This window comes from Pirellulales bacterium (assembly GCA_036267355.1).
GTDB lineage: Bacteria > Planctomycetota > Planctomycetia > Pirellulales > DATAWG01 > DATAWG01.
In genome coordinates this window covers 1-48,711 of the sequence record DATAWG010000124.1, presented here as the reverse complement: position 1 = coordinate 48,711, position 48,711 = coordinate 1, and the positions used below count along the sequence as shown (strand labels likewise).

At 61.2% G+C, this 48,711-nt stretch carries 35 protein-coding genes and 1 tRNA gene; 9 read left to right on the top strand and 27 right to left on the bottom strand.

The window, feature by feature from the left end; genetic code table 11:
• The 7 genes from VHX65_19520 to VHX65_19490 all read right to left on the bottom strand — a co-directional run.
• Positions 1-588: transporter substrate-binding protein (locus tag VHX65_19520; GenBank protein HEX4000747.1), on the bottom strand; the 588-nt coding region annotated here is incomplete at its 3' end.
• A 470-nt stretch (positions 589-1,058) separates the two neighbouring features.
• Positions 1,059-1,715, bottom strand: coding sequence for a DUF2007 domain-containing protein (locus tag VHX65_19515; protein HEX4000746.1), 657 nt, complete (start codon positions 1,713-1,715; stop codon positions 1,059-1,061).
• Between the two features lie 20 nt (positions 1,716-1,735).
• A complete protein-coding gene (locus tag VHX65_19510; protein HEX4000745.1) occupies positions 1,736-2,026 on the bottom strand; it encodes a DUF2007 domain-containing protein in 291 nt (96 codons plus the stop codon).
• A gap of 102 nt (positions 2,027-2,128) precedes the next feature.
• Positions 2,129-3,334, bottom strand: coding sequence for an NADH-quinone oxidoreductase subunit D (locus tag VHX65_19505; protein HEX4000744.1), 1,206 nt, complete (start codon positions 3,332-3,334; stop codon positions 2,129-2,131).
• 145 nt (positions 3,335-3,479) lie between these two features.
• Positions 3,480-4,010 (bottom strand): NADH-quinone oxidoreductase subunit C, encoded by a 531-nt coding sequence (locus VHX65_19500; protein ID HEX4000743.1) that lies wholly within the window; start codon positions 4,008-4,010, stop codon positions 3,480-3,482.
• A gap of 74 nt (positions 4,011-4,084) precedes the next feature.
• Complete coding sequence (locus VHX65_19495) at positions 4,085-4,789, bottom strand: NADH-quinone oxidoreductase subunit A (protein HEX4000742.1); 705 nt, start codon at positions 4,787-4,789, stop codon at positions 4,085-4,087.
• A 299-nt stretch (positions 4,790-5,088) separates the two neighbouring features.
• Complete coding sequence (locus tag VHX65_19490) at positions 5,089-7,389, bottom strand: hypothetical protein (GenBank protein HEX4000741.1); 2,301 nt, start codon at positions 7,387-7,389, stop codon at positions 5,089-5,091.
• Positions 7,390-8,021: 632 nt separating this feature from the next.
• Between VHX65_19490 and hisH the strand changes: the two genes are divergently transcribed.
• Positions 8,022-8,627 (top strand): imidazole glycerol phosphate synthase subunit HisH, encoded by a 606-nt coding sequence (gene hisH, locus VHX65_19485; protein HEX4000740.1) that lies wholly within the window; start codon positions 8,022-8,024, stop codon positions 8,625-8,627.
• A gap of 248 nt (positions 8,628-8,875) precedes the next feature.
• Here the strand turns inward: hisH and VHX65_19480 are convergent, their stop codons facing one another.
• The 3 genes from VHX65_19480 to VHX65_19470 all read right to left on the bottom strand — a co-directional run bounded on the left by VHX65_19480 (position 8,876) and on the right by VHX65_19470 (position 11,386).
• On the bottom strand, positions 8,876-9,970 hold the full coding sequence (locus VHX65_19480; GenBank protein ID HEX4000739.1) for a hypothetical protein: 1,095 nt from the start codon (positions 9,968-9,970) through the stop codon (positions 8,876-8,878).
• Positions 9,971-10,088: 118 nt separating this feature from the next.
• Positions 10,089-10,724 carry a DNA-3-methyladenine glycosylase 2 family protein gene (locus tag VHX65_19475; GenBank protein HEX4000738.1) on the bottom strand — a complete coding sequence of 212 codons (636 nt, stop codon included), beginning with the start codon at positions 10,722-10,724 and terminating at the stop codon, positions 10,089-10,091.
• 212 nt (positions 10,725-10,936) lie between these two features.
• Positions 10,937-11,386: a hypothetical protein gene (locus tag VHX65_19470; protein ID HEX4000737.1), complete on the bottom strand. Its 450-nt coding sequence runs from the start codon at positions 11,384-11,386 to the stop codon at positions 10,937-10,939.
• On the opposite strand from VHX65_19470, the gene VHX65_19465 reads away from it, so the two are divergent.
• Positions 11,367-11,897: a hypothetical protein gene (locus tag VHX65_19465; GenBank protein ID HEX4000736.1), complete on the top strand. Its 531-nt coding sequence runs from the start codon at positions 11,367-11,369 to the stop codon at positions 11,895-11,897. The two genes, VHX65_19470 and VHX65_19465, sit on opposite strands and share 20 nt — an antisense overlap.
• A gap of 53 nt (positions 11,898-11,950) precedes the next feature.
• Here VHX65_19465 and VHX65_19460 read toward each other — a convergent pair whose 3' ends face one another.
• From VHX65_19460 to VHX65_19440, 5 genes are all read right to left on the bottom strand, one after another.
• Positions 11,951-13,159, bottom strand: a complete 1,209-nt coding sequence (locus VHX65_19460) for a hypothetical protein (protein ID HEX4000735.1) — start codon at positions 13,157-13,159, stop codon at positions 11,951-11,953.
• Positions 13,149-13,652, bottom strand: coding sequence for a hypothetical protein (locus VHX65_19455; GenBank protein ID HEX4000734.1), 504 nt, complete (start codon positions 13,650-13,652; stop codon positions 13,149-13,151). Before VHX65_19455 ends, VHX65_19460 begins: the two co-directional genes overlap by 11 nt.
• A gap of 50 nt (positions 13,653-13,702) precedes the next feature.
• Entirely contained in the window at positions 13,703-14,383 is a 681-nt protein-coding gene (locus VHX65_19450; GenBank protein HEX4000733.1) for a sigma-70 family RNA polymerase sigma factor, read from the bottom strand.
• Between the two features lie 337 nt (positions 14,384-14,720).
• On the bottom strand, positions 14,721-15,410 hold the full coding sequence (locus VHX65_19445; protein HEX4000732.1) for a DUF6348 family protein: 690 nt from the start codon (positions 15,408-15,410) through the stop codon (positions 14,721-14,723).
• A 108-nt stretch (positions 15,411-15,518) separates the two neighbouring features.
• The gene (locus VHX65_19440; protein HEX4000731.1) at positions 15,519-17,474 is read right to left on the bottom strand and encodes a preprotein translocase subunit SecA; all 1,956 of its coding nucleotides are present in this window, start codon (positions 17,472-17,474) and stop codon (positions 15,519-15,521) included.
• Positions 17,475-17,728: 254 nt separating this feature from the next.
• Between VHX65_19440 and VHX65_19435 the strand changes: the two genes are divergently transcribed.
• The 3 genes from VHX65_19435 to VHX65_19425 are packed head-to-tail and all read left to right on the top strand — an operon-like array spanning position 17,729 to position 19,686.
• Complete coding sequence (locus VHX65_19435; GenBank protein HEX4000730.1) at positions 17,729-18,262, top strand: RNA polymerase sigma factor; 534 nt, start codon at positions 17,729-17,731, stop codon at positions 18,260-18,262.
• Entirely contained in the window at positions 18,259-18,897 is a 639-nt protein-coding gene (locus tag VHX65_19430; protein HEX4000729.1) for a hypothetical protein, read from the top strand. Before VHX65_19435 ends, VHX65_19430 begins: the two co-directional genes overlap by 4 nt.
• A gap of 39 nt (positions 18,898-18,936) precedes the next feature.
• On the top strand, positions 18,937-19,686 hold the full coding sequence (locus VHX65_19425) for a hypothetical protein (protein HEX4000728.1): 750 nt from the start codon (positions 18,937-18,939) through the stop codon (positions 19,684-19,686).
• Between the two features lie 136 nt (positions 19,687-19,822).
• Here VHX65_19425 and VHX65_19420 read toward each other — a convergent pair whose 3' ends face one another.
• The 4 genes from VHX65_19420 to VHX65_19405 form a co-directional block, all read right to left on the bottom strand.
• Positions 19,823-20,647: an arginine deiminase-related protein gene (locus tag VHX65_19420; GenBank protein ID HEX4000727.1), complete on the bottom strand. Its 825-nt coding sequence runs from the start codon at positions 20,645-20,647 to the stop codon at positions 19,823-19,825.
• A 154-nt stretch (positions 20,648-20,801) separates the two neighbouring features.
• Positions 20,802-22,121, bottom strand: coding sequence for a TIGR00300 family protein (locus VHX65_19415; GenBank protein HEX4000726.1), 1,320 nt, complete (start codon positions 22,119-22,121; stop codon positions 20,802-20,804).
• A 606-nt stretch (positions 22,122-22,727) separates the two neighbouring features.
• A complete protein-coding gene (locus VHX65_19410) occupies positions 22,728-24,926 on the bottom strand; it encodes a penicillin acylase family protein (protein ID HEX4000725.1) in 2,199 nt (732 codons plus the stop codon).
• 271 nt (positions 24,927-25,197) lie between these two features.
• On the bottom strand, positions 25,198-26,556 hold the full coding sequence (locus VHX65_19405) for an HD domain-containing protein (protein ID HEX4000724.1): 1,359 nt from the start codon (positions 26,554-26,556) through the stop codon (positions 25,198-25,200).
• A gap of 273 nt (positions 26,557-26,829) precedes the next feature.
• Between VHX65_19405 and VHX65_19400 the strand changes: the two genes are divergently transcribed.
• Positions 26,830-27,717, top strand: coding sequence for a phosphoribosylaminoimidazolesuccinocarboxamide synthase (locus tag VHX65_19400; GenBank protein ID HEX4000723.1), 888 nt, complete (start codon positions 26,830-26,832; stop codon positions 27,715-27,717).
• 119 nt (positions 27,718-27,836) lie between these two features.
• Here VHX65_19400 and VHX65_19395 read toward each other — a convergent pair whose 3' ends face one another.
• Together VHX65_19395 and VHX65_19390 are read right to left on the bottom strand one after the other, a co-directional pair.
• On the bottom strand, positions 27,837-30,698 hold the full coding sequence (locus VHX65_19395; protein ID HEX4000722.1) for a protein kinase: 2,862 nt from the start codon (positions 30,696-30,698) through the stop codon (positions 27,837-27,839).
• A gap of 186 nt (positions 30,699-30,884) precedes the next feature.
• On the bottom strand, positions 30,885-31,496 hold the full coding sequence (locus VHX65_19390; protein ID HEX4000721.1) for an ECF-type sigma factor: 612 nt from the start codon (positions 31,494-31,496) through the stop codon (positions 30,885-30,887).
• 182 nt (positions 31,497-31,678) lie between these two features.
• On the opposite strand from VHX65_19390, the gene VHX65_19385 reads away from it, so the two are divergent.
• On the top strand, positions 31,679-32,134 hold the full coding sequence (locus tag VHX65_19385) for an acyl-CoA thioesterase (GenBank protein ID HEX4000720.1): 456 nt from the start codon (positions 31,679-31,681) through the stop codon (positions 32,132-32,134).
• Positions 32,135-32,627: 493 nt separating this feature from the next.
• On the opposite strand, the gene VHX65_19380 is transcribed toward VHX65_19385, so the two are convergent.
• Both VHX65_19380 and VHX65_19375 read right to left on the bottom strand, forming a co-directional pair.
• On the bottom strand, positions 32,628-35,597 hold the full coding sequence (locus tag VHX65_19380; GenBank protein ID HEX4000719.1) for a PVC-type heme-binding CxxCH protein: 2,970 nt from the start codon (positions 35,595-35,597) through the stop codon (positions 32,628-32,630).
• Positions 35,598-36,025: 428 nt separating this feature from the next.
• Positions 36,026-37,975, bottom strand: coding sequence for a chloride channel protein (locus VHX65_19375; GenBank protein ID HEX4000718.1), 1,950 nt, complete (start codon positions 37,973-37,975; stop codon positions 36,026-36,028).
• Between the two features lie 247 nt (positions 37,976-38,222).
• Here VHX65_19375 and tsaE point away from each other — a divergent pair, with 247 nt between their 5' ends.
• Positions 38,223-38,702, top strand: coding sequence for a tRNA (adenosine(37)-N6)-threonylcarbamoyltransferase complex ATPase subunit type 1 TsaE (gene tsaE, locus VHX65_19370; GenBank protein HEX4000717.1), 480 nt, complete (start codon positions 38,223-38,225; stop codon positions 38,700-38,702).
• 352 nt (positions 38,703-39,054) lie between these two features.
• On the opposite strand, the gene hslU is transcribed toward tsaE, so the two are convergent.
• The 4 genes from hslU to acnA form a co-directional block, all read right to left on the bottom strand.
• Positions 39,055-40,389: an ATP-dependent protease ATPase subunit HslU gene (hslU, locus tag VHX65_19365; protein HEX4000716.1), complete on the bottom strand. Its 1,335-nt coding sequence runs from the start codon at positions 40,387-40,389 to the stop codon at positions 39,055-39,057.
• On the bottom strand, positions 40,377-40,919 hold the full coding sequence (hslV, locus tag VHX65_19360) for an ATP-dependent protease subunit HslV (protein ID HEX4000715.1): 543 nt from the start codon (positions 40,917-40,919) through the stop codon (positions 40,377-40,379). The genes hslU and hslV overlap by 13 nt, the downstream gene beginning before the upstream one ends.
• 277 nt (positions 40,920-41,196) lie before the next feature.
• Complete coding sequence (locus tag VHX65_19355; protein HEX4000714.1) at positions 41,197-44,619, bottom strand: PEGA domain-containing protein; 3,423 nt, start codon at positions 44,617-44,619, stop codon at positions 41,197-41,199.
• 702 nt (positions 44,620-45,321) lie between these two features.
• Positions 45,322-48,045, bottom strand: coding sequence for an aconitate hydratase AcnA (acnA, locus tag VHX65_19350; protein ID HEX4000713.1), 2,724 nt, complete (start codon positions 48,043-48,045; stop codon positions 45,322-45,324).
• Positions 48,046-48,408: 363 nt separating this feature from the next.
• Between acnA and VHX65_19345 the strand changes: the two genes are divergently transcribed.
• Positions 48,409-48,481 (top strand) — tRNA-Glu (locus VHX65_19345).
• The last annotated feature ends 230 nt before the right edge of the window (positions 48,482-48,711 follow it).

Below are 48,711 nucleotides of genomic sequence, written 5' to 3'. Positions count from 1 at the left end.
ATAGAACAAAAGCTGGTTGTATTCCTCGAACACCGGCAGAACCGACTTGCGGCTCACCGAGGTCCAGCAACCGAACGTGGCGACCACTTTGTCGACGGTGATCAATTCCTTGGCCTTTTCGGCAAACAAGTCCCAGTTGCTCGCGGGATCGACGACGACCGGCACCACTTTCTTGCCCAGCACGCCGCCGGCCTCGTTGATCTGGTCGATCGCCATCAACTCGACATCCTTTAGCGATGTCTCGGAGATGGCCATTGTGCCGGACAATGAGTGCAAGATACCAACCTTGACCGTGTCGCCCGAGGTGTTCAACGCCACGGTCTTTTCCGGTGTGGCCGGTTTGACTGGCGTTGTAGGGGCTGGGGTCGTGTCGGCTGGCTTGGTCGAAGCAGTCTCGGCCGGCTTCGGTGCATCGGCCGGCTTCGTATCGGCCGGCTTTGTCGCGTCGGCCATTTTGTCGGCCGGCTTTTCGGTCGACGACATCTTCGTGTCGGTCTTCGGCGTCTCGGGAGTTGTGTTGCTGCATCCCCAGCCAGCCATACCGACAACCATCAATCCCACAATTAGCACGCTACTCAATCGCTTCATCGTTTCCGCCTTTCCGGCCGCTGGGCAACGGGGCTTTCGATCGGACTACAGGGAATCCACGAAAGCCAAAGCCCATCGGCCCAAACACTTACGTCATTATTTGCATGCCCAATTCGCCATGCATGAAAGCATCTGATCGGAGCGCGCGCATCGCCACCGCGTCTCGCGACCAATTGCATGGCTGGCCGACACAGGTCGACCTGCATGTGTGCGGGCAACGCTAGGCAAACCTTGTGCCGAGAGCGCTAGCGTCGAGTTTTCGAACGCTTTAACTGCTTGCTATTAAACCGGTTGCAACGTAGCGTCGCCCGCCTGGCAAATCGACTTCGCCGTGCGGTTGCCTACTAAGCGGGCAGGATTCGGAGAAGCATTAAGCACAGGGCTCGCAGTCCGGGAACGTCAGAAATCCGCCGCGGAGCGGCGGTCTATGTAGCCCATGCCTCGTTCGCGGCCGCGCAATTCTTCGGCTTTCAACGATGGCCGTTGATGCCGTGCCGCGGCCACAAGAAGCTTCCCGGCGAAAACATGTACGACAGCCAGACGAGGAACAGAAAAATAATTGGAAGATTGATCGCCGCCGCCAATATGGCCTGGCGTCGGAGACGGGGCGCCAATGAGTCGTCCAATACAAAAACCTTCAGCAATAGCCAGAAGACATAAATTTGCAGCGGGAGAAAAAGCAATCCGAACACGGCGCCACGGAATGCCCGATCGGCCGATCGCTCCCGGCGGTTCCAAGGATCGAGTTCCGCGTCGGAATCTTCGTCACCGACGCCATCGTCGTCGAACTCATCAGCAATCGGATCCGCGCCGTCGAGGCCGGAGTCGGCCCGGCTACTTGCCAACAGATCTGCATCGTCGGCCGGCGTCTCGCTCGCTTTGCCCGCTTCGGCGTTCTCGACAAATTGCGAAGCGGTTTCCGAAAGAATTGCGATGGCCCGCGGGGCGTCCTCCGCCGCGACTTGGAGCCGGATTCCACCGAACGCGTTGGTAAGATGCCAGGCCATCGCCGAAATCGACTCGCCTGGCAGAAACGATTTGATGCCCGCGGCTTGTAGATCATTGCGAGCCAATGCCGCCTGGATTTGGTCGGAAAATCTCGCGATGGTCACCAATTGGTCGTTCATCGGCGGGGATCCCTTCGCGCTTAAGCTTCCTCGTCGTTGCCATCTTTCTCCGGCGCCGCTTCAGCTTCCTCGGCCAGTTCTTCGTCGGAGGAGATGGTTCGCGCGGGGGATTTTAGGATTTCGGCGGCGCGCGCGGCGTCTTCGGCGGCAACTTGCAGTTTGATCATCGCCATTTCGGTCGGCACGTGCCACAAGGCATTCGCCTCTTCGCCGATCAGCACGGCCTTTATGCCCGATTCGATCAGATCATTCTTGGCCAGCGACGCCTCGATCGGATCGGTATAGGTTTCGACAGTCACGAGATCGACCATGATGAAACTCCGGAAAGGCTGCGGGCTTGAGGCTACAGACTACAGGGAAATCGTTCACACCACATTCTGTAGCCTGTAGCCTACAGCCTGTAGCCTTCTTCCTCACCGATCGATTTCGCCCATCACGATGTCGAGCGAGCCGACGATGGCCGGAACATCGGCGATCAGGCAGCCGCGGCAGAGTTCGTGCGTTACCGACAAATTGCAGAAGCAACTGCTGCGCGCCCGGGCTCGCCAAGGAATCGAACCCCCTTCGCTGACGATGTAAAAGCCCATCTGCCCCTTGGGCGCTTCCGTCTCGAGATAGGCCTCGCCCTTGGGCAACTTTTCGGTGAGCTTCACCGGTTCGCCCCACGAGCCCGTGGCGATGCTGTAGCGATCGATGGCCTGCCGCACCAGATCGATCGACTGTACCACCTCGAGCATCCGCACGTAAAACCGATGCCAGCAATCGCCCAGCACCGCGCTGGCCGGCACGGGGGGATAATGGTGGTCTTTCGGATAATGGCCGTTCTTCTCGACGATCACTTCGAATGCGTAGCCGGAATACATTTCCGTGTAACGGGCTTCGCCGTCGCGGCGGAGATCTTGGTCGACGCCGCTACCGCGAAGCACCGGACCGGTGCAGCCGTAGCCGATCGCCATTTCAGGCGATAGGATACCGATGCCGGCCGCCCGGCGGACGAAAATGGCGTTGCTGGTGAGCAGCGTGTGATATTCGATGATGATCGGTTCGAGTTGGTCGAGAAACGTTTCGCACTTTTGCAGCCAGCCCCGTGGGAGGTCGGCCGTCGCCCCGCCCACGGTGATATAGCTATACGTGAGCCGGGCGCCGCAGACTTCCTCGAACAGATCCAAGATCTTTTCCCGTTCGCGGAAGGCGTAGAGAAACGGGCTGAACGTGCCTAAGTCGAGGCCATACGCCCCCATGCCGACGAGATGGCTCGCGACCCGGCCCAGTTCGCAAATCAGCACCCGCAGGTGTTTCGCTTTTTCGGGCAGATCGAGCTTGAGCAGCTTTTCGACCGTCATCGCCCAGCCGAGATTCATATTCATCCCGGCCAGGTAGTCCATTCGATCGGTGTAGGGAATCCACTGCCGGGGCGTGAGATTCTCGCCGATCTTTTCGGCGCAGCGATGCAGGTAGCCGATATGCGGCGTCACTTCCGACACCACCTCGCCATCGGTGCGCAACACGAGCCGCAACACGCCATGCGTGCTGGGATGCTGCGGGCCCATGTTGACCAGCATTTCGTCCGTGCGGACATCGAATTCGACGATGCGAGGATCGTCGGTGTAGGTGGACATGGGGCGTGGCTAGTGTGGTTAGTGGCTCGTGGCTAGGCGATCGTGTTCGGTTTGAAAATCAGTGATCTGGCCGGCTGATCGATGGCGTTACAAGGGACTCGCGGCCTTTTGCGAGCCACGAGCCACGAACCATTAGCCACGAACCCTACCGATTCCTGATTCCATGATATTCCAACGGCATTTCGTAGTCTTTGCGCAAGGGATGGCCGACCCAATCTTCGGGGCAGAGGATTCGCCGCAGATTCGGATGACCCAAAAAGCGGATGCCGGAAAGATCGTAGACTTCGCGTTCGTGCCAATCGGCGGTCGGCCAAAGCCGGCTCACCGACGGCAGCTCGGGCAATTCACCGGGCGAATCGTTCTTCCACCGCGGCAGCATCACTTTCATCACTAGCGACACGCGATGTGGCACGCTCCATAAGTGATAAACCAACTCGAGGTGGGGCTTCCACGTCACTTTGGCCGCCTTCTTGGCGTCGGGTTCGAAATAATCGACGGCTGTGATGCAATTGAGCATACTGAACCGCAGAGCCGGCTCGTCGCGCAAATAACGCGACACGTCTAACAACCCCTCCGGCGACACTTCGATCCAAGGATCGAGCGCTTCGAGATTCGACCCGGTGATCCGCTCGCCGAACCGCTCTTTCAGCCGTTCGAGAAACTCAGTTCCACGCATGTTCTGTCCTTCGGCATTGGCCGAACCCGATTTATCTCACACGGGGTCGCGGAGAAAGCGGAGGGGAAGGAATATTATGCCGATACGGCGGGTTGCTGTTCGATCACTTCCGGTGACTCGGTTGGCTCGACACCAACGGATCGCTCGCGGCTGACGGCTCTGACCCAATCCAAATCGCCGCGCCGCCAGACGTAGGCAAACCCCACGAGCAGCACGGCAAAAAATGCTCCGATATCGACCATCGAAAGCCGGGCAAGCGTGCTCGCGTCGGCCCGGATTTTTTCATCGGCCTGCCGAAGCGGCGACGCCGTTTCGCTCCCTTTGGCCGCAGGCGCCGCGCCCTTTGTCGGCGCTTGCACTTCCGGCGCTGTCGGATGATTAACACCGAGTTCGCGATAAAGTCCTACAGCCGCCGACGTCAGTTCAACCTGCCCGACACTCGCCCCTCGCCCGTCGTCCATCGCCCTTGTCTGTTCCACAACGACTAAATTCCGATCCATCAGTTGCGTGCTCTTGCCAAACACAGTTGCCCAAGGAAAGAAAAACGCCACTTCGACATCGAATATGATGAACAGCAAGGCGACGACATAAAATCGCAAGTCGAACTGCACGAAACTGGAGCCGATCGTCGGCTCGCCGCATTCGTAGACTTCGAGCTTTTCGGAATTCGGCGCCTGCGGCCGGCATAATTTGCCGAGCAGCAGATTCGCAAACAGAAAACTGAATCCGGCGACGACGAACAGCAGTAAATACGCGGCGACTGCGGTGGGTGTGGCCATGATCGGCAATGCAAAGCGGTTTCAGGGCTCGAAACGCCGCGGAGAGAATCGCGCGAAACACGCTCCCCACCGCCGCAAGCAGGCAAACGCCAAGCCGGTATTGTAAGAAACCACCCGCCAGTTGGAAAGCCGGCGCTTATTGCCCAGCACGTTGCGCGGCAACCGGCCTGGCGCCTGGGGATCAAAGCATTCCGCATCTAGGGCTCGGCCGAAAAATAACTTCCGCTTTTCGAACCCCTCACCCTACCCTCTCCCGCAAGGGGAGAGGGGTCTGTGGAGAAGTCATTTTTCGGCCGAGTCTAGCGTGTGACGCCGAGGGAGGGGCCCTCGAGTTCGGCGGTGGCGGAAGCGGCGTTCGGGGTGCCGACGGACGGTCGCGGAACTGGGCGCACCACGGGCGACTCGATCGGTCGCATCGGGTCGGCCATGGCATCGGGCGGCACCGATGTCTGCCGCGGCCGCGATTCCGTGGGCGATTTCACAACCGGTTTGGCCGGCCCTGTCGCCGGGGCGGTTGTCTCCAATCTTGTCAGTGGCTTCGGAGCCGGTTGAGCGGCGACGGGCCGAGGCGTTGCTTGCAACGGGGCTTGCGCCACGACGGCCGGGGGTTGCAAGAATTGCGGGTCCGACGGCGTGAATACCCGCGATTGGTAGAGCGCGATCGCATGCAGTGCGTGGCCGAAGGGGCCGACGCTCCACGCCTTATTCGGATGCATGATGATCTGCGTCGACAGGAAATCGACGCTGCGGATAATGCGCGGATCGCGAAGCTGGCTGTCGTCCAGGCTGAACACGAGCCATTCGAGGATATGGCCGGTGGTTTGAATCTTGCGGTCCAGATCGCCGTTGTCCGCCGGGCGGCGAAACCAGTCGGTGCTGAAGCTGCCATCGCGGTTCTGGATGGTGCCGAGCGTGTAGCTTTGATAGGCGCGAACATATTTTTTGGCTCGCAAAAATTCGCCGTCCACCGGTTTGCCTTCGAGCATGCGTTTCTTAAAGGCGGCGCTCAGGCCGAATAGCCGGTGCGAGCCACCGCATGCGGCGCCGTTGATCGGTTGACGAATTTCTTCCTGGACCAGCCGCGAAATCGACCATTGCTCGCCATTGCGAGAGGTCCAGCTGTCGTCGGTCTTCTGGTAGTACGACATTGCGATCAGCTCAAATGTCAGTTCGATATTGCTGTCGCAGTCGAGCTTTTCCTGGTCGATCAGGTCTTGCACGGTGAACGAATGGCTCCCGAGCTGAAAGGGGCTATCCGGCCGCACGCGCGATTGAGCCAACATCCCGAGAAACTGGCCCGGGTGGCCTTGGACGCCGACGCCGACCATGGCCATCGGCCGGCCGTCGCTGAGCACGAGCAGCGGCTGCGAATTGCACCGGCCGCCCCAGAGCAACCAGCCGATAGCGTTTACCGGCTCGCCGCCGGGTCCATCGCGAAGCACTTCGGTCGCGGCGCCGAAGGCCACGAAGCGGTGCATCACTTCCCAGCAGGCGTTGCTGCCCGTATTGAGCAATCGCTGGTGTTGATACATCGCCAAGGCATAGCGAATCTTTTGCGATAGCTCGATCATCTGTGGCGAAAATGGTCGCTCGATCGGCGCCGCCGACACAATCGGTTGCCCGGCAATCGGATGCGGCATTGCCATCGGGGCGACGAGCGTGACGGGCGACGATGGGGCTCGGGTTGCGACCGGCGAAGGCGCAACGGCGGCCGCAGTGTCGTGAGGCTTTTCAACAGGTGACTTCGCCGACGGCTTGGTCACCGGGTTGACGGGAGGCATGATTGCCGCCGGTGCTGGGGCGGCGGATTTGTGCCGTGCGGGGCCGTGCGGCTCGACGGACGATTCGTCGGTTCCACATCCTTCTTCCGGCAACGCGGCCGCAACCGCTGGTCTCTCCATGTCGGAAGGCTTCTCGTTCGACTGCTCAGAGAGCGATTCAGCGATCTTTTCGACGGCCTTTTCGGTGGTTGTTTCGGCTGGTTTGGCGGTGGGAACGTCGGCCGCGCTTTCGGCGCCGCCATTTTCCGTGTCGCTGCCCTCCGTGTTCGCCGGAATATCGGTGGCCAGAACCTCGATTGGCGGCGCGGCGGGAATCGCTTGCGGCGCGGTCGCCGATTCATGCTTGGGAGGGGGAACAATCGCTTGTGCCGCCAACTTGCCGAGCGGGTGATCTTCATGCATCGCCGCCTTGGCGGCCGCACCCGGCTCGTGAACCAACGTATCGATCAGCGAAGTGGCCCAGCGCCCCAAGGCTGCGCGATCGGCCTCCGAACTCTTATCCTTCGGCTCGGCGAGTTCGAGCATGTCTTCGTCGGAATCGTTTTCCGCATCTTGAACCAGAACGGTGTATTTGACTGCTTTGACGATGCCCGATGTTTCCGAGCGAATCGCCCGCCCTTCCGAAGCGATGTCGAGGCAGCCCGGCATGATGGCAGGCGACAAACTTCGGGCCTCTTTTTTTTCATCCGTCGGCTTGTGATCCGTGCTAATGGTCTCCGCGGCTCGAAGCGATGCGGTCGGCCGGTTTACCGAACCGAGATCGCGCAGCGCCCAGAGACCAGAAGAAAGGCCAAGAATCAGGAGAACGATGCGATTCATAGGAGATTTCTCAATTTTCGAGGACTCAAGCGACCGGTAAAAAAATAGAGGCGGATCGTCGTCTCGCGGCGGTAAGTTTCACCTTTTCATGTCGGACTGGCAAAACTCCAGCCGCCCGCTGGAGATACACGCCGCACACACAATCGATCGTCGAAAGGTTTGGCCGGGCCAATCTGCAGACGAACATTTTGAAGGGATCGGCGGCCCTCGACTTGAGCCATATCACGAATAATTCGCGCCGGAATTCCCCGATCCAAGCAATCAAACTTCGCTCCGACTAGTGGTATCGGACATATGCCAGACGAAGTGCATAGTGCGGTAGAAGTGATTCTGCCGCCGGGCAAAATGTGGGAAGACCCTGCGGATCGTGCCAATTCCTCGGCCCGCAAGGCCGCGTCAGCCCGCAAGGTTTGCCTAATCGGCCGGCTGAAGATCATGGGTCGAAGCCGCGGTGAGCGGTTTCGCACCGCCGGTTCGCCACCGGCGAACCTCGCGATCGGGAGGAGTCTCTCTTTGTGTGCCGATGGCAGACGATCGTGGCCCGGCTAGAATATGGCGGTCGTGTCCGGTCCGGCGCACGGCCAGTGTTGCGGACTTTTGTCTCTGCCCCCTCACCCTCGCCTTGCCTCCCCATGCTCCTAATCATCGACTACCAAATGGGCAATTTGCGGAGCGTCCAAAAAGGTTTCGAAAAGGTCGGGCATCCGGCCGTGATCGGCAGCGATCCCGAGTCGGTGATGGCGGCGGAGAAGATCGTATTGCCCGGCGTCGGCGCGTTTCCGGACGCCATCGCCGAATTGCGGCGGCGGAATCTTATCGAACCGATTCGCTCAAGCATTGCGGCCGGCAAGCCGTTTTTGGGAATCTGCTTGGGCCTTCAGTTGCTGTTCGACGTTGGCCACGAAGGTGGCCGGCACGAAGGTTTAGGGATTCTGCGCGGCGAAGTGGCGAGATTCGAATTGCCGGCCGAATACAAAGTGCCCCACATGGGCTGGAACCGGCTTTCGATGCGCCGGCGGCCGCCGATTCTCGCGGGCTTGGAGGATGGCGCTTTCGCCTATTTCGTTCACTCGTATCACGTCGTGCCGCAGGATCGCGATGTGATTGCGACCGAAACCGACTACGGCGCGCCGTTCTGCTCGATGGTGTGGCGGGACAATATCTTTGCGACGCAGTTTCATCCCGAAAAGAGCCAATCCGACGGTCTAAGAATTCTGAAAAATTTCGCAGAACTGTAAGGGCTGCGCGGCCGTGGTGAACGGACTTGGCCCGCAGCGTGTCACCGTTGAGGCCGTCCCTCGCTCACGCTTCAGGCTGGTGTTCCGTGAGAACTGCGCATACTGGCCCGACACGTTAGCGAGGAAGGCGAGGCCAACGGCAACGCCCTTCTGTGGCTCCGCCCAAGGGCATTAGGCTGTAAGGGGCGTTGCGGTTGTGAGGACGCGCACGCGTCCGTCGCTTCCTCAAGCCTCAAGCCTCACACCGCCTATTGATGATGCCATTCGGCGTGGTGCTTGTGGACGAACTCGCACACCTGTTCACCGAATTTGATGACATCGGCAGACGAAGCCTTCCAGTCGATCGACAGCACCTTGCCATCGGCCTCGGCCTTCAGACCGTCGATCATCTTCAACAGCTCGGCGTGACCGGTGAAGTGCAAATCGCCCATCGCCTGCAAGCCGTCGATGATCGACTTTAGCTGTTTCGCCACTGCATCATTCGTCATCGTAACCTTGATATGATCGAAGTCTTCCCCATCGCTTTCGCCGGCGGCAAAGGTGAGGCGATCGATTTGCTTCGCCAAGGCCATGTGCGTCGGAATCGGCAATGAAGACAGACCGATGGCTCCGCCGCTGAAAACGGTTCCCTTCGGCGCATCGGGCAGAATCGGCGAAGTAGAAGCCAAACCGCTTTTGCCTCCGAGCACATCCAGGGCGGCCTTCAGTTCGCCGGGGCTGTCGGCGAACACGCCCATGCCGGCTTTCGGAAACGCGGCCCAAACGGTGTGGCTGTGCTCGTGGGCCATGAATTGGTGAGCCATATAGGCATGGTGCATTGCGGCACCGTCCTTCGCCGCGTGGCCATTCGATTCGTGGCCGGCGGTTCCGCTCCTTTTCTGGCTCCCGGCCGGCTTCGTATTGGCCGACGGCTTGTGGCCCATGTGCTCGGTCCAGGTGTAGAGCGTTTCTTTGCCGTCTTCGGTTTTCAAAGCCATGAAGTCGGGTTTTGCCTTGAGATGGGCCATGAACTTGGCCTTATCGGCCGTGGCATAAACGATCAGCACGCCCTTGTGCGGCGTGAATGAAGTGCCGTAGAGTGTCGCCCCATGCAGATCCTTTTGCGGATCCATGCCCAATTCATCCTGCATTTTCGCCAGCTCTTTTTTGACGTGATCGTTCTTCAGCGCTTCTTCGTGGATGCGCTGGCCGACTTTCGAGTCGCGGGCAGCATCGAAATCGATGTGAACGAACCATTTCGCTCCGGTGGCAATATCGGCCGGCTCGATCGGTGCCGCCTGGGCGGAAACGGCCGCGCTTGTCCAGATCAGCGCCCCGGCCATGATTGCTAGCATCCGTTTCATCGTGGGATCTCCTTCAGGGAAGATGGATTAGATGTTGGGCTTTCGCACGTTATACACCGGCCGGGCGCGACCGGTTACAGGCCTGTGTCGAGCGCCGCTTCGACTCATCGACTTACTTTCATTTGCCCTTCGAGGCTGCCCGGCGCGGCACGCTTTCCAGGAACCGCCAGCAATACCAACTGCCGATGCTCGCGAATGGACGCCAGCGGTTGCCGATTTCTAGGCAGGCTGCCCTCGGCGGAAGATCGTCGAACGCATAGAGACGGCGGATTGCCGAGCGGATGCCCAGGTCGTCGAGCGGCAAAACGTCGGGCCGGCCGAGGGAAAAAATCAGGAACATGTGGGCCGACCATCGGCCAATGCCACGAATTTGGATCAGCTCCTCGATCACCCGTTCGTCGCTCAACCGCCCGAGCCGAGCGAGGCGGATCGTGCCGTCGCTGCACTTCTGGGCCAAATCGAGCAGATAACCGGCCTTGAAGCGCGAAATGCCGACCGCCCGCAGCTCGTCGACCGTCATCCTAGCGAGCGCTTCGGGCCGAATGCCCTCCGGTTCGAGCCGGGCTTCCAGGCGAAGCCGGATCGCCTTTGCCGCGCCCACCGATATTTGCTGCGAAAGAATCGACCGTACCAGCATCTTGAACCGGTCGCGCTCCGGTTTGAGGGTAACCGGACCGACTTTGCGGATGACTTCGGCCAGGATTGGATCGGCTCGCCGAAAATGACGCTGGATTGTTCGATGGTCGAGGGGCATGGCGACGTGGCTCGTGTCTCGGGGTTAGTGGTTTGGCCCTTTTTGGATACGGAATGCCGGGATTATGAGTAGCCGTCGAAACTTGGTCCAATTGCGCCCTTCGTCCGAACCACGAGCCACGAGCCACGAACCACGAGCCACGAACCCGGAATACTTTGCCGCCAATTTCTTGGGTAAGTATACTAGCGATGCCCTTTGACCGACTGCCACCCTTATCTTACGCACGCACGAGGAACGAAACCGATGGCTAAGAAAAAGTCCGCGAAGAAAGCCCCGGCCAAGAAGGGGGACAAGAAAGCCGCTCCGACGAAGGCAGCAAAGAAGAAGGGGCCGGCCAAAAAGGCTGCGCCGAAAAAAGGCGCCGAAAAATCGGCCGCCCTGAAGAAGAACGCCCAGAACGCCACGGCATCGAAAAAGAAATCTAGCGCTAAGAAAACGAAGGTCGCGGCGAGCAAACCGGCAGCGAAGACGGCAACCAAGAAAACAGCCGCGAAGAAATCGCCCGCTAGGAAAACTGCGAACAAGAAAATCCACGAGGCAGCAGCGCCGGTCCAAGCGGCGGCGCGAAAGAAAAAGGGCAGCGCAAAGAAAGTGCCCCCCAAGAAGGCAGTGGTGAAAAAAGCTCCAGCGAAAAAAGCCCCCGTGAAAAAGACGGCGATCAAGAAAAAAACGCTCTCGGCCCCAGGGGCAAGACAATCCGCTGCTCCGGCCCATATCGCGCCGCCTTCCGCCGAAATGCCTTCGACCGCAGCACCAATGCCGCACGCCGCGGCCAAACATACCGCGGACGATTCCGTGCTCGAGGCGCCGGGCGTTTTTGACGCGGCCGCGGCGGATGAGGCCCACGATATCCTCGACGCGCGCGATCTCGCGGCCGAATCGTCGCCGGGCTTTGAAATGCCCCCGGCCGAATCTGCCTCGGCGGGCCGATCCGAGTCGGCGAATGAAAGCGAAGCGCTCGTCGAAGACGGCGTTGAGCGAGCTGCGCATTCCACCGCCGATACGGCCGCAGGAAGCCAGGAAATCGACGCGCTCGAGCCGTCGAACCTTGTCGAGGAAGAGGAAGCCGAAGAGGAATCTTCAGACGAGGCACTCGATGTGGTCGATGAAGCCTCGGAAGAATCGTTTCCGGCCAGCGATGCACCAAGCCACACGGCGACGATTAGCCCGTAGCGGCGCACGGACAAGCGGGCGATTCACGGTAGCGTTTCAACCCCGAGCCGGATTTACTTCGTCGTCGGCACAGGTATTGTCGCGGCAGGTATTGTCGCGGCAGGTGTTGTCGCGGCAGGTGTTGTCGCGGAGGGCACAGCGGGAGACTGCTCTTCAGCCTCCGGTTTGTCTGGCGGCGCGTTTCGTGGCGGCATTTCCGGCGGAGCTTTGTTCGGCGGAGCCTTGTCCGGCGGCGGACCCTTGTGCGTCGGGGGCTCGTGGTCTCTTTCCGGCGAATCGGCCGGCCAGGGGCCGCCAGGATGATTGAAGTGTGGTTCCCGGTCGCCGCCTGTCGAAAAACCAGTCGACCGGCGGTATTGAAGAAAGCGTTTGCGCAGTTCGCGATGCCGCGCTTCTTCGCTAAGTTGGCTCAGTTCATCCTGCTGGTCCTTCGGCAAGTGCTCGAAAAAGCGGGCCAAGTCCTTGCGGCTGACATTTGGTCCCTGTTTGCCGAATCCACCGGCAAATCGAGTGCGCGCGATCGCTTGCAGCCATTGATGGACGATATCGGCCTTGTCGTGCAGCATAGGTTGGGCTTCCAGGGCCTCGCGCGGCTTGGTCGATAGCTGCCCCATCAAGTGTTCGATTTCGTCCGCGGAAACCGCGGGCGTTTTTTCGGCCGACCAATGCCGCCACGCGCTGAACTGCACCATCCGCTCGTGCGATTCTTCGTCGAGCACAGGGAACGACTGCCCGTGATGCCGCTGTGGCATGTCTTTGGTCAACTCGACTTCGTGAGCTGCGGCATATTTTTTGACCCAATCGGAAAGCACCTGCACATCGTGGAGCGTGAGGTGCGACCCGCCCGAGAGCTTCGCCGCCCATGCCTCTTGGTCTTGTTTGAGCGTCTTTATTTTCGCCAAACGCTCGGTGGGAGGCAGCGACAGCAGATCGGCTCGTTCGCCGGGCTGCAAAGTCTTAAGCCAATCGTAGTATCGCTGCATCACACGGCGAAGCCGGTCGCCGTTCCGATCGACTTCAAGCTGCTGGTGCAACAGACGGAGTTGCTCCTGCTCGTCGGCCGGAAGAGCCAGAAATCTTTGATACTTTTCATTGAGATCCTCCTTCTCGGCCGGAGTCATGCGCTCGACTTCTTGCCGCCGTTCGGCCAGCCAATCCATGGCCCACACCGTGCCGGTGGCCACAAAGCCAAGCAGAATCGCTGCCACCATTTCCCGCAGCGGCGAAGGGACGGGCAATTTCGAGCCGTTTTCACGTGCCATCGCCATTCTCCTCGGGAAACAGCCCGTCTTTGTCCATTTTGCGGAGAAAATCGATATTGCCTGCCTCTTTATACAACTCCTGGTTTTGAATGACCGGCAAATCGCGCAGCAACTCTTCGTTGGGGTCGTGCCGCAAATGGACGAGGATGAAGAACCCTGCCGCGCAAGCGGCCAGCGCCGCAACCGCCGTCAGCACCCAGCGCATTCGCCGGCGACGCGGCTCGGAAGCCGCCTTTTGGCCCAACTCCGCTTCGGCGGCCTGGGCAACGATTTCGACCGTGCTGCGCGTGAAGGTGTCGTCGACCGTGGTCCGCGGCAGTTGATCGAGCAAGTCCCAGCTTTGCGCCAATTGCTGCAATCGCCGGCGAACCGCGGCTTCCGATGCCAGGCGATGCTCCATCCGGCGCGCGGCTTCCCCGTCCAATTCGCCGTCCAAATAGGCGACCAACTCTTCATCGAGCCGTTCGGATTCGGTCGAGGCGTGCTCGGACATTGAATCGGGGTGAGGGTGAGGGGTTAGCGTGCGGAAAAGGGACGAGGGTTTTATTCGTCTTCAATGGAGCCGATTTGTTCGGGGCGCGGGGTGACTTCCTTGAGTTCGCCGCTTTCCAAATAAGGCTCCAGGATTTCGCGCAGATTGCTTCGCGCGCGGCTTAAGAGCGACTTGATGGCTTGCGGCGACATTTGCATTGTTTCGGCGATTTCCTCGTAACTCATGCTTTCGAACTTGCTCAGCAGAACGGCCATCCGCTGGCGCTCGTTGAGCGTGGCCATCGCCTGGCGGATCACGTCGCTCAATTCGGCTTTTTCGAACTGCCGGGCCGGCATGAAGCCGCTCGCCGCTTGGGCCAATTGCTCAAGCGTCGGCACGCTGGTCGAGCTATTCGTGCCGCGTTGGGCAAGATTGACCTCGTGTCGCCGCGATTGGCTGCGAAGCGCATTGGCGGCCAGATTGTTGGCAATCGTAAACAGCCAAGTGGAAAACTTCGCGCCCGGCTCGTACCTTTTTCGAGCCCGATACACGCGCAGAAACACTTCCTGCGTCAGTTCCTCGGCCAATTCGCGCCGACCCACCACGTGCTCTAACAGCGCGATCAAACGGTTCTGGTAGCGCAGCATCAACTCATTGAACGCGACGGCATTGTCGTCGCGCACTTCGAGCATCAGCCGCACATCCGGATCGCGCAGCGCCGGGTTCTGGGTCGACGATTCGCTGACTGCCAATCAGGGGCTCCACGCGCGGCGCCGGCCGCGACTGTTTCCGCCTTGGAAGCGATCGCCAGGCCGTCGTTCTCAACGCACGAATTGAACGTAACCGAGCGTGCGCCGAACGGGCGCGCATTGCGATCGGCTACTACCGTTCGCCGCTGCCCTTTGTTATGGGTGAAAACACCGCGGTTTGCAACCCCGCGCGCCGGTTCGACCCGTCTCTGTTCCGTGTCGTTTGTATTACTTTGTCCACCATGAGCGGCAAGGCGCTCGCCGCCTGTGTCGTCGTTTGCCGTGTCGTCGTTTTCTATTACTTTTAACCCCGGCGTGGCGAACGGGTTTCTCTCGTTTTTCACGGCTGGCCGGTGCGAAGCACCAACAATTGTTTGAAAAGATATGCCTCGCCGGCGGCGGGCCAGGGCAAAGCCGTCAGATCGGCCACGAGCGCGGGTTGGAGGAAGCCATCCACGGCGGCTTGAAGCTCATTTTGGCCCTCGGCACTCGTGGCCATCACGAAGATCGAACGCAGGTGAAGCTGCGAACCCTCCGCGCGCGGCCATGCAGCGATGTGCTTGCGCAGCACATCGAGCAACTGGCGATAAAAAACTCCGCCCGGATTCAGGCCGGCCGGCAATGTGCCGCGAATGCCCGCCCGCCCGGGAAACAGTTGCCAGCCGGCCAGATTCCGCACCGGCGCGGCCCGACGCGTGTCGACCTCGGCCCCCAAGGCCGCCAGCACCGCCGATGCGGCCAGCAAATGCCACTCTTCGATCGCCGCCCGCATTGCCGAAAGCCGATCGTCGCCGATGCCGAGCGTGCCGACGCGGAAGCGATCGCCCGTGTCGCCGTTTAAATGAATTTGCACGTCGAGCGGAGCGATCAGCTTATCTCCCTGACGGCTAAATCCTTCGAACGCGATCGACAGGCCGAGCCGATGGCCTGCCAACAGCAAATCGCCGTCGTCTTCGCTGTAGGGCATACGCGCCGCATCGCAATGACTGCGAAGCGTGTCGAGCGCCAGGCGATAAAGTTCGTCGATCATAACGTGGCAGGCACACTCCGTGTGCCGTCCGCTGTGGTGTTCGCACTGCACAAGGAGTGTGCCTGCTACTGTTGTGCTGCATACGGCACACGGAGTGCGCCTACGACTTTACGACGGTGAATCGAGGTGCGGGTCTTGACCCATTTGCAATTGCATTTTCTTGCGTTCTTTCTCCTGATACATCAACGAGCGGCGGTCGGTAAAGTGGCGGCGCTCGATCTTGTGCTGCGCCTTGCGAAACAATCGGCCCAGGGAATCGAACGAGCCGGGCGAGGTGCGGCCCAGCTCGGCCAGCGGCTCTGACTTTTCCGGCCCGAGCCCCGCCAACAGAATATCATCGTCGAGGGCCAAAAACTGGCGATAACTTCCCGGGTCGCCTTGCCGGCCGCAACGGCCCAATAGTTGCCGATCGATACGGGCGGAATCGTGCATCTCGGTCAATATGACGTGCAAGCCGCCCAATTCGGCAACACCTTCACCAAGCCGGATGTCGGTTCCGCGGCCGGCCATGTTCGTCGCCACCGTGACACGGCCAGTCTGTCCCGCCGCGGCGATGATCTGCGCTTCGACGGCCACCTGCCGTGCATTGAGCACCTGATGATCGATCCCGGCTTCGTTGAGCATCCGCGACAAGATTTCGGATTTGTCGATCGAGCGGGTGCCGATTAAAGCGGGTCGCCCCGCAGCATGACTCTGTGCAATTTCGCGCACGATCGCTTCGTTCTTCGCCTCGGCTGTGCCGAAAATCTGGTCGGGCAAGCGCTCGCGCACCGGGGGGCGATTCGTGGGAATCGGCACGACACGCAATCGATAGATGCGATGCAATTCGCGGGCGGAATCCGAAGCGGTGCCCGTCATGCCGGCCAGATGCGGATAGCGAAGAAAATAATCCTGGATCGTCACGCGCGCGGCGTGGCCGGTGTCGATCGTCACTTCGACCCCTTCCTTGGCTTCGATGGCCTGATGCAGCCCGTCTCGCCATTTGCGCCCTTCCGACATACGGCCGGTGAATTCATCGACGATGACGATCTCGCCGTTGCGCACCACGTAGTGCCGGTCGAGCAGGAAAGCCCGTTCGGCCCGCAAGCCGCGCTCGATGAAATCGTAGAGCCGAATCATGCCGACCGATTCGAGAGCCCGCGTGCGAGGCAGATTGCGCACCAGGCGGCGGCCTGCGGCTGTCAGTTCGGCGGTTTTCTTTTCATGGTCGTATGTGTAGTGCTCTTCGTCGACGAACTGCTTCACCGCCTCGGCCGTCCAGCGATAGAGATCAGCTTCGGCCCGCTCGTCTTCCGTCGGCAGGGCACTGATGATCAGCGGCGTGCGGGCTTCGTCGATGAGCACGCTATCCGCCTCGTCGATGAGGGCGTAGTGATGCGGCTGCTGCACCGGTTTGTCGCCGGATGCGTCATTCGTATGACCGAGCATTTGCGCCATCAAATTCGATTGTCCTTCGGCCATGCGGCGCAGCAGAAGCCGATCGCGGAGGAAATCGAAGCCGAATTCCTTGGCGGTGCCGTAGGTGATGTCGCACTGATAGGCGGCTCGGCGCTGCGCGGTGTTCATTGGCGTGAGCACGGCACCGACGGTGAGGCCGAGCATGCGGAAGATGGGCTCCATCCATTGCGAGTCGCGTTCGGCTAGATAGTCGTTGACGGTTGCCAGATGGACGCCTTTCCCGCTCAAGGCATGCAAGTAGAGCGGAAGCGTGGCGGTGAGCGTTTTGCCTTCACCCGTTTGCATCTCTGCCACGCAACGATGGTGCATGGCCACTCCGCCGAGAATCTGCACGTCGAAATGCCGCATTCCAACCGTTCGCACCCCCGCTTCGCGAACCAGGGCAAACGCCTCGGGAAGTAGCGATTCGAGCGGTTCTCGGCTTTTCGCCCGATAGCGGAGCGACAAGCTGCGTTTGCGCAATTCGGCATCGGAGAACTGTTGCAATTCCGGCTCGAGCGCGGCAACCGCGGGCACCGCGGCCGACCAATCGCTGAGCCGCCCGCGCACGGGCCCTTGCGCCCAGATCTTGAGCGTCGAACTGACGTTTTGCAGCAATCCAGTCACGAAAGATTCCAGCGACGGTTCCAGGCGATGTACGTTACCTCTCTATAATATGGCTTGCAGCGACGGTGGGCACTGCCAAATTCCGCCGCAGCCAACCGCCCCAAGGCCCGGGAAGGCCCCTCCTACTCTTCCATTCGCCCTAGCCTTCCCGGGCCTTCCCGGGGTGCCCCCTGATCCCGCCTCCAAAATCGACCCATTTTCCCTGCAATAAAGCCGCTCGTTCCCGCGTTTACACTAATGCCATGGGAACGAGCATGACTGAATCGGTCGATTCCGAGTTGGATTCCAAACGCATCGGCGAATGGATCGGCGAGCACGGCGATGCCGTCCGCGGATATCTGCGGGGTGTCGTCGGCAGTTTCGATCTGATCGACGACATGTTTCAGGAGGTCTTTTTCCGCGCTTGGCAAGGACGAAATCGGTATGAAGAACGCGGATTTGCACGGAGCTATTTGCTGCAGATTGCCGACCGAGTCGCATGCGATCGCTTTCGCCGCTCCCGGCCTCAGCCGACGCTCGGCGATGAAATCTGGTCGATCGCCGACTCGGGCGCCAACGCAAATAGTCCATCCGTCGAGGCGACCAATGCCGAGACGACTAGGCAGCTCAACGCAGCCCTCAAAGCGCTCACCCCGATTCAGCGCCGAGCATTGCTGCTGCGATATTTCGGCGAGCTCTCGTTTGCACGAATCGCCGAGACAATCGGCTGCCCACTGAATACGGCACTCAGCCATTGCCATCGCGGGTTGCTGGCGTTGCGAAAGCACTTCAAAGTGGACGACCTATGAACGACCAACCCCGAAAACTGCGCGAGATCGTCGAGCGGGCCACAACCACGGGCGGGCCTTCGTCGCGTCATTCAGACGCGGAGACGGATTCGCTCCGCGAAGGCTGGCTGCGGTTCGGAGAATTGATCGAAGAGGAACTGCGGCACGGCGGCGCGCGGCCGACGAATCGCCGCATGGAAAGTATGCCGCGGATACAGCCGCGCTATCGGCTCGGCAGATCGCGCTGGTTCGCGGTGTTGGCCGCGTCACTGTTGGCCGCGTCACTGTTGGTTGCGATCGGCGTGGCCTTCGCCGTGCGATTCGTGGCCGCTCCGCGACAGCGACAAGCTGAATTGCGACGGATTGCCGGTGCGAATCCATTTGCTCTGCCCCGAGCAAAGCCGCCAGCCGAACCGGCCGTCGCGCCGCACTTCGTCCCGAAGCTATCGCCGCCGCCCGCGGCACCGAGACAATCCGACGCAAATTTCGCTGCCGCCAACGAACGCTTGCAATGGGGCGATGCGGTGGACGACGAAATCAATGCTCTTGGCCAGGCGACGATCTACACACAGCAAGACGGCCCGTCGAGCCGCGTTTGGGCAATCGAAGCCGGGCTGGACCAACTGAATCGCGAAGTGGAACATGGCAATCTCTAAACCGATGTCTGACCGACCTTTTTTCACGGAGCAAACCCGATGACCGATAGAAATTGGATGCTTTGCCGCATGCTGGCGGCAATTCCTTGCTTTATTGCAATCGGTTCGGCGCGTGCGGCTGATCCCGCGCCGATACCGGAAAAGGGCGTCAAAGTGCTGTTTGTCGACGATCGACCCGGCCCGAAGATTCTGATCCGCACCGGCGATAGCAGCGTTCCGGCTGCACCGCCGAACGCTGGCCCTGGCGCTGCTGCTTCCGGTTTCGATGGGCCGGCGGTGGGGGGTAGCGGGCAGATCACTGGGCCGGTGCCCCCCGGCGGTCCGCAGCCGAACTTTTACTACTTGCAGCGCGACGGCGTTGGCTTGCCGACGCCGCCGAATCTGCCGGATGGCGCGAAAGTGATCATCCGCCGTGGGCCGGATGGCATCCCCAACCCTGAGCCGCGTGCGATCGCAACCTTCCGCGCTCCGGGTGCGATGTGGCAAGACGATCCGGAGATGCGCCGCCTATTGGAGCAAGATGCGAACTTCGATCGCGAGAGCCGCGAACTGGCCGACGAATACCGCCGAGCGCCGAAGGAAAAGCAAAACGACGTCAAAGGCAAGCTCGAAGAAGTCGTCGCCCGGCAATTCGAGGCCCGCCAAGAACGCCGCAGCCTCGAACTCAAGCGTCTGGAAGACGAGATCAAACGGATTCAATCCTCGATCGACAAACGCAACGCGGTCAAGAAGCAGATCGTCGATCGCCGCGTGTCGGAAGTGCTGGGCCAAGACGACACGTCGTTTTGACCGCGGCGGCGATATTCCCGTAACCAAAGCGACGGGTGCTACGCTTCGATTTCGGGCATTTCCGGCAGTTCGACTCGCCGCCGAGACGCACTCCGCCGGCCAAGCCAGCAGTGACGCCCGACACTCGCTCGACTGTTCAGTCCGCGTTTTTCCAACCGGCCGCTTCTTCGCCGTCGAGCCGGAGCGTGAGGCACTTCGCGCTGCCGCCCGCTTTCACGAATTCGTCGAGCTCGGTGGCTCGCGGCGTGAAGCCGCGGGCCAAGAGCGCGGCATGCAATTTCGGGCAACCCGTGTTCGTAACCACCGTTCGCCCCACCACCACCGCATTGCACGCGAACCGCTTCGCCTCGTCAGGTTCGACCGCGATGAGGTCGGGAATATTTGCCGCCATCGCATCGCGGCCGTATCGATCGACCGCAGGCGGGAAATAAATCGCCTGACCCGCCGCGAGCGGGCAGAAGCACGTGTCGAGATGGTAGAAATACGGGTCCACCAATTCCATCGGGATCACGCGGCAGCCGAGCGTCTCGCCGATTTGCTGATGCCCGCGGGCATGGCTGCGGATGCGATAACCGGCGTAAAGTGTGTCGCCGCAGAAGAGCGCGTCGCCGGCCCCTTCGAACCACACGTTTTCGGGCACGTGCTTGATTTCAAAACCGCCTGCCGCGAGCCACGCTTCATCGTGCGCCACCTCGCCTTGCCGCTCCGGATGGCGGAACCGAGCCATCACCGCCGTTTGCCGATAGATCAGCGCGGCATTGGCAGTGAACACCATGTCGGGCAGCCCCGCGACGGGCGTCATCAGCGAAACCTGTGCCCCCGCCTCCCCCAGCAATTGCCGCAAGGCATTCCATTGCCGGATCGCCGTCGGCCGATCCGATTGCCGCTGCCGGCTCATCCACGGATTGATTTCGTACTCGATCCCGAAAAAATCGGGCGGGCACATCAGGATGTGGGGCACGGCAGGAAAGGGTGAGGGTGAGGGGATGGGCAATGACACAGGACCCGCGAAACCGCAAGCGCGGCTCTATCTACCGTTTGGCATCGAGGCACGCTTGCGGTTCGAGCGTGCGCCGAATATCGGTCCGCACCACCAATTTCCGAGCTACGACCCACTAACCACCAGCCGCTTGCTCCAACGCTTGCAAATCCTCCACGAGCGACCGCAAAAACGGTTCGACGTCGGTCACCAAGCCAACGGTTTGGATCGAGCCGCGGTCATTCAGCTTAATGACCGTGGACGGATTAATATCGACGCACACCACTTTCACCCAAGCGGGCAAAATATTTCCCACCGCGATCGAATGCAGCGTCGTGGCGATCATCAGGGCGAACGAAACGCCCCGAATCTTTTCGCGCATCTGCCGCTGCGCTGCGAGCATGTCGGTGATCACGTCGGGCAGCGGGCCATCGTCGCGAATGCTTCCTGCGAGCAGAAAATCGACGTTGTTCTTCACGCACTGATACATGATGCCGCTGGCGAGCACTCCCTGCTCGACCGCCGCGCGGATGCCGCCGAGTCGGCGAATGCGGTTGATCGCCCGGAGGTGATGCTCGTGCCCCGCCTCGGCGAGATTGCCGTGCTCGAGGTGCACGCCGAGGCTGGTGCCGTAGAGCGATTGCTCGATATCGTGCGTGGCCAGCGCGTTGCCGGCAAACAACACATTGATATAGTGCTTGCGGATCAATTCTTCGACGAACGAACCGCTACCGGTGTGGATGATCGCCGGTCCGCCGACCAAGAGCGATTTTCCTCCGCTACGCCGCACTTCGAAAAGCTGACGGGCGATCTGCCGTATGGCAACCCCTTTCGGTTTTTCGGTCGACACCGGGCTGTTCATGAATTCGAACGCCTGGGTTCGCTCGACCGTGCGCTGCTCCGGGAAAACGCGCACGCCCGCATGCCCCACCACGAGCGGCATGCCGATCTTCACGTCGGTCATGGCGATGCAGCGGGCCGTGTGGGCGGTGGTGTCGACCACGATCGCGCAATCCATTTCCTGATCGCCGACCGGCACCCATCCACCGCCGATGCGGACTTCGGTGCGCTGGTTGGTGGTGCTGTAAAAATTCTCGGGAAACGCCCCGGCCACATCGGCGGGCTCCAGCCGGCAATCGTGCTGCGCGATTGGCACCGCCCCATGATCGGCCACCTGGGCAACAATCGCCGAAAGCGCATCGGCCGAGCGGGCGGCGATTTCCACCAGCGCATAGCTCGGGTCGTTCCGCGATTGGCCAACGTTGATTCGCTTGATCCGAAACGTCCCGCCGCCGGCGGCAATCAGGTCAAGAATCTTCGGCAGAATCAGGCTATCGATGATATGCCCGCGGAGTTCGATCTCTTCGACAAAACCATCGTTCGCAGCGGTTACGTCGCGCGGAGCGTCGCGAACTGGATCGACAGTCGGTTCGGAAGCAGGGGACGGATTGGGCATAGCGAAGTCGGCTGAGTTCCACGGATCGTGCGGCAAATCATGCGCACGAATTGTACGACGAACCCAAGTCGCCGGCCAAGAGTAGCTCCCGTCACCCCAGCGCAGCCTTCGGCCGCAACCAGACGACGCTTAAGCAACCGCCAGGGGGGGTATCAGGCATGGACGTGTGTTCTCGATCGCCAGTGTGCCGTTTTCAAGAGATGCGCGCGTGCGCGCGTAGAAGTTGCTGACCAAGACTCTAGCCCAGGTGTTTACGAACAGCGATCCAACCAAATTTCCCTTTCCAGCCCCGTTCATGGGACTTTCCTAATCGCGGCATTAGCCACCGGCGGTTCCAGTGACAAAAGCCGACCTATCGGTAAGCCCGCTGAAGCGGACTGGAACAATCAATTGCATTCGTCGCGAACCCAGGCCTGAAGGCTGCCTGAAGGCCTGGGCCACGGAAAAACCGTATTTGGCAGTTCGCCTCAACCTCGCTGACGCGCTTTCCTTCTGGCCGTTTTTACCTAGCGCAGCCATCGGCCGCGACGAAAATCGGTAGTGAACAAACCACTGTACTTGATGCGCCCAGCGCGCAGCGAAGTCTAACATCAAGACTCTAATCCCTCACCCTAGTTTTTTGTAATCCCCGTTCGTCCAGCGCGGCAGGTCGTTCTTGTAGAAGGGCGAGAAGCGACTTTCGCTGGGGCCGCCGGGCAAGTTCGTCCATGCTTCGTCGGTCCCCAGATCGGCGACGAAGTGATACGACGGAGCAAATGATGTCTCGCGCTTCGCGCTGGTCAAAAGCTGGCCTTGAAAGGGGGTGGCGAAGCAGCCAGGCAGGGCGATCCGCCCGCTGCGGAGGCCGAGCGCTCGGCCGACACGGGGCAATGGAAAGAATCGGTTGACGAAATGAAACGAATTCATTTCGCCCCACGTCACCTCGCGTTCGGCCGCAAGCCGTTCTGCCGCCCGGCGGATCAAATCGCCCTTGTCGCGGCCGCGCCACCAGAGCGAGTCATCTTTTTCCAAAAGCCGATCGATCGCCGTGAGCACCGTCATCGAAAAGCCGGCGCGGCTCGAAAGATAAAGCATCCTCCGCCAACCGATGCCGCCGCCCCGCGAATCCGGCGATTGGCCGAAAATCTCGAGCAATACGTTCCGATAGAGCCGGGCAAATAGCGCTGCCTCGACGCTGTCCACCGAATAGCGGCAATCCCAGGCCGCGAGCCGCTCGCGCAGCGGGCCTTCGGCGATGTGCGGCAAAAACAACTCCAGCATCCGCCGCGCTTGCAAGCTCAGCACGTCGTATTGCAATTGCTGCATGTCGGCGAGTGTGGCCCTGTCCAGCTCACCCAAGCGCTCGACGATGCGATCGTAGCGATAGCTCGGCAGCGGCAGCGAGATCAGCTCCGGACCGCCGGGCGGATTGATATTGTTGTTGGCCGTGGCCACGAATCCCTCGGGCGGATCGTAGACGCGGGGGAGCAGGTTGCACGGAATCCGGCCCTGCCAATGATTTTGTTCGTCCCAGGCCGGAATCGGCAGCAATCCATGCAGGCCTGCCCGCCGAATAGGAAACGATCCGCAGCCCTGCATTCCGATATGTCCGGCTCGATCGGCGAACACCCAACACAGCGTCGGTTGCGGGCAACATCGGGCGACATCCATCGCGGAGGCCGTATCGCCGCAGCCGACGATTTTCAGCCAGGTGGCCATCGATCGGCCGCCGCCGGGGTCGTGGCCGGTCCAGGCGCTCGAAAGATACAAGCCGTCGCCGACAAATTCGGGATCGGCGTCGAGAATGCCCTGGGGGTTGAAGTAGATTTTCAATTGCTCGTCGCCGTTCGACTTGCGGCGGATCGTTTCTTCGCGAATCGAGAAATCGACCCACTTCTGGCCACGGCGATACTGCCATCCCGTCGCCCCGCCGCGGCGGCAATCTTCGATGAAATAATCGCTGGTGTCGCCTTTCATATAGGTAACGCCCCAGGCGAGCCGCTCGGTTCGAGCGACGGCCAGCAGGGGGCAGCCGGGGAGTGTCGCTCCGATCACGTAATGCTCGCCCCATTGCAGAACCGCCTCGTACCAGATCGGCGGCAAGCGATTGATTTCCAGATGCGGATCGGCGGCCAGCAGCGCATGGCCGGTCGCGCTGCGGCGCGGAGCAACGGCCCAAGCGTTGCTTCCCGCGAGCCGAGGCAGATTGGTGATGAGTTCCAACGCGTCGTCGGACAATTGGCTTGAAATCTTCACTCGGCGCAGCAATTCGAAATCGGCGTCGTCCAAAAGCGGCTCGAAAAGCTCTCGCAGCAGCGAGTCGTTGATCCTGGCCTGGATCAGTTCCAACAACAACCGTTCGTTCTGCTGCTGTCCGATGGCCAGCCCGCCATAGTTCAGCAGATTGCCCGCCAGCAGCACTGCCTGTTGGTTCCACGGGCTGGGGCGAAAGCCGGAGGCCCGCATTGGCAGCGTTCGGCCCGATTCTTTCAACCCGTCGTTGACCCCCTCGCAATAGAACGTCAGTTCGGCGAACGATTGGTCGTCGAGATTGCGGACCTCTTCGTCGAGCCCCGTTTGCAGGCCGGCGCGGCGGAAGAATCGATCGGTCTCGACCAATTCAGGGCGGTCGGAAATCAGCTCCGCGCTGCGGCCGGATGCCACCGTGCGGGCAAAGAGCAATTGCGTCGCCCGGTCGAGGGCGTGCATGTAGCCGAGGCCGTAGAGTGCTTCGCGCCAAGAGCCGGCTCGAATATGCGGCACCCCGTGGTCGTCGCGCGCGACGGCGAAGTGGCGCCGCGCGAATTTCGGGTGCAGCAACTGCATGGAGCCGGCCGACTCGCAAACGGGCGGTAGTTGGGACGATAGCGAAAAATCGAGGCTGCGGCATTTCAATTATACTTCGCGGCACCATGCGCGGCCGAAAACGGAATATTGCACGCTTCCGCCTCTTCCGCCTTTTGAATTGTCGTCAGGACTGCTCGAAGAATAAATTCGACGTTGAGGCCCTCCCTCGCTTAACGCTTCGGGCCAGTGTTCCGTAGATACTGGCCCGAAGCGGTCAGCCAGGGACGCGATGCCAAAAAAAACGTCGAAGTTATTTTCCGGCGCTGCCGGAGCCGGCCGCCGCTTCGGTTTCGTCGATCGCGACAACCATCAATTCCGTAACTTTCGATCGCTTCAGGATTGCAGCGATTCGCGGATGGGCGAACAGGCGAACTTGCTTGACATAGTCGTCAAACTGTTCCTTAGCGAGCGTTCGCACCACCGGCGAGACGGCATCGAGCCGGCGGTAGTGGTCGTCCTTGGCAAAGTGGATTTCGACATTGAATTCGACTTCGCGCTCGATCGGCGGTGCGTCGAACAGGATTTCGTGCGGGGCAATCGTTTGGCCCACGGCTTCAGCCGCCAAGCGTGCGAAATGGGCGGAGCAGGCCGCGAGCCAAGGATAAGGCTGCCGGGCCATGCGGCCATAGATCTCCGGTTGCTCGAAAAAGCTGAAATGGCCTAGCCGTTTGTAAAGCCGGCGAGCAGGGCCAAACAATCCATCGAGCAATTCCGCCGCCGGCGAGCTGTCTGCAGCCTGCTGGATCTCGGCGATCCAAGCCGCTTCGGTCAGCCGGAACAATCGCTCGAGATCGAGCCGTTCGCGGAGCAGGAAAAACGCCCGTTGCAACATGGCCGTCGCCGCCCGCACGCCGTGGTGCCAGTAGACTTCGCTGAACATGACATAGCGGGCAAACACCATCATCTCCGCGGCCGTCTTGCCTTTGTCGGAGATCGCGAGGCCATCGCCCGTCCCATTGAGACACAAACTGCCGATGAGCCGCTGCTGATCGAAATTGCGGCCGTAGGGCACGCCGGCATGGAGGCTATCGCGGGCCAAGTAGTCCATTTTGTCGACGTCGATAGGGCCCGAAAGCATGCTGTGCAAAATTCGTCCGCGAATATCGCTGGGGGAGTGTGACAACAGGGCGATCAATTGCCCGGGCTCGATTCGCCAATCGCTCCGCAATAGGTCGGCAATTTCGCTGCCGGCCAAAAAGCTTGCGGCCAGTTGTTCGTGCCGCGGCACGCCAGGCAAGCGGATGTCTTCGATCGGATGGCAGAACGGCCAATGGCCGATGTCGTGGAGCAATGCGGCAGCGAGAAATAGCTCGGCATCGGCCGGAGCGATGGCGGCCGCAAAGCGCCGATCATGTGAAAGCTGTTGCAAATAGAGCAGCCCCAAGCGGTAAACGCCCAGCGAATGTTCAAGCCGCGTATGAATTGCCGCGGGGTAAACGAGCGACACAAGCCCCAATTGGCTGATCCGGGCCAAGCGGCGGAAGGCCGGCGTGTCGATCAGCCGGCGGACGCGCGGCGTAAGCGGCACATCCACCTCCGGCGGAATCCGCACCATGCTCCGACGCGATGTGAGGCCGGCAATCTCGGGCAGGTCGCGAATCGCAGACATCGGCGCAGGGCGTGGTTGCAGGACAGTTGGCGCGGACGGTGGAGCGCAGTGTAGCAGATTTAACACGCGAGCAACGGGTGCCCCCCGTGAGCGCAAGCGCGCCATGCCCGCGGCTCTGCGCGGGGCATGCTTTGATCGAGCAGTTCATCCCTCCGCATGCCTGCTAAAGGCAGGTCGAGGCCGCGGGCACGGACCATTCTTGGGATTTGGCAATGGGTTTTCATAGGTGGCGCCCACTGGCGAGCCGCCGTTTTGCTCGCTATATTCTTCGCCATGCAAACACCTCTGCTGCAATCCGCATTGGATCGCTGGCCTGTCCATCGAGGCAAGGTCCGCGATATTTACGATCTCGGCGACCGGCTGCTTTTGGTTGCGACCGATCGCATCAGTGCGTTCGACTGGGTCTTGCCGACCGGTATTCCCGACAAAGGGCGAGTGCTGACGCAAACCAGCCTATTCTGGCTCGAACAGCTCGACGAACCGAATCATCTTCTCTCGGCCGACGTCGCCGACTTCGATCTGCCGCCGGATGCGGATCCCGATCAGTTCGCCGGCCGGAGCATGTTGGTGCGCAAAGCGAAGGTCGTGCCGATCGAATGCGTCGTGCGCGGCTATTTGTCGGGCTCGGGATGGAAAGAATATCGCCAGTCGGGCGAGGTGTGCGGCGTGAAGTTGCCGGCTGGCCTAGTCGAAAGCGATCGCTTGCCCGAGCCGATTTTCACTCCCGCCACCAAGGAAGAAACCGGCCACGACATCAACATTTCGCTCGAGCGGATGCGCGAGTTGGTGGGCCAATCGGTCGCCGACGAACTGTGCCGCCGCAGCTTGGATCTCTATTCGCGCGGAGCGGAGTATGCCCGCGGCCGCGGCATCATCATCGCCGACACGAAATTCGAATGGGGCACCTTCGACGGCGAGTTGATCTTGATCGACGAGGTGCTGACCCCAGATAGCTCGCGGTTCTGGCCGACCGAATCGTATTCTCCCGGCCGCGGACAACCGTCCTACGACAAGCAATACGTTCGCGATTGGCTCGAAACGGCCGGCTGGGACAAGAACAGTCCGCCTCCCGCGCTTCCCGCAGATGTCGTGCGTCGCACGCGCGAAAAATACATCGAAGCTTACGAGCAGCTCACCGGCGGCCAGTTCGCTTGGACCTAGTCCGAAGCGTTAATCGTGCCATACTAGCCTGAAGCGTAAGCGAGGCAGCCACTGGGACACAGCGTCGCTCACGCATCGGGCTACTTTTTTCGCGGCCTTCCTACAAAAATGCCCGGCTGCTATTGGTGCGCGGGCGGCGGCGACGGATGCTGTCCATTCAATTGCTTGAGGCTTGCCTCGGCTTCGTCCAGTTTTTGACGCACGTCGCGGTCGTCGGGATGGGCAAGAACGTACTCCCCGAGCAAGCTCCGCGCGGATTCCAATTCCGCTCGTGCTGCCGCGAATTGCCCCGTTTCGATCTGGCGACTCGCCATCGCCTGCAACGTGAACGCGAGGTCGCGCATGAATCGCGGATTTTCCGGATATTTCTTTGCCAATTCCGCCAAAATCTGCCGGGCATGCTCGAATGATGGCAGCGATTCCGCGCCATGCTGCCGCGCGGCCATATTCATGCAAACGCCGGCGAGCGCGGACTGATATTCCGAAACGTCGGGGTTACGCTCCACCAGCTCCGTGAAGGCCTTCAGCGATTGCTGATACGATTGCACCGCCGAGTTAGGCGCCGTTTGGCTGACGCTGTCACCCGCCAGCCGATAACACGTGGCCAATAGATATTGCAGCGTAAGATCGCGCGGGTCGCGCTCGATCAACTGCCGCAACTCGGCGATCGCATCGGCGAAATCGTTACGGGCTGCATCGCCATGACGGAGCCGCAATTCTTGCACGCCGAGGGTATACGATCCCATCGCCAGATCGCGATGGAGTTTCGACGTGTCGCCGCTGTCGGCCAGATGGGCGCGGCGAATTTGCTGGGCGGCATTCAATTGTTTGAGTGCTTCGTCGAAGCGATTCAGAGCGCCGTCGACCTGGCCGATGTTCATGATCGTGTTGGCCAAGGCCCGTTCGTAGCCGAGATCTTGCGGGGCGAGTGCGACCAGTTTTTGGCGGATTTCCCTCGCCTTTTCCAGCATATCGAGCGAATCTTCGTGGCGTTGTCCCTTTTTCAGCGCGCCGCCCAGCGCATTATAGGTGTCGCCGAGAGCATTGAGCCGCCCGAGATCGCCCGGCAATTTCGCCAGCAATTGTTCCTGGAGACGCCGGGCCTGCTGGTAATAGGCGATCGCCTTATCCGGCGAATCGAGGTCTTCGATGATTTTGCCCGCGCGATAAAAATCGACGCTCAATTCATCTTGCACCGCCGGATCGTCGGCCCGCTGCTGCAGAAATCGCTCGTAATAGGCGAGCGTTTTTTGCAGGAGATCTTTGCGAAGGCCTTGCATGCCGGGCTGGTTGAGCAGCGTGTCTTCGCTCACTTTCGTAAACAAATCGTCAACCGCGCCCCGGGCTTCGTGAAATCCTTCTTCGGCCAGCGACCTCGCCGCCTTCTCTTTTTCCGCCAATTCGCCTTTCTCGACGGCTAGCCGATCGGCAATCTCTCGCTGATGGTTCACCAGCACCGTCGCCACGACCGACACCAGGCTGACGACCAACAGCGCGATCGCGGTCGCAAGCGCCAGCCCGCGATGGCGGCGTATCCACCGCGCCACCAACTGCGTGCGCGTGTCGGGCTGGGCCGAAATCGGTTCGTCGGCGAGCCAATGCTCGAGGTCGTCGGCCAATTGCCGGGCCGACGGATAGCGATCTTCCGGCCGAAGGGCCATCGCCTTGTGGCAGATCGCATTCAGTCCCTTGGGAACGCCGGCATAAACGGCTCGCGCCGGCGGAATTTCTCCGTGCTTGACGCGGCGCAGCAATTCCGTCAGATCCATGCCAGGATTATCCGACAGCGGCGCCTTGCCGGTGAGCAGGCAATACAACGTCGCGCCAAGACTATAAACGTCGCTGCGCGGGCCGATCAGATCCAGCCGGCCCGCGGCTTGTTCGGGGCTCATGTATTGCGGCGTGCCGACGGCCGAGCCCATTCGCGTGGCAGCCGTTCCGCTGAGCAGCATCGGCCTCGTTTCGGTCGCGGGCTTCACGCTTGCCCCGTTCGGCTCCGGCTGATTGATTTGCTTCGCCAGCCCCCAATCGACGACGAGCGTTTCCCCGAAATTGCCGAGCATGATATTGCCGGGCTTCAAATCGCGGTGGACGATCCCACGGCTATGTGCGTATTCGATCGCATCGCAAACGTCGACGAATCGACCCAACAGCTTCCGCAATTCCAGTTCCCGCGCCCCGGGGCCGTGCGGGCCGGTGTCGATATCATGAAAGGCGTCGATGGCGTCTTTCAGGCTATCGCCGCGGATGAACCGCATTGCGTAGAACGGGCGACCATCGGGATATATGCCCAGGCCGTAAACGGGAACAATTCCGGGATGTTCCAGCGCTCCGGTCACCTCGGCTTCGAGTACGAACCGCGAGCGGCTATCGACGTCGTCGGCATATTGCGATTGAATTTGCTTTAACGCCACCTCGCGATGGAGCTCTTGGTCCTCGGCAACAAAAACTTCGCCCAGCCCTCCACGAGCGTGCTTGCGGATCACGCGAAACCGCATGCCGGATGAAGTCGGCGTGCCGACGGTTCGCTTTTCGGAACCGACGGTGCCGCCCGGCTGAGAATCGGCCGGAACAACATCGCTAAAGCTGTCCGCCATTCGCGCGGGAATCGTATCGGCAAAGGGGGAGGCAACGGTCGGCCGTGAGCCCGGCCCGCGGGCCGGAGCGGCTTGCGTCGGGATGGCTTGAAAGAGGTCTTCGATCGTGGCGGCGTGGTCCGGAAAGCGAGTGCGATATTCCTCGGCGGCCGGCGTTTCACCGGCCCGGCGTCGATAGGCGAGCTCCAATTCGAGTAGTTCGCGAAATCCGCGATCGGCGGCCGACAAAGGGATCCGGCCGACAAAATCTTCGAGCCGGGGGGGCGCCGGGCTTTTGCAGGCCGCCTCGAAACGATCGCAAATATCGTCCAGCACGCCCTCGATCGATTGCTCGCCGATCGATTGTTCGGTGGCGACGGTCGGCCGCTGCCGCTCATCGCTCATGGCTTGCTCCACATACCGGCGCGGACAGATGGAAACTTCATACCACTATTTTACCAGCGATCGGGCCCGAGCGGCGAGGGGCCGGAAGGCCGAGGATGCGGGCATGTGCCACTGGCTTTGCCAGTGCGGCCGCGCAACAAACACTGGCAGAGCCAGTGGCACACGTGGCGGAAATGGCCTATAGCATCAGGCCGTTTGGTCTTTTGCCCATTTTTCGCGGATGCGTTCGAGTTTGCGTTCGACAGTTCGCGGTACGCACTCCAGCCGGGTCGAGATTTCTTCGTTCGTGTAGCCTTCGAGCTTCAAGAGCGCGATCTGGCGGAGGGTCGCGTCTTCCAGACTGTCCAAAAGGCGCTGGCAATCTTCGGCCACCATGTTAGCCAATTCGGGTGACGGCTCGCGGCCCAAGGCTTGTTCGATTCCTGGGGCATCATCGTCGCCATCCGCTTGCATGAAAACCGATTCGCCGCGCACCTTGCCGCCGCCCCGTTTTCCGGCCCGTTGGCGACGCATCTGGCCGTACACTTTTCGGGCCGCGATCGTAACCAACAGCCGCCAGAGATCCTGCCGATCCGCGAGTTGCGGAAACCGGCCCGCCGCGGCCCCGCGGCAAAGACTATTCAGAGCGCTGAGGGCCACATCTTCCTCGTCGGCCACACGACACGGCAACCGCTCGAATTTTTTGCGGGCGAAATGCGTCAGCCGCTCGAAATATTGGTTCCAAATCGCCTGCGCAGCTTGGCTGTTGCCGTCGCTAAGCTTGCCGATCCAGAGGGTCACTTCGTCGGAAGCAGGCATGGCGGGTGCTCGCGCTTGCAAGGTCGGAACGTTCCAAATATACCACGAACAGGGGATTTTCGGCGAGCCAGCCCCCTGAGCGGCCGACGCTTTGAGCGATGCGGAGCGTGTCGTATAATTGCGGGCCGATCGAATCGGCGGTTTGCCGCGCTTCTCATTTTCGCCCCTCGACGCCAATTATTGTGACGCCGATCACATTGACACATCGACTCGTGCTTCCCGCGGATGCGAACCACCATGGCACGCTGTACGCCGGTTCTCTTCTTCGGATCGCGCTCGAGGCGGCTTATGCCACGGCCTCGCGATTTATCGGCCCCGAGGCAAATATCCTGCTGCGGCGCGTGCTGAGCCTCGAATGCTACCGCCCGGTGCCGGTCGGAACGCTCATCGAAATTCGGGGCACGGTGCTGCACTTTACGCGGGCTTACATGGTGACGGCGCTTGTGGGATCGCCTCTGGCTGGCCAGAAAAACGCTTGGATGGACGGGCTTATGGGCTTCGTGCAGGTCGACGAGGCCGGGCGGGCCGCGGAGTTTCCCATTGAGGCGGAAATCTCGCCTCCAGACTCCTCGTGGGAGAGCCTCCGCGGACGGATGCAGAAGCTGTTGCGCATCCGCGGCCGGAATGGCGTCGATTAGCCGAGGCCGCGTCTCAAATCCGGCGGAGCAGCAAATTCGCCCGAAGCGTTAGCGAGGCTGCGCCGCGAGTTCGCAATGTTCCCGCCGCACCGGCAGAGCTAAGTGGCACACGGATCGAAGGCAACGCACGGATCGGCATACAAGCCCGAAGCGTTAGCGAGGAATTTTTGACAGACGATGATGCAAACTCCGCCCGACGTATGCTTCGGATCGGTGTTTCGAGACAAGGGCCAAGACTAGGTCCTGTCTAGAAACACTCAACGCACGGATGAGTCATGGCGGAGCGGGGCACGTCTGTCGAGATTCTTTCGCTAACGCTGCCTGGCTCCGCGCGGCGGCCGACGGCAAACGACCGTCAGGGAACGCCTGTCAAAGATTCCGTCGCTATCGCTTGGGTGTGTGCCGATCGACGAATTTCTTAGGCAAGGCCTAACGCTGTTCGTGCCTCACCAGCGCGGGTTTCGCGCAGGATTTCCCCCGGCGTCGATCGCATTTATTGCGCCCCTGGCGGCAGCGGCACTTGGCTGTGCGTTGCGAGATAGCCCAGCAGATCGCGGATTTCTTCCGGCTTTAGCTTGTCGAATTGCCGTTCGGGCATCATCGACATCTTCGACGGCTTGATCTGATCGATATCCTCGGTGGCCAGTGCGATACGCTGCGTGTCGGTTTGCACGACGATGGAGCGGGCGGTCCGCTCGCGGATGATGCCGTTCAGCAGCCGGCCGTCTTTCAGCAAGATCATCTGCATCTGATACTCTTTGGGCACCGCCGCGCTCGGGTCGATCACTTGCTGCAGCACGTAGTCGACATGATCGCGATTCGAGCCGGTGAGGTCGGGCCCGATTTTGCCGCCGATTCCATAGAGCGTGTGGCATTGCATGCAGGTGTGGCTGAACAGCAACCGGCCGTGCGACACGTCGGCGTGCTTCAGAAATTCAGGAGTAAGCATCGATTTGTAGTGATCCAACTGTTCTTTCTTGTCGGCCGACGATTCGCGCACATTGCCCCACACTTTGGCCAATTTATCGCTGATCTTGCGATCCTTGAATTCGCGAAGTTGCCGGGCCGTGAAAACCGAGATGTCGGCCGCGGGGATTTCATGTTGCTCGACGGCATCCAACAGGGCGATCGCATAGGCCGGACGCGAGGCGAGCGTTTCGATTGCATCGTGCTTTTCGGCGGCATCCAATCGCGGATAGATGCGCAAGATCACTTGTGCCGTTTGCGGATCGTCGTAGGCCGCCAAGCCCTGCAACGCATGGACGCGCATGGCGGATTCGTCGACGAGCTTTTGCAGTATGCCCGCCATGTTTGGCGCCCGGACCTCGACCAGGGCCGCAAGGGCTTCTTGTCGCCGCTCGATGTCGGCCGTCGGATCGGCTGCAACGCGGCGCAGCGCATCGGCCGCTGCCGCGTCGCCAAACACGAGCGCCAACACATCGGCTTCCGCGCGAACATTGGCCGCCGGGCTTTGCAATAGCTTGGCATAAACCTCGGCCCAACCGGCCGGCAGCGGTTCGTGCCGGCGGCCGCGAAGCGCGTCGTGCAACCCGGCCAGCAGATCGAATTCCGCGGCGGGATCCGGCGATTGCTTGCCGCAAATGGTCGCCAATGTTTTGACGATCAGCGGCGCATCGCCGATGCGCCGAGCGACGAATCGCCGCACTTTCGACAGCTTGCACTTCGCGGCAAACGCCAGCCCCGCGGCCGGATCGGCCGCCGCCGCGGGCTCGACGCCATACCACAGCATCAGCGGCAGATTGTGGTCGTCGGCATCTTCGGCATGCGACGCCAAGCTTCCGGCGATCGACCATCGCTCGCCGAGCGGCATCCGCTGCAAGCCCGACGCCAGATTCAGCCGCACGAATGGCGACGGTTCGATCTCGGCCAATTGGGCCAATTCCTGTTGCACTGCAGCGCTCGGATTTTTGTCCTCCAGCAAGAATTGCACGGCCCAGCCGCGGATGTATTCGCTTTCGTGGTGCAACTGCCCGAGCAAGAAGGCCTGTGAATCGCCGCCGGTGACATGCAAGCCCCACAGGGCGCGCAGGATGTGCGGCACCGAAGTTTCGACGGTGAACATCGTCGTCAGCGCTTTGTGCACTTGGCTCATATCGCGGCCGGCGGCGAAGCGCTCTTGCAGAATCCGCCGCGCATGGCGAACGTACCAATCGTTCGAACTAGTTTGCATTCGGACCAATTCCGCGTCGCTCAGCTTGGAGAGATCGAGATCGACAGGCGGCGCCGCGGGAGCGCCGTAAGCGATCTTGTAGATCCGGCCATTGCTGCGGTCGGTTTTGGCAAAATTATGGCATTCGCCGCTGTCGCACCAATCGCTCAAATACACGGCGCCGTCGGGGCCATATTTCAGATTCAGGCCGCGAAACCAAGTGTCGCCGGACAAAAGAAAATCTTTGCCATGCCGGCCGACGTAGCCCGAGCCGCGGCGTTCGAGCAGATCGTTGTTCACGCGGTTGCCGTGGATATTGCACATGAAGATCGAGCCACGGTATTTCTCTGGCCAATTATCGGCCAGATAGACCATCGCGCCGGCATGGGCATGCCCGCCGCCGGCTTCGCTGTGGATCCCCTTGCCGCCGCGCGAGGTGGTCCAATCGCCGCCGCCCCAGTGGAGATGGTCGCTCGTGGCCTGGATGAATTCGTAGGCGTAGGGGTCTTCGCCGGCGTCGCGAGTGCGGGGAAAATGGGCGCCGGGAATGATGTGCCACAGATGGGCCAGCACGCAATTCGTCGCGAACATCTGGCCATAGTCGTCGTAGTCCAAGCCCCACGGATTGACCATGCCGCGGGCGACGACTTCGAAAATGTGCTTGGTCGGATGATAGCGCCACACGCCGGAACTCATCGGCGTGCGCTCGGCAACCGGCGTATCGGCCGTGCCCACGCGCGACGGGGCGCTATTGCCGTTGCAACCGTAGAGCCAGCCGTCGGGGCCCCACATCAAGCAGTTCACGATGTTATGTATCCCCTTGAGCGACCAGCCGTCGAGCATCGTTTGCGGTGGCCCGGCGAGCTTGGTGCCCTCTTTGTCGAGCGGAACAAAGAGAATCTTCGGCGCGCAGCAGACCCACATTCCGCCGAATCCGAGTTCGACGCCGGTGAGATTGTTGGCCTTGTCCCAAACGACGGTGCGGCCGTCGAAATGGCCCGCGTCGTGCGGATCGCTGAAGCACAGCACGCAGTCGTTGCCTTCCGGCTTCCAAACGGGATACGAAAAACACTCGGCCACCCAAACCCGGCCGCGATCGTCGGTCGTAAACGCGATCGGCTGGGCGAGATCCGGCTCGCCCGCAAACAGCGAAACGTGGAACCCCTCGGGCACGCGCATTTGCTTCGCTTCTTCAAGCGGCGGCAGCGGCGATTGGCGCTCGGCCGAAGTCGCTGGTTCCGCGGCGAATGCGAGATTTGAAATCGCGCTCGACGAGGCTAGCCATGCGCCCACCGTTATGGTCGCGAGGGTGAATAGAGAACCGCAAACGAGCGGCAAACGCGATCGTAATACGTGCATATCGATTCGCTTTCGATCGGAGTGTTAGCGGCAAGGCGCTAGCCGCCGGTGTTCGACGGGCGGTGGCCAGACGGTTGGAGAGAGCCGACAGGAACGAAAAGTTGGCGGGGCAATGCGAGGGACGCGGCCGGCAGCGAGCGCGCCGAGTCTTGAATCGCTTGCTCTTCCACCGACCACAATTTCCACCAATGGTAGCTGGCGAAAATCGTCCGGGCAAGAATTACCGCTAGGCGAGAAACACGCTCTGCGTCGGGCGTCCCTCGCTAACGCTTCGGGCTAGTGTGCCGGTGGACAGCACATACTAGCCCGAAGCGTTAGTGAGGGAGCCCCGCCAAGTGCCGCGGCTATCCGCCGGCGCAGCCCTAGCCGGCTTTCGAGTTTCCGCCAAGCTTTTTCGAATTGTCACCGACTTCGTGGACGTGCCGCAGGTAGGTCGTCGCCACGTCGGACCGCTTGACGATGCCGACGATTCGGCCGTCGATGAATTTGTCGACCACCGGGAGCGCCGGCAAATCATTCTCGACGAATAGCTCCAGCGCGCGATCCAAGCGGTCGTCGGCCCGAAGAGGCGTGATGTCGCCGCGCATCAGATCGGCCGCCACAATCCATGTGCCCAGATCGGGCGATTGCGAAGCCTGATGTACCTCTTCCAAGCTCACGACGCCCAATAATCGCTCATTCGCATCGGCAACCGGCAAGGAATAGAACGGCGTCGACGATAATCGCTGGATCACGACCGATAGCGGATCGCCCGGCCGAAGCACGGGAATCTGCCCGCGCGGCGTAATAAATTGCCCGACCGAAAGCCCCGCCAACACCTCGCGCACATAATCGCCCTGATGCGCCGGGGACAGGGAACGCGATTCGACCTGCGAGCCGTAGATCGACTTGTCGTCGGAAAGCAAAAACGACAGCGCGCAAACCCAAAGCGTCGGCAGCAGCAGGCTGTAGCTACCGGTCATTTCGGCGACGATCACGAGCGTGCAAATCGGCGTTTTCGCGGTTGCTGCCAAAAAGCCGGCCATTCCCACGAGCACAAACGTGGCCGGATGCGGCGCCAAGGCGGGCCAAAAATGGTGCAGCGCTATTCCCAGTGCGCCCCCCGCACAGCCGCCGATCACCAGCGACGGCCCGAACACACCGCCCGACCCGCCACTGCCGATCGTCAACCCGGTGGTCAGTATTTTCACTACCGCCACCGTAGCCAGCAATGCTGCGAACACCAAGCTTCCTTCCGTCGCCGCTGGCAACTCCATAGCACTTTGCAGAATACCGTCGCCGAAAGCCATTACCGCCAAAACCCGGTGTGCGTCCGCGGCGCTGACCATGTGCGTGAATGCAATGAACACTCCGACTCCCAACAGGCCTGTGACAAACGCACCGACGGCCGGTTTGTAATGCGGCCGAATCTTCAAGCGGTGAAACATGTGCGATAGGCCGTAGAACGTCCGCGTATACATCATCGCCAGCACAACCATCAATAGCGCCAGCGCGAGATACGACAGCAGCCGCATCGGGTTGTTGAACGTCAACGTGCTGACGACCGAGGGGGGCAGCGAAAACATCGACTTCCAGCCGTAGAACAAGCCGAACGTGGAATAGGCGGTGACGCTCGCCAGACCGGCGGGAATGACCACTTCCGATTCGAAGTCGGGCGAACTGTAGAGCACCTCGGCCGCGAACAATGCTCCGGTGAGTGGGACGCGGAAAATCGCCGAAATGCCGGCCCCCATCCCGGCGGCGACGAGAATTCGCCGATCCGCGGGCCGCAGCCGCAACGTTCGACCCAAGAGCGAGCCGAAACCGGCGCCGATTTGCGCAATCGGGCCTTCGCGCCCGCCAGAGCCGCCCGTGCCGAGGGTGAGCGCGCTCGAAAAAATCTTCACAATTGGGACGCGGGCGCGGATGTCCCCCTGCTTGTTGTGATACGCGGCAATGACCGAATCCGTGCCGTGGCCTTCGGCTTCTGGCGCCATCGTGAACACCAGCCAACCGCTCGCCAAGCCGCCGATCGCCGGGATCAAAAGCAGCAGCCAGGGGCGAAAAAGCGTGTCGGATTCGGGGAAAAGTTGATTCTCGCCGCGCGTCGGCTCCGGCGTGTAGCCAGCGATCGATTCCAGCGTGTAGTGCATCACCCCCTGGCTGAGTGCATAGAACGCGACCGCCCCGAGCCCGGCGACAACGCCCACGACAAGCGCCAATCCCAACAGGCGGCGCTGCGGCTTCAATCTCCGCCGCACGGCGTCCGAAAAGTCGGCCAGCCAGTGCAACGGGGTCGCCCAAGCGCTTTTCGAAGGCTCGGTTGCTTCCATCGGATAAATCGCTCCTTGGGGGTTGCGTGTCTCGTTATACACCCCAGGACCGCTCGTGCAAACCGCATTTCCGCCAGGCGCAATGTCGCCACAATAATATCTACCCAAGCTCCCGTCCGTCCGCTCTACTTCAGCGAGAATCAAAATCCATCCGCGGCGATTCGCCCATTGCGGATTGCACCCCGATTCCAACTGCCGAAGTTTTTTCTCGCGACGATAGGCCACGGGCCCGATTCGCGATTTTCCGATGCTAGATCATTTCTCGTTTCTCGCCGCCGATGAATCGGCAACTGCCGCCTTGGGCCGAGCGCTCACGGTCCAATTGCCGCCGGGCGCGGTGATCGGGCTCCGCGGACCGCTGGGGGCCGGCAAGACGAGGCTGGTGCAAGCCGTCGCCGAAGCGGCCGGAGTCGATCCACGCCTAGTGCTAAGCCCGACGTTCGTGCTGATCCACGAATATCGGGGCCGTTTGCCGATCTATCATTTCGATGCCTATCGGCTTCGCGACGACGACGAATTTCTGCAGCTCGGCCCGGAAGAATACTTCGACGCCGGCGGCTGGACGTTCGTCGAATGGGCCGATCGCGTGGCCACTTGCCTGCCGCTTGAGCGGCTGGAGATCGCCATCGAACCGACCGGCATCACGTCGCGGCGCTTTGAAATTACGGCCATCGGCGAGCGATACCAGCCGGTGATCGCGGCGCTGCGATCGAGTGAGATTCGGTAGCCGTTTGTTCGCCGATGACAAAAATGATCAGACACTTGGACCGCTGCGAGCCACCTCCGCGAGGCAGTCGCGCTCGACGTAGACCGGCCGCTCCGCGGCGGGTGCCTGCGATGAGTTTGACACTTGGTGTGTCACTGGCAAGCGCGGTCTGCCAGTGCCCGCAGGCAAGTTGACGCGCACCCCTTTTTTCTGGGAACGCGTACCGTCCTGGATTCAAACGGTCCATCCGTTCGCAAGAATTTGCTTCAAACGGCGCTCGTGCTGGCAGACTTCGCTTGCCGGCGCCATACAAGCGGATGCGTCGCAATCCGAACGTCGAAGCAAGGGAGGGTCCGAAAACGCTTTGCGGGCACTACAGAATAAACTTGCTCAAATCCTCATCCTGGCTCAGCGATTCGAGCTTTTCTTTCACATAAGCATCGGTAATGTTCACTTCCCCCTTGCCCATGTCGGGCGCCTCGAAACTTAATTCCTCGAGCAGCCGCTCCATGATCGTGTATAACCGGCGGGCGCCGATATTCTGCGTCGATTGGTTGACGCGATGGGCCACAGTCGCCAATGCGTCGATCGCCTCGGGCGTGAAACTCAGCCGCACGCCCTCCGTTCCCATCAGGGCTTCGTACTGCCGTGTCAGCGCGTTGCGCGGCTCGGTCAGAATCCGCAAGAAATCTTCCTTCGTCAGATCGGTCAACTCGACGCGGATCGGAAAGCGGCCTTGCAATTCGGGCATCAGATCGCTCGGCTTGGCCCGATGGAATGCGCCCGCGGCGATGAACAGCACATGGTCGGTGCGAACATAGCCATACTTCGTTTGCACCGTGGTCCCTTCGACGATCGGCAGCAAATCTCGCTGTACGCCCTGCCGCGAAACGTCGACCCCTTTCGTCTCGCCCGATACGATCTTGTCGAGTTCGTCGACGAAGATGATGCCCAGATTTTCCGCCAACTCGATCGCGGCCGAATGCACCTTCTCTTGGTTGATCAGCGCGTCGCACTCCTGCTCGAAGAGCACGCGGCGGGCCTCGCTGACGGTCATTTCGCGGCGCGTCGTGTTCTTCGGCAGAATCTTTTCGAACATCCCCTGTAAATCCAGATCGACCTGCTCCATGCCGATGCCGGTGAGCATCATCGGCGCGGATTTTTGCTCGATCGTCAGTTCGACTTTTCGCGTGTCGAGTTCGCCGGCGGCGAGCATGGCCCGCATTTTTTCGCGGGTGCGTTCGTGGCGCTCGGGAGGTTGCGGGCTGTCGGGAGCCGCGTCGTAGCTCACCGGGGGCGGGGCCACGAGATCGAGCAATCGCTCTTCGACCCTTCGATGCGCTTCCTCTTCGACTTCTTTGCGCTCCTGCTCGCGCACCAATGCGATTGCGCTATCCAGCAGTTCGCGGACCATGCTTTCCACGTCGCGGCCGTAGTAGCCCACCTCGGTATATTTCGTCGCTTCGACCTTGATGAACGGCGCGCCGGTGAGCCGGGCCAGCCGACGGGCGATTTCCGTTTTGCCGACGCCCGTGGGGCCAATCATCAGGATGTTCTTCGGCGCTACTTCGCGCCGCATTTCTTCCGGCAACTGATGCCGCCGCCAGCGATTGCGGATGGCGATGGCCACGGCCCGCTTGGCCGCCGCTTGCCCGACGATATGCCGATCCAACTCGGCGACGATTTGTCGGGGCGTCAACTCGCGCATGGAAGTTCCTCGACGACGATATTGGTGTTCGTGTAGATATCGATGCCCGACGCGATTTCGAGCGCTTCGCGAACGATTGCGGCGGCCGAAAGCGACGAATGGGCCACGAGCGCTCGAGCCGCGGCAACCGCGTAATTCCCGCCGGAGCCGATGCCCAAAATGCCGTCGGTCGGCGTGATTACATCGCCGGTGCCGCTGATCAAAAGCGTGTTGCGGCTGTCGGCCACGGCCAAGAGCGATTCCAATCGCCGCAGCGCCCGATCGGTGCGCCATTCCTTGGCCAACTCGGTGGCGGCGCGGGGCGTGTTCGCCGGAAAATCCTTCAACTTCGCTTCGAACCGCTCGAGCAGCGCAAACGCATCGGCGCTCGAACCGGCGAAGCCGACGATCACGCGGCCATCGGCCAGCCGGCGGATCTTCATCGCATCGGCCTTCATGATGGCGCTACCCATCGTCACCTGGCCATCGCCTCCCAAGGCAACCAGCCCGTTGTGCCGCACCGTCAGAATGGTCGTCGAACGAACTCGCATCAATCCGCCGGTTGTTGCATAACAGGGAAGGTCAAACGATGAAGTCTACCAGTCGCCGCGGCGGTTGCGAAGGGCGTCGTAGGTCAGGCTTTCCGGCCTGACGGCGCTTGCATGCGAGATAGCGCCTCGAAAGCCTGAATGACGCCGGCCGCTGGTCTGCGATCATGGATCGGTAGCCGGCGGTCTGATCCGGGTTGCCGGCGTCATCCGATTGCGATTTCGGCTGGACCGATTCCGTGGGCGACGCGTTCGACGAACACTGGCGAGATGCCTTGCGCTACCGTGCGGGGCGGTTCGGCATGAAAAGCGCCGGAGAGACAATGGCCGCGACGGTCGTTTTTGTGTCCTTTCCGCCGGACCATATCCATTCGCTCTCCGAGGGCAGGTCGAGACGCTTCCAAATCATTTCGATGGTATCGTTCGCCTTGCCGTGGCCGGCCCGCGACAGCGAAGCCGTAAACTGCGGGGGCTGGATCGAGCTGGGGTCGGCGTCGCCGAATACCGAAAAGTCGGCCTGGCGGAATGGCCATTTCCATTTCCGATTGTCCGGCAGAAACGCCGCGCGGAACGTCCGATGGACGAACTTGCTGCTGATCCGGAGCGCGACAATATCCCCCTGCGAAAGCCGGACGCTTTCGCTCGCGGAATCAGAAATCGGCAGCGGTCGCCCGTTAATGAATAGCTCGACCTCTCCTTTACAAGCGACGAAGAATCTGCCCTTGAGCGACGCAGGCGCCTCTCCAGCAGCAGTGGCTGACGCCGCCTGCGCCTCAGCGCCGCCCGCGGTGTCGGCGCGGCCCGAAATCATCCGCAGCTTCACCGACGTGTAGGCGACGTGCGATTGCCAAGCGCCGAGCCCGAGGTGGCCGGCGGGCATGGCCCAGTCGTTGACGATGTTCAGGTTTGCCGCATCGCCTTCCCAATGCGGCAAGTAGGGTTTGCCGTCGAGTAAGACATCAATGCTGGCAGCGTCTGCCTGTTGCACGCGGACCTTCACCAGCAGGCGATAGGTGTGATCATTTTCGATTTCCGGCGAGTGGACGGTCGTGGGATTACTGTTTTCGGATGGCCGCCGGCCGTTGACCGTATCCAAGCCGCCAGTGCGCTTGTCTTGGCCGACCATCACGTCGCAGTGGTGCGTGCCGACGGGAATGGTGAAGTGCAAATCGCCGTCGCCGTCGTGCCGGGTGAACTCAACCTCCATGTCGTAGCTCCCCTCGACGACGACGGGAATTGCGATCCGGCATTGGTTTCCTGGCTGGATCATCAGCTTGTCGCCGTCGCGCGACCAATTGCCTTCGATGGCGTTCGCCGGATCGACGAGTTGGAGAATTTCGACCATTTTGCCCATTGGAAGCTTGCCGCGGGCTTTCGATTTGCCGGTTGCGACCGCGGGGGCGGAAGTTGCCGAGGCCGCATTTGCTGCCGCGGTTTGCAGATCGGCAATCTCGGTCAATCGCTTTTCGATCGCCGCTTTCTTCAATGCTGAGCCGAGGTTTGGCAGCGCGGCTTGGTAGATTTCGCCGGCATGCAGGCGGATCGAGTCGCGGGCGGCGCCGGCTTCCTTTTGAGCCAATTCCCACCATGCATCGGCAAGATGGATTTTCCCCTCGGCATCGGTTGGCGATTTCAACTCCGCCATTAGATCCTCTGCGGCTAATGATTTCAATTTCTCATCGCTACCTTTGGCCAACAGCGGCAGGCCGGCGGCCCAATCACTCTTGTAAAAGCAGTTCCATTGGCCGACTAGTTTGTTCGCCTCCGGGTCGTCCGGAGTTTTAGCGAGCGCCGCTCGGGCTTTTTTGGCCGCGGCGTACAGCGGGGCGATGATGCGGATATCGTGCCGCCGCTTCGACAATTGGTCTTCGATCTCCTTGCGCGTCGGAAGCTGCGATTTGGCGGCAGCGCGGCTGGCGGCCGTGGCGAGCACCAACGCGATCTCATACTGATCGCCGGCTATAGCCTGATTGACCAATTGCTCGGCAACGCTGATCGCGGCTTCTTCTTGATCCGGCTTGGCGACGCTGATGTATTTGTCCAGCAGTTTTTGCTTTAGCTCGAACGGTCCGATTTCGTAAGCGGCCGCGAGGGCATCCGCCCCTTGCATGGCCAAGGTCAGATCTCCGCCCGCGGCAGCGATCTCGGCTCCCTTGGTCAGCAGCACATAGCGCTCGGCCGGCGAACTGCCGTCTTTTGCCGCCACATCGTAGAGTTCTTGCGCTTTGGCCGGGTCTTTCAGGCCCGCGCCCGTGGTCTTGTAAAGATTTTCGATTTGTTTGGCGATTCGCTCGATGTCGGCTGCCGGCGGCGGCGAGAGCTTTTTCAGCGGTTGAGGAGCGGTGTCCAGCGGCGTTTCGACGACGGCTGCCTTTTGCTCGGGCGCCCAGGTCGGCTTGATCGCTTGATTCGCTCCGGCCGAAATCTCGACCGATTGGCTGAAGGGTTCGAACCCGGCACGGACGATGCGTACGACATGCCGGCCCGGCTCCACGGTCAACTGAAACGGATCGGCACCCGTTCCGCTTGCGGCTTCCTGACGATGGCCATCGACCGTCAGCTCGGCACCTCTGCGCTCTTCGGCCGGCCAATCGAAAACCAGCGTGCCCGTCGTCGGAGGCGGCGCGATGGCAACGAGCTCGCGACCATCCGGCGTGACAGAAACGGTCGTGCCAAAGCTGGCGGTACCGGGACCCGTCACTTGAACCAAATGCTGTCCTGGCGCGACGGGAATTTCCAGCGGCACGCGTCGGGTGACTGTTTGCGGGTGGCCATCGATCTTTAATTCCGCCCCGGCGCGCTCGGCTGGCGGCCAGTTCAACACCAGCACCGCCTTTGGCCGCCAGTCCGGCGAGAGTGTCTGTTCTTGCCCAGCGACGAGCGTGACATCGGCCGAAAACTTATAGGCAGCGTGCTGTCCGGCGATGTGGTGGAACCCTGGCGGACAGCGATATTCCCATTTCGCGGTGGCTGGGATTGCAATCCGAGCGTCATCGACTGTCAAACTCGCCTCGGCACGATCGGCCGCGGGCCAATTGAACACGATCGTGGCATCGGCGTTGGCGGGAGTGCCGCTCATCGCATACAGCCCGATACCCACTGCTGCCGCGAGCACGATGGCGGCGGCGATGCCGATCGACACATTGCGATTGCTGGCGTTTCGTTTGACCGCGGCTGCCTTGGCAGTGGCCAACTTTGCCGCTGTGGCCTTCGCCGTTTTGGCGCCAGTCTGTGATGATCTGGCTGCTGGATCGCCTCCCAGCAGATCATCCCAGACGTTTGCCGGCTGCGGAGCTGCCGCGGAGTTGGCGGGGGCGGCGTGCGAGGCTTGACCAGCAGCCGCCAGCGTGGCGGCCGGCCGCCGCGGTGCTTGGCGTTGAATCGCCGAGCCGCCTGCCGGGGCTCCGTCAGCGGAGGCGGCCGACATCTTTGCCTTGAGTTGCGGGTCGTAGGCCGCCCGTTTTTTGGGATCGAGCAAGCAAACGCGCGCGGCGGCCACTTCATTCAGCAGCCGTTGCGTCAATTCGCCATGTTTGCCGCCTTGAAACGTGCGCAGATGGGCCATCTGCCGGTCGGCCGCGTTGTCGATCACATCGCCGTTCGACTCGAATAGCCGAATGCCGAGCAACCGATAATGATTTGCGGGCAATTCCTCTGGTGGAATGCCCAGCCAAACATGATAGGGATTGAACTCCGTCGCCATCCGCCTCTCCCTTGCCGTTGGGGCGGCCAAACTCCGACCGCCAACTCTACCTCCGCAGCAGGGTCCATTATTATGTGCCGGACCCTCGCTTTCAAGGTTCGGCGGGCCACGCCTCGGTGAGGCGACGGTGAGGACGAAGTTAATTCTGCCATCGCACGTTAATCGACGAGGGGGATGTCCGCCGTCGAATCGGATTGCATCAGGGAACCAGCCTTATACCGGGCAACCGAGGAGCCAATCGACCAAACCGACTCCGTCCGGCTCGTCGACCTTCCGCAGCAAGTACTCGCCGTTTCGAACTCGTTGAGACGAGTAAATACTGTAATCCGTTGGGCAAGCGTTTCCGGCGATCGTTAGACTCGACCGGTGTCGGCAATTGCACGACGAATCGCATCACGATGGTTTTTGGTTCGCGGCGAGGAGCGAACATTTTTCTATAATCCGATGTGGCGATTTTTTGGAAGCGGAATGGACGGTCCCCCTGGCACATACTATCTGCGAGATGCAATGCCAATCGCGTACTTTTGGCATCGACCCAGCGCGCCGTGTATGAAGTAAGCGACGATGAGGAATTCCGGGCGAAGCTACGCGCCGTCCTGGGATCAGCCCAATTGCGGGAAGTCATTTCAAAATTGCGAATTGCGGCGGACGCTGCGTAGCAATTCCATCACTTCGCTGCGTCGGCGGCGGACAGCCGGTCTCCTATCCCGCCAGTAGCTTTCTTAGTACCGTTTGCAAGATGCCGCCGTTGCGGTAGTAGTCGAGTTCGATCGGGGTGTCGATGCGCACTTTTGCGGTGAATTCTTTCACCTTGCCATCGGGGCCCGCGGCGCGAACGGTGATGCTCGAACGCGGGCGGAGCGAATCGTCGAGGGGGATGTCAAACACTTCTTCGCCCGTCAGGCCGAGTTGCTGCCACGATTGCGGCAGCACCAATGGCAGCACGCCCATGCCGACCAGGTTGCTGCGGTGGATGCGCTCGAAGCTCGAGGCCAGCACGGCCCGCACGCCCAAAAGCATCGTTCCCTTGGCGGCCCAATCGCGACTCGAACCGGTGCCATATTCTTCGCCCGCCAGGATCACCAGCGGCACCCCTTCCGCTTTGTATTGCATCGCAGCATCGTAGATCGGCGCCACCGGTCCCGCGGGCAAATGCCGCGTGACGCCCCCTTCCGTGCCGGGGCAAAGCAGATTGTGGATGCGGATATTGGCCAGCGTGCCGCGGGTCATCACCCGGTCGTTGCCGCGCCGCGAGCCGTAGCTATTGAACTCGGCCGGCACGACGCCGTGCTCTTGCAAAAATTTTCCGGCCGGACTTTTGGCCGCGATCGATCCGGCGGGCGAAATGTGGTCGGTCGTCACTGAATCGCCGAGCGCCGCCAGCACGCGAGCGCCGCGAATCGTTTCGATTGGGCCCGGCTTCGGCGCCAGATCGATCAAGAACGGCGGCTCCTGAACATAAGTGCTGTCGGGCTTCCAATCGAAGAGATCGCCTTTGCCTGTCTTGATTTTGTTCCATTGCGGGTTACTTTCCCACACGTTTTCATAGCGAGAATGAAACATCGCCGGCTTCACGGCCGCCGCCACGGTCTCGGCCACCTGCTCTTGCGTCGGCCAAATATCGCGCAGGTAAACGTCGTCGCCATTGCGGTCTTTGCCGAGCGGCTCGGTCGCCAGATCGACATCCGTCGAGCCGGCCAATGCATACGCGACCACCAGCGGCGGGCTGGCCAGCCAATTCGCCTTCACCAGTGGATTGATCCGGCCTTCGAAATTTCGGTTGCCGCTGAGCACCGCCGCCGCCACAAGCTTTCCCTCATCGACGGCCTTGGCCACCGGCTCGGGCAGCGGGCCGCTATTGCCGATGCACGTCGTGCAGCCGTAGCCGACCGTGTTGAAGCCAAGCTTTTCGAGCGGTTCGGTCAGTCCGGCCGCGTCGAGATAATCGGTCACCACGCGCGAACCGGGGGCCAAGCTGGTTTTGACATACGATTTCACCGCAAGCCCGCGCTCGACGGCCGCTTTGGCCAGCAGCCCGGCCGCCACCATCACCGATGGATTGCTCGTGTTGGTGCAGCTGGTGATCGCGGCAATGACGACGGCGCCGTGACCGATTTCGGTCGAATGGCCGTTGTCGGCCACTTTGGCATGACGGGCGATCGCTTGTTCGTCGAGAGCGAAGCCGCGCTGCGCGACCGGTGCTCGGAGCGATTGTTGAAACGATTTCTTCACGTTTGCCAGCGCCACCCGATCTTGCGGGCGTTTTGGTCCGGCGAGGCTCGGTTCGACCGTGCCCATGTCGAGCCGCAACACCTTGCTGAACTTCGGCGCGGGCGTGTCGTCGGTTCGGAACAGGCCCTGTTCCTTGTAGTAGCGTTCCACCAGTTGCACTTCCGCGTCGGTGCGGCCGGTGAGGCGGAGGTAGCGAAGCGTTTCGGCGTCGGTCGGGAAGAAGCCGATCGTGGCCCCATATTCGGGAGCCATGTTGCCGATCGTGGCCCGGTCGGCGAGCGCCATGTGCGACAAGCCGGGACCGAAGAATTCGACGAATTTGCCCACCACCCCTTCCTTCCGCAAAATCTGCGTGACGAACAACACCAGATCCGTGGCCGTTGCCCCCGGCGGCAAACTTCCGGTCAATTCGAAGCCGATAACTTCCGGCAAGAGCAGATATAGCGGCTGGCCGAGCATCACCGCCTCGGCCTCGATCCCGCCGACACCCCATCCCACCACGCCGAGGCCGTTGATCATCGTCGTGTGGCTGTCGGTGCCGACGAGCGTATCGGGCACGGCGACTTTTTCCGCGCCATTCGTTCCACTTCCTTGCCGCAGGAACACGCCTTTGGCAAGAAACTCGAGATTCACCTGGTGCACGATGCCGATATTCGGCGGCACGACGCGGAAATTGTCGAACGCCTTTTGGCCCCAGCGAAGAAATTCATAACGCTCGCGATTGCGATGAAATTCGAGTTCGACATTGTAGGCCAAAGCGTCGTCGCTGCCAAAGCGATCGACTTGCACGGAATGGTCGATCACAAGGTCGACGGGCACGAGCGGATTGATTTTTCGAGTGTCGCCCCCGAGCCGCCGCATGGCGCTGCGCATCGCCGCGAGATCGACCACGCACGGCACCCCAGTGAAATCCTGCAACACGACCCGGGCCGGCTTGAACGGAATCTCGATTTCTGCCGGCGAATCCGCCTTCCAGCCGGCCAGATGGCGCACGTCGTCTTCAGTGACCTCATAGCCATCGCAATTCCGCAACAGCGACTCCATCAAAATCCGCAGCGACACGGGCAATTGCGAGATCGGGCCGAGGCCCTGCTCTTCGAGCTTCGAGAGCCGATAGATGGCCGCATTGCCGTTGCCGGTGTCGAAGAGATCACGAGTACCGAAGGAGTCGTTCGTCCCTGCCGAAGCGTTCATGGTGAGTCAGCCTTTTTAATTCGCGTCGTGGACACCGCCTGACCTTTCGCCCGGCATTGTAGCAAGCGCGAGGCCCAGGGGGACAGAGACCGCCGTTCGGCGCGATAGCCGCCGCTGCACGATCGACCCGGCTGGCTCTGCGTCCCCTCTCTCCCCTTGCGGGAGAGGTCAGGGGGAGGAGGCTGAAAAACGGATGCTGTTTTTCCGCCGAGCCCAAGCCGCCGCGTTTCGGCGGCCCCTCCATCCTCGACGCCCCGGGTTGACAATTCCTCGTTCGTTCGGGAAATTATCGAGGCAGCGCCGAGCGATCGACTCCGAGTGAAAGGTCGCGACAGCGGCAGCGGCAGCGGCAGCGGCGAATGGGCCCCCATCGTCTAGTGGCCCAGGACGTCGGGTTCTCAGCCCGAAAACCGGGGTTCGACTCCCCGTGGGGGTATTTTGAATTCGAGACGTCGGGGTCACACCCCGACGTCTGCAAAATTTGACGTGATCTGGTAGGCTGATCGGGTCGAGAGCCGCGTAGTCGTGAGGCCCTCTCATGCGGCTTCTGCCGCTTTGAGACACGCCTGGTAACTCTCGACTCGATCAGCCTCTGGGCTTTCTCGAACGGACGGAGCGTCCGCGGTGTACACGAGTCACCGCGGACGCTTTTTTCACCCGCTGGGC

Bases quoted from the DNA above. Each gene is read 5' to 3' on its own strand.
- VHX65_19510 (HEX4000745.1), bottom strand. From the start codon at position 2,026: ATGGTCGATCTCGTGACTGTCGAAACCTATACCGATCCGATCGAGGCG.
- tsaE (HEX4000717.1), top strand. From the start codon at position 38,223: ATGCTAGATCATTTCTCGTTTCTCGCCGCCGATGAATCGGCAACTGCC.
- VHX65_19405 (HEX4000724.1), bottom strand. From the start codon at position 26,556: ATGTCTGCGATTCGCGACCTGCCCGAGATTGCCGGCCTCACATCGCGT.
- VHX65_19415 (HEX4000726.1), bottom strand. From the start codon at position 22,121: ATGCCCAATCCGTCCCCTGCTTCCGAACCGACTGTCGATCCAGTTCGC.
- VHX65_19475 (HEX4000738.1), bottom strand. From the start codon at position 10,724: ATGCCCCTCGACCATCGAACAATCCAGCGTCATTTTCGGCGAGCCGAT.
- hslU (HEX4000716.1), bottom strand. From the start codon at position 40,389: ATGCGCGAGTTGACGCCCCGACAAATCGTCGCCGAGTTGGATCGGCAT.
- VHX65_19505 (HEX4000744.1), bottom strand. From the start codon at position 3,334: ATGTCCACCTACACCGACGATCCTCGCATCGTCGAATTCGATGTCCGC.
- VHX65_19435 (HEX4000730.1), top strand. From the start codon at position 17,729: ATGACTGAATCGGTCGATTCCGAGTTGGATTCCAAACGCATCGGCGAA.
- VHX65_19410 (HEX4000725.1), bottom strand. From the start codon at position 24,926: ATGCAGTTGCTGCACCCGAAATTCGCGCGGCGCCACTTCGCCGTCGCG.
- VHX65_19490 (HEX4000741.1), bottom strand. From the start codon at position 7,389: ATGAATCGCATCGTTCTCCTGATTCTTGGCCTTTCTTCTGGTCTCTGG.
- VHX65_19375 (HEX4000718.1), bottom strand. From the start codon at position 37,975: ATGGAAGCAACCGAGCCTTCGAAAAGCGCTTGGGCGACCCCGTTGCAC.
- VHX65_19395 (HEX4000722.1), bottom strand. From the start codon at position 30,698: ATGAGCGATGAGCGGCAGCGGCCGACCGTCGCCACCGAACAATCGATC.
- VHX65_19400 (HEX4000723.1), top strand. From the start codon at position 26,830: ATGCAAACACCTCTGCTGCAATCCGCATTGGATCGCTGGCCTGTCCAT.
- VHX65_19495 (HEX4000742.1), bottom strand. From the start codon at position 4,789: ATGGCCACACCCACCGCAGTCGCCGCGTATTTACTGCTGTTCGTCGTC.
- VHX65_19515 (HEX4000746.1), bottom strand. From the start codon at position 1,715: ATGAACGACCAATTGGTGACCATCGCGAGATTTTCCGACCAAATCCAG.
- hslV (HEX4000715.1), bottom strand. From the start codon at position 40,919: ATGCGAGTTCGTTCGACGACCATTCTGACGGTGCGGCACAACGGGCTG.
- VHX65_19425 (HEX4000728.1), top strand. From the start codon at position 18,937: ATGACCGATAGAAATTGGATGCTTTGCCGCATGCTGGCGGCAATTCCT.
- VHX65_19390 (HEX4000721.1), bottom strand. From the start codon at position 31,496: ATGCCTGCTTCCGACGAAGTGACCCTCTGGATCGGCAAGCTTAGCGAC.
- VHX65_19445 (HEX4000732.1), bottom strand. From the start codon at position 15,410: ATGATCGACGAACTTTATCGCCTGGCGCTCGACACGCTTCGCAGTCAT.
- VHX65_19460 (HEX4000735.1), bottom strand. From the start codon at position 13,159: ATGGCACGTGAAAACGGCTCGAAATTGCCCGTCCCTTCGCCGCTGCGG.
- VHX65_19430 (HEX4000729.1), top strand. From the start codon at position 18,259: ATGAACGACCAACCCCGAAAACTGCGCGAGATCGTCGAGCGGGCCACA.
- VHX65_19355 (HEX4000714.1), bottom strand. From the start codon at position 44,619: ATGGCGACGGAGTTCAATCCCTATCATGTTTGGCTGGGCATTCCACCA.
- VHX65_19480 (HEX4000739.1), bottom strand. From the start codon at position 9,970: ATGAAACGGATGCTAGCAATCATGGCCGGGGCGCTGATCTGGACAAGC.
- VHX65_19455 (HEX4000734.1), bottom strand. From the start codon at position 13,652: ATGTCCGAGCACGCCTCGACCGAATCCGAACGGCTCGATGAAGAGTTG.
- VHX65_19500 (HEX4000743.1), bottom strand. From the start codon at position 4,010: ATGCGTGGAACTGAGTTTCTCGAACGGCTGAAAGAGCGGTTCGGCGAG.
- acnA (HEX4000713.1), bottom strand. From the start codon at position 48,045: ATGAACGCTTCGGCAGGGACGAACGACTCCTTCGGTACTCGTGATCTC.
- hisH (HEX4000740.1), top strand. From the start codon at position 8,022: ATGCTCCTAATCATCGACTACCAAATGGGCAATTTGCGGAGCGTCCAA.